The sequence below is a fragment of the Aquidulcibacter sp. genome (assembly GCF_044346625.1).
Classification (GTDB): domain Bacteria; phylum Pseudomonadota; class Alphaproteobacteria; order Caulobacterales; family Aquidulcibacteraceae; genus Aquidulcibacter.
Genome location: NZ_JBIIYV010000006.1, coordinates 1 through 55889 on the forward strand (window position 1 = coordinate 1; position 55889 = coordinate 55889).

Annotated in this window: 56 protein-coding genes (1 of these 56 running past the window's edge); 22 read left to right on the forward strand and 34 right to left on the reverse strand. The window is 56.1% G+C overall.

All coding sequences use genetic code 11. The features are described from left to right. Nucleotides 1-401: 401 nt before the first annotated feature. From ACIQ20_RS03230 to ACIQ20_RS03245, 4 genes are all read left to right on the forward strand, one after another. Nucleotides 402-776 (forward strand): hypothetical protein, encoded by a 375-nt coding sequence (locus ACIQ20_RS03230; protein WP_395777383.1) that lies wholly within the window; start codon nucleotides 402-404, stop codon nucleotides 774-776. A 207-nt stretch (nucleotides 777-983) separates the two neighbouring features. Continuing rightward, nucleotides 984-1988 (forward strand): LacI family DNA-binding transcriptional regulator, encoded by a 1005-nt coding sequence (locus ACIQ20_RS03235; protein ID WP_395777527.1) that lies wholly within the window; start codon nucleotides 984-986, stop codon nucleotides 1986-1988. 128 nt (nucleotides 1989-2116) lie between these two features. Further along, a complete protein-coding gene (locus ACIQ20_RS03240; RefSeq protein ID WP_395777385.1) occupies nucleotides 2117-3433 on the forward strand; it encodes an MFS transporter in 1317 nt (438 codons plus the stop codon). A gap of 8 nt (nucleotides 3434-3441) precedes the next feature. After that, nucleotides 3442-4815 carry a putative 2OG-Fe(II) oxygenase gene (locus ACIQ20_RS03245; protein ID WP_395777387.1) on the forward strand — a complete coding sequence of 458 codons (1374 nt, stop codon included), beginning with the start codon at nucleotides 3442-3444 and terminating at the stop codon, nucleotides 4813-4815. On the opposite strand, the gene ACIQ20_RS03250 is transcribed toward ACIQ20_RS03245, so the two are convergent. The 8 genes from ACIQ20_RS03250 to ACIQ20_RS03285 form a co-directional block, all read right to left on the reverse strand. Next, a complete protein-coding gene (locus tag ACIQ20_RS03250) occupies nucleotides 4812-6002 on the reverse strand; it encodes a glycoside hydrolase family 68 protein (protein WP_395777389.1) in 1191 nt (396 codons plus the stop codon). The two genes, ACIQ20_RS03245 and ACIQ20_RS03250, sit on opposite strands and share 4 nt — an antisense overlap. 62 nt (nucleotides 6003-6064) lie before the next feature. Then, on the reverse strand, nucleotides 6065-7585 hold the full coding sequence (locus tag ACIQ20_RS03255; protein WP_395777391.1) for a tryptophan halogenase family protein: 1521 nt from the start codon (nucleotides 7583-7585) through the stop codon (nucleotides 6065-6067). 131 nt (nucleotides 7586-7716) lie between these two features. Next, nucleotides 7717-10209, reverse strand: a complete 2493-nt coding sequence (locus tag ACIQ20_RS03260) for a TonB-dependent receptor (RefSeq protein ID WP_395777393.1) — start codon at nucleotides 10207-10209, stop codon at nucleotides 7717-7719. Nucleotides 10210-10419: 210 nt separating this feature from the next. Beyond that, nucleotides 10420-11307 carry an ROK family protein gene (locus ACIQ20_RS03265; RefSeq protein WP_395777395.1) on the reverse strand — a complete coding sequence of 296 codons (888 nt, stop codon included), beginning with the start codon at nucleotides 11305-11307 and terminating at the stop codon, nucleotides 10420-10422. Nucleotides 11308-11409: 102 nt separating this feature from the next. After that, nucleotides 11410-12648, reverse strand: coding sequence for a glycerate kinase (locus ACIQ20_RS03270; protein ID WP_395777397.1), 1239 nt, complete (start codon nucleotides 12646-12648; stop codon nucleotides 11410-11412). A gap of 121 nt (nucleotides 12649-12769) precedes the next feature. Further along, entirely contained in the window at nucleotides 12770-13354 is a 585-nt protein-coding gene (locus ACIQ20_RS03275; RefSeq protein WP_395777399.1) for a fasciclin domain-containing protein, read from the reverse strand. Nucleotides 13355-13434: 80 nt separating this feature from the next. Further along, a complete protein-coding gene (locus ACIQ20_RS03280; RefSeq protein WP_395777401.1) occupies nucleotides 13435-14712 on the reverse strand; it encodes a glycoside hydrolase family 130 protein in 1278 nt (425 codons plus the stop codon). Continuing rightward, nucleotides 14709-17045 (reverse strand): glycosyltransferase, encoded by a 2337-nt coding sequence (locus ACIQ20_RS03285; protein ID WP_395777403.1) that lies wholly within the window; start codon nucleotides 17043-17045, stop codon nucleotides 14709-14711. Before ACIQ20_RS03285 ends, ACIQ20_RS03280 begins: the two co-directional genes overlap by 4 nt. 191 nt (nucleotides 17046-17236) lie before the next feature. Here ACIQ20_RS03285 and ACIQ20_RS03290 point away from each other — a divergent pair, with 191 nt between their 5' ends. The 3 genes from ACIQ20_RS03290 to ACIQ20_RS03300 are packed head-to-tail and all read left to right on the forward strand — an operon-like array spanning nucleotide 17237 to nucleotide 18364. Then, nucleotides 17237-17419, forward strand: a complete 183-nt coding sequence (locus tag ACIQ20_RS03290; protein WP_395777405.1) for a hypothetical protein — start codon at nucleotides 17237-17239, stop codon at nucleotides 17417-17419. Then, nucleotides 17409-18110 (forward strand): superoxide dismutase, encoded by a 702-nt coding sequence (locus tag ACIQ20_RS03295; RefSeq protein WP_395777407.1) that lies wholly within the window; start codon nucleotides 17409-17411, stop codon nucleotides 18108-18110. The genes ACIQ20_RS03290 and ACIQ20_RS03295 overlap by 11 nt, the downstream gene beginning before the upstream one ends. 26 nt (nucleotides 18111-18136) lie before the next feature. After that, on the forward strand, nucleotides 18137-18364 hold the full coding sequence (locus ACIQ20_RS03300) for a CsbD family protein (protein ID WP_395777409.1): 228 nt from the start codon (nucleotides 18137-18139) through the stop codon (nucleotides 18362-18364). A gap of 290 nt (nucleotides 18365-18654) precedes the next feature. Here ACIQ20_RS03300 and ACIQ20_RS03305 read toward each other — a convergent pair whose 3' ends face one another. From ACIQ20_RS03305 to ACIQ20_RS03325, 5 genes are all read right to left on the reverse strand, one after another. Continuing rightward, complete coding sequence (locus tag ACIQ20_RS03305; protein ID WP_395777411.1) at nucleotides 18655-19008, reverse strand: YMGG-like glycine zipper-containing protein; 354 nt, start codon at nucleotides 19006-19008, stop codon at nucleotides 18655-18657. 51 nt (nucleotides 19009-19059) lie between these two features. Beyond that, on the reverse strand, nucleotides 19060-19233 hold the full coding sequence (locus tag ACIQ20_RS03310) for a DUF1328 domain-containing protein (protein ID WP_395777413.1): 174 nt from the start codon (nucleotides 19231-19233) through the stop codon (nucleotides 19060-19062). 103 nt (nucleotides 19234-19336) lie between these two features. Continuing rightward, the gene (locus ACIQ20_RS03315) at nucleotides 19337-21013 is read right to left on the reverse strand and encodes a sensor histidine kinase (protein WP_395777415.1); all 1677 of its coding nucleotides are present in this window, start codon (nucleotides 21011-21013) and stop codon (nucleotides 19337-19339) included. Continuing rightward, nucleotides 21013-21675 carry a sigma-70 family RNA polymerase sigma factor gene (locus ACIQ20_RS03320; RefSeq protein WP_395777418.1) on the reverse strand — a complete coding sequence of 221 codons (663 nt, stop codon included), beginning with the start codon at nucleotides 21673-21675 and terminating at the stop codon, nucleotides 21013-21015. The genes ACIQ20_RS03315 and ACIQ20_RS03320 overlap by 1 nt, the downstream gene beginning before the upstream one ends. After that, on the reverse strand, nucleotides 21672-21926 hold the full coding sequence (locus ACIQ20_RS03325; protein ID WP_395777421.1) for a NepR family anti-sigma factor: 255 nt from the start codon (nucleotides 21924-21926) through the stop codon (nucleotides 21672-21674). The genes ACIQ20_RS03320 and ACIQ20_RS03325 overlap by 4 nt, the downstream gene beginning before the upstream one ends. 197 nt (nucleotides 21927-22123) lie before the next feature. On the opposite strand from ACIQ20_RS03325, the gene ACIQ20_RS03330 reads away from it, so the two are divergent. Then, entirely contained in the window at nucleotides 22124-22882 is a 759-nt protein-coding gene (locus tag ACIQ20_RS03330) for a response regulator (protein WP_395777423.1), read from the forward strand. 92 nt (nucleotides 22883-22974) lie between these two features. Here the strand turns inward: ACIQ20_RS03330 and ACIQ20_RS03335 are convergent, their stop codons facing one another. From ACIQ20_RS03335 to dps, 6 genes are all read right to left on the reverse strand, one after another. Next, nucleotides 22975-23556, reverse strand: coding sequence for an RcnB family protein (locus ACIQ20_RS03335; protein WP_395777425.1), 582 nt, complete (start codon nucleotides 23554-23556; stop codon nucleotides 22975-22977). A gap of 34 nt (nucleotides 23557-23590) precedes the next feature. Beyond that, complete coding sequence (locus ACIQ20_RS03340; protein ID WP_395777427.1) at nucleotides 23591-23818, reverse strand: entericidin A/B family lipoprotein; 228 nt, start codon at nucleotides 23816-23818, stop codon at nucleotides 23591-23593. An 87-nt stretch (nucleotides 23819-23905) separates the two neighbouring features. Next, nucleotides 23906-26482: an HWE histidine kinase domain-containing protein gene (locus tag ACIQ20_RS03345; protein ID WP_395777429.1), complete on the reverse strand. Its 2577-nt coding sequence runs from the start codon at nucleotides 26480-26482 to the stop codon at nucleotides 23906-23908. A 5-nt stretch (nucleotides 26483-26487) separates the two neighbouring features. Then, nucleotides 26488-27087 carry a biliverdin-producing heme oxygenase gene (locus tag ACIQ20_RS03350; protein WP_395777431.1) on the reverse strand — a complete coding sequence of 200 codons (600 nt, stop codon included), beginning with the start codon at nucleotides 27085-27087 and terminating at the stop codon, nucleotides 26488-26490. Nucleotides 27088-27198: 111 nt separating this feature from the next. Beyond that, nucleotides 27199-27552: a hypothetical protein gene (locus ACIQ20_RS03355; RefSeq protein ID WP_395777433.1), complete on the reverse strand. Its 354-nt coding sequence runs from the start codon at nucleotides 27550-27552 to the stop codon at nucleotides 27199-27201. A 100-nt stretch (nucleotides 27553-27652) separates the two neighbouring features. Continuing rightward, a complete protein-coding gene (dps, locus tag ACIQ20_RS03360) occupies nucleotides 27653-28135 on the reverse strand; it encodes a DNA starvation/stationary phase protection protein Dps (RefSeq protein WP_395777435.1) in 483 nt (160 codons plus the stop codon). Nucleotides 28136-28292: 157 nt separating this feature from the next. Between dps and ACIQ20_RS03365 the strand changes: the two genes are divergently transcribed. Both ACIQ20_RS03365 and ACIQ20_RS03370 read left to right on the forward strand, forming a co-directional pair. Next, nucleotides 28293-28760: a hypothetical protein gene (locus ACIQ20_RS03365; RefSeq protein ID WP_395777437.1), complete on the forward strand. Its 468-nt coding sequence runs from the start codon at nucleotides 28293-28295 to the stop codon at nucleotides 28758-28760. Between the two features lie 45 nt (nucleotides 28761-28805). After that, nucleotides 28806-29330: a general stress protein gene (locus ACIQ20_RS03370; RefSeq protein WP_395777439.1), complete on the forward strand. Its 525-nt coding sequence runs from the start codon at nucleotides 28806-28808 to the stop codon at nucleotides 29328-29330. A 160-nt stretch (nucleotides 29331-29490) separates the two neighbouring features. Here ACIQ20_RS03370 and ACIQ20_RS03375 read toward each other — a convergent pair whose 3' ends face one another. From ACIQ20_RS03375 to ACIQ20_RS03390, 4 genes are read right to left on the reverse strand one after another with little or no spacing between them, the layout of a single operon-like run. After that, entirely contained in the window at nucleotides 29491-30720 is a 1230-nt protein-coding gene (locus ACIQ20_RS03375) for an ABC transporter permease (RefSeq protein ID WP_395777441.1), read from the reverse strand. Further along, nucleotides 30720-31460: an ABC transporter ATP-binding protein gene (locus ACIQ20_RS03380; protein WP_395777443.1), complete on the reverse strand. Its 741-nt coding sequence runs from the start codon at nucleotides 31458-31460 to the stop codon at nucleotides 30720-30722. The genes ACIQ20_RS03375 and ACIQ20_RS03380 overlap by 1 nt, the downstream gene beginning before the upstream one ends. Further along, on the reverse strand, nucleotides 31457-32797 hold the full coding sequence (locus ACIQ20_RS03385) for an efflux RND transporter periplasmic adaptor subunit (protein ID WP_395777445.1): 1341 nt from the start codon (nucleotides 32795-32797) through the stop codon (nucleotides 31457-31459). Before ACIQ20_RS03385 ends, ACIQ20_RS03380 begins: the two co-directional genes overlap by 4 nt. Continuing rightward, a complete protein-coding gene (locus ACIQ20_RS03390; protein WP_395777447.1) occupies nucleotides 32794-34227 on the reverse strand; it encodes an efflux transporter outer membrane subunit in 1434 nt (477 codons plus the stop codon). Before ACIQ20_RS03390 ends, ACIQ20_RS03385 begins: the two co-directional genes overlap by 4 nt. Before the next feature lie 106 nt (nucleotides 34228-34333). Between ACIQ20_RS03390 and ACIQ20_RS03395 the strand changes: the two genes are divergently transcribed. Continuing rightward, entirely contained in the window at nucleotides 34334-34687 is a 354-nt protein-coding gene (locus ACIQ20_RS03395; protein WP_395777449.1) for a DUF4342 domain-containing protein, read from the forward strand. On the opposite strand, the gene ACIQ20_RS03400 is transcribed toward ACIQ20_RS03395, so the two are convergent. Then, on the reverse strand, nucleotides 34688-35263 hold the full coding sequence (locus ACIQ20_RS03400; protein ID WP_395777451.1) for an NAD(P)H-dependent oxidoreductase: 576 nt from the start codon (nucleotides 35261-35263) through the stop codon (nucleotides 34688-34690). Nucleotides 35264-35376: 113 nt separating this feature from the next. On the opposite strand from ACIQ20_RS03400, the gene ptcA reads away from it, so the two are divergent. Genes ptcA through aguA form a run of 3 tightly spaced genes read left to right on the forward strand, consistent with a single transcriptional unit; the run spans nucleotide 35377 to nucleotide 38930 of the window. Continuing rightward, nucleotides 35377-36408, forward strand: coding sequence for a putrescine carbamoyltransferase (gene ptcA / locus ACIQ20_RS03405; RefSeq protein ID WP_395777453.1), 1032 nt, complete (start codon nucleotides 35377-35379; stop codon nucleotides 36406-36408). Then, on the forward strand, nucleotides 36405-37817 hold the full coding sequence (locus tag ACIQ20_RS03410) for an APC family permease (protein ID WP_395777455.1): 1413 nt from the start codon (nucleotides 36405-36407) through the stop codon (nucleotides 37815-37817). The genes ptcA and ACIQ20_RS03410 overlap by 4 nt, the downstream gene beginning before the upstream one ends. A gap of 9 nt (nucleotides 37818-37826) precedes the next feature. Then, entirely contained in the window at nucleotides 37827-38930 is a 1104-nt protein-coding gene (aguA, locus tag ACIQ20_RS03415; RefSeq protein ID WP_395777457.1) for an agmatine deiminase, read from the forward strand. On the opposite strand, the gene ACIQ20_RS03420 is transcribed toward aguA, so the two are convergent. Then, nucleotides 38927-39865, reverse strand: coding sequence for a carbamate kinase (locus ACIQ20_RS03420; protein WP_395777459.1), 939 nt, complete (start codon nucleotides 39863-39865; stop codon nucleotides 38927-38929). The two genes, aguA and ACIQ20_RS03420, sit on opposite strands and share 4 nt — an antisense overlap. A gap of 145 nt (nucleotides 39866-40010) precedes the next feature. Here ACIQ20_RS03420 and ACIQ20_RS03425 point away from each other — a divergent pair, with 145 nt between their 5' ends. From ACIQ20_RS03425 to ACIQ20_RS03440, 4 genes are all read left to right on the forward strand, one after another. After that, nucleotides 40011-40745 (forward strand): helix-turn-helix domain-containing protein, encoded by a 735-nt coding sequence (locus ACIQ20_RS03425; RefSeq protein WP_395777461.1) that lies wholly within the window; start codon nucleotides 40011-40013, stop codon nucleotides 40743-40745. 3 nt (nucleotides 40746-40748) lie between these two features. After that, entirely contained in the window at nucleotides 40749-43202 is a 2454-nt protein-coding gene (locus ACIQ20_RS03430; RefSeq protein ID WP_395777463.1) for a cation-translocating P-type ATPase, read from the forward strand. Nucleotides 43203-43269: 67 nt separating this feature from the next. After that, on the forward strand, nucleotides 43270-44166 hold the full coding sequence (locus ACIQ20_RS03435; protein WP_395777529.1) for a haloalkane dehalogenase: 897 nt from the start codon (nucleotides 43270-43272) through the stop codon (nucleotides 44164-44166). Next, nucleotides 44163-44576, forward strand: a complete 414-nt coding sequence (locus ACIQ20_RS03440; protein WP_395777465.1) for a DUF1330 domain-containing protein — start codon at nucleotides 44163-44165, stop codon at nucleotides 44574-44576. Before ACIQ20_RS03435 ends, ACIQ20_RS03440 begins: the two co-directional genes overlap by 4 nt. Here ACIQ20_RS03440 and ACIQ20_RS03445 read toward each other — a convergent pair. From ACIQ20_RS03445 to phnG, 9 genes are all read right to left on the reverse strand, one after another. Next, nucleotides 44573-45271 carry a DUF1045 domain-containing protein gene (locus tag ACIQ20_RS03445; RefSeq protein WP_395777467.1) on the reverse strand — a complete coding sequence of 233 codons (699 nt, stop codon included), beginning with the start codon at nucleotides 45269-45271 and terminating at the stop codon, nucleotides 44573-44575. The genes ACIQ20_RS03440 and ACIQ20_RS03445 overlap by 4 nt on opposite strands. Next, nucleotides 45268-46413, reverse strand: a complete 1146-nt coding sequence (locus ACIQ20_RS03450) for an alpha-D-ribose 1-methylphosphonate 5-triphosphate diphosphatase (RefSeq protein ID WP_395777469.1) — start codon at nucleotides 46411-46413, stop codon at nucleotides 45268-45270. Before ACIQ20_RS03450 ends, ACIQ20_RS03445 begins: the two co-directional genes overlap by 4 nt. Nucleotides 46414-46513: 100 nt before the next feature. Beyond that, nucleotides 46514-46846 (reverse strand): hypothetical protein, encoded by a 333-nt coding sequence (locus ACIQ20_RS03455; protein WP_395777471.1) that lies wholly within the window; start codon nucleotides 46844-46846, stop codon nucleotides 46514-46516. Next, nucleotides 46843-47547: a phosphonate C-P lyase system protein PhnL gene (gene phnL / locus ACIQ20_RS03460; protein WP_395777473.1), complete on the reverse strand. Its 705-nt coding sequence runs from the start codon at nucleotides 47545-47547 to the stop codon at nucleotides 46843-46845. Before phnL ends, ACIQ20_RS03455 begins: the two co-directional genes overlap by 4 nt. A 49-nt stretch (nucleotides 47548-47596) precedes the next feature. After that, complete coding sequence (gene phnK / locus ACIQ20_RS03465) at nucleotides 47597-48415, reverse strand: phosphonate C-P lyase system protein PhnK (protein WP_395777475.1); 819 nt, start codon at nucleotides 48413-48415, stop codon at nucleotides 47597-47599. Nucleotides 48416-48417: 2 nt separating this feature from the next. After that, nucleotides 48418-49359 carry an alpha-D-ribose 1-methylphosphonate 5-phosphate C-P-lyase PhnJ gene (locus ACIQ20_RS03470; protein ID WP_395777477.1) on the reverse strand — a complete coding sequence of 314 codons (942 nt, stop codon included), beginning with the start codon at nucleotides 49357-49359 and terminating at the stop codon, nucleotides 48418-48420. Beyond that, the gene (locus ACIQ20_RS03475) at nucleotides 49356-50489 is read right to left on the reverse strand and encodes a carbon-phosphorus lyase complex subunit PhnI (RefSeq protein ID WP_395777479.1); all 1134 of its coding nucleotides are present in this window, start codon (nucleotides 50487-50489) and stop codon (nucleotides 49356-49358) included. Before ACIQ20_RS03475 ends, ACIQ20_RS03470 begins: the two co-directional genes overlap by 4 nt. Before the next feature lie 2 nt (nucleotides 50490-50491). Beyond that, a complete protein-coding gene (phnH, locus tag ACIQ20_RS03480) occupies nucleotides 50492-51109 on the reverse strand; it encodes a phosphonate C-P lyase system protein PhnH (protein ID WP_395777481.1) in 618 nt (205 codons plus the stop codon). 2 nt (nucleotides 51110-51111) lie between these two features. After that, on the reverse strand, nucleotides 51112-51597 hold the full coding sequence (gene phnG, locus ACIQ20_RS03485) for a phosphonate C-P lyase system protein PhnG (RefSeq protein ID WP_395777483.1): 486 nt from the start codon (nucleotides 51595-51597) through the stop codon (nucleotides 51112-51114). Nucleotides 51598-51733: 136 nt separating this feature from the next. On the opposite strand from phnG, the gene phnF reads away from it, so the two are divergent. The 4 genes from phnF to ACIQ20_RS03505 form a co-directional block, all read left to right on the forward strand. Next, entirely contained in the window at nucleotides 51734-52486 is a 753-nt protein-coding gene (phnF, locus tag ACIQ20_RS03490; RefSeq protein WP_395777485.1) for a phosphonate metabolism transcriptional regulator PhnF, read from the forward strand. Nucleotides 52487-52531: 45 nt separating this feature from the next. Next, nucleotides 52532-53665, forward strand: coding sequence for an alpha-D-ribose 1-methylphosphonate 5-triphosphate diphosphatase (locus ACIQ20_RS03495; protein WP_395777487.1), 1134 nt, complete (start codon nucleotides 52532-52534; stop codon nucleotides 53663-53665). Further along, on the forward strand, nucleotides 53665-54402 hold the full coding sequence (locus ACIQ20_RS03500; RefSeq protein ID WP_395777489.1) for an endonuclease/exonuclease/phosphatase family protein: 738 nt from the start codon (nucleotides 53665-53667) through the stop codon (nucleotides 54400-54402). The genes ACIQ20_RS03495 and ACIQ20_RS03500 overlap by 1 nt, the downstream gene beginning before the upstream one ends. A 97-nt stretch (nucleotides 54403-54499) precedes the next feature. Next, on the forward strand, nucleotides 54500-55889 hold the 5' portion of the coding sequence (locus ACIQ20_RS03505; RefSeq protein WP_395777491.1) for an ABC transporter ATP-binding protein. 422 nt of this gene lie beyond the right edge of the window; the window shows 1390 of its 1812 coding nt (coding positions 1-1390); the start codon lies at nucleotides 54500-54502; the stop codon falls past the right edge of the window.

Genomic DNA, 55889 nt, shown 5'->3' on the forward strand with positions numbered 1-55889 from the left:
TTAGGAAACACGATCAGGATACTCAGAGCAAAGGTAGGTGCATCAAAGCACGCTGGAACGATATGAACCTGATCGCGCACACCATCGTGGCTCGCAGTCGTTGAAAGGCTGCATCAGAAGCCGGACACACGACCGCACCTAACTGATCCAGCCAAACAAACTGAAAAAGCACTTGCAAAAACTAGGGCGTCCACACACGCCTTTGCCGCAGGCTCTGCCTATGCAAAGGCCGTTTTCGAGTTTGAGCGCGCAAGAACAATTGTCGGACGGCTCTATAGTGAGCAAAGCAAAGCTTAGAGCCATTCCAAGTAGGATGCTTACCCAACTGCACATCCTCAAGTTTTGCTTGACGACGGTGAATTCCAAAGATGGAATGAGCCAGAAGGCGCGGAGGGCAGTCAATGGTCCATTCTTCAGTCAAAGCACTGTTTGCGGCCATTGGCGCAGCAATGCTGATCGGGTCATGCGACTTAGATCGTCAGAGCCAAGTTGAAGCTGATGCACGGAAAATCATCTTCGACCCAATAAGTTCCCGCGCAGCCATCGCGGAGAGCGTTTTTGCCGTCTTTTGCGCTAAGAATAAATGTAGGGAACGTGCAGCTTATGACTTGAACATACCTGATATAAACGTTCGCACAATTGTGGAATTCGAGAACCGAAATGGAATTGATATGAAACAAGAGAAGTTTGACTACTTTTCTTGCTCGGTAACGCCATCAGCTGTGTATTGTGATGGCTACGAGCAGCCGATCCTGCTTCGGGTAAATCCAAAATAAGGGTAAGTGACCACAGAGAACCGCATTGCGGTGGCTATGGTTTGTACATCCACCCGCGCCCAACCCAAAAAGTATATCCTTCATGCAGAAATCGGTTGCATAAATTGCCGTTCGCTTTCAAATCCAGTTTCAGAAAGTGCGGACAAGTTTTGGCAACTTTGCACCCGCAAGAGGAGATATGCTGTGGCAGATGATGGCCCCTTGAAGATGGCCGATGTGGCCCGCTTGGCGAAGGTCTCTATGTCCACGGTCTCGCGCGCGCTGGCGGATAACCCGCTCATCCCAGAAGATCGCCGCCGCGAGATTCAGCGCATTGCCGCCGAGGCTGGCTATGTCATCAATCAATCAGCGCGCTCACTCCGTATGCGGAAGACCCAGACGATTGGTGTGGTGTTTCCACTGGGCCATGATGTCGGGCAATTAATCTCGGACCCTTTCTTCATCGAGATGTTTGGTCGCCTGGCTGATGAGATCACGACGCGCGGCTATCAAGTGCTCTTGTGCCGTGTCACCGACACGTCAGACGGCTGGCTCAATCGGATCATCCAGTCCCATCGCCAAGATGGCTTGGTGATTGTCGGCCAGTCGGATCAACATGAAGCCCTCAATCAGGCGGCAGAATCCTACCACCCGCTGGTGGTTTGGGGCGGACATTTGAGTGGGCAGGTCTATTGCTCCGTTGGCACCGACAATATTGGCGGCGCGCGCCGGGCGGTAGATCATCTGTTGGGGCTGGGCCGCAAGCGCATTGCTTTCTTGGGCATGCTGGAACTGCCCGAGATTAGTTTGCGTTATGAAGGCTATGTTCGGGCGCTGCGGGCTGCGGGCATTGAGCAAGACCCTGCCCTTGTTATCCCCGCGCACTTTTCGTTTGAAACCGCATACGAAGCCGCGCGAGAATTGATTGAGAGCGGTACCCCATTTGATGCGATCTTCGCCACTTCAGACATTATCGCCCTTGCCGCCATCCAAGCACTCGCCGCGGCGGGGATTGATGTACCGGGCCAAGTAAGCGTCGTAGGCTTTGACGATATTGCCATCGCCGCCCAATCGACCCCGCCGTTGACCAGCGTGCAACAAGACCTCGCCAAAGGGGCCAAGACCATCGTCGACCTCCTATTCAAGCGCATGGCTGGCGAAGACGCGCCATCGGCCACTCTTCTGCCCAAACTTGTCGTGCGTAAGTCGTGCGGCGGGGCCAGCGCCGGTTAAGCCAGCCCTGATGAAACATCCCAATGGGTCACGATTGTAACTTGTGCTTGATTTTGCAATCGATTGCGGTAGCGTAAATCGCGGATAACAGAGCGCAAAAGCGCCGGTGTATTTTTGGGAGGAAGAACATGACTCAACCGGCGATGAAGCCGCACTTGCCCCTATGGCGCATTGCGGAAATGAATCTGGGCTTTCTCGGCTTGCAGTTCAGCTTTGGCCTGCAACAAGGCAATATGGGCCCGATCTATAGCTATTTGGGGGCTGACGAAGCCTCCCTCCCCTTGCTACAGCTCGCCGGTCCGCTGACAGGTCTTTTAGTGCAGCCAATCATTGGCGCGATGAGTGACCGGACCGCCAGCAAATGGGGCCGCCGCACGCCTTATTTCGTTGTTGGGGCGATCATGTGTTCGCTAGGGCTTTTCTTTATGCCCTTGAGCTCATCCATCCTGATGGCAGTCTCACTCCTATGGATTCTAGATGCCGGCAACAACATCACGATGGAGCCATATCGGGCTTATGTGAGCGACCGCTTGAACCCCGATCAGAGGCAATTTGGCTTCTTGTCTCAGAGCGCCTTTACGGGTCTCGCGCAAATGTTGGCCTTTCTCTCGCCGTCAATCATGATCAATCTCTTGGGCTTTGATGTGAATGCGGTCGATGCCCACAATATCCCAGAGACGACCAAGGTCGCGTTCACCATTGGGGCGGTGCTGTCGATCAGCACCATTCTCTGGTCGGTTTTCAGGGTGCGCGAACTGCCCCTGACCGAGGACGAGGTCGCCTATATCAAAAGTAAGCCGTTGACGGTGAGCGGGACAATCCTTGAAATCTGGGATGCCATTGTCACCATGCCCCAGGTGATGCGCAAGCTTGCGCTCATGAGTTTGTTTCAATGGTACGGGATGGCGGCCTATTGGGGCTATATCATTTATTCAATCGGTAGGTCGGTATATGGCACGTCGGAGGCGGTGTCAGAAGGCTTCCGAATGGCGGTAGTCACCAATGGTGAGATTGGCGGCTTTTATAATGGGATCGCCTTTATCGCAGCCTTTGCGATGGTGCCCTTTACCAAGCGCTTTGGCCCTGAAATCATGCACGCATTCTGCTTAACCTTGGGCGGGATAGGCATGTTGTTCATGCCCCATATCAGTGACAAAGCCCTCCTCTTCATCCCGGCCATCGGGATCGGACTGGCTTGGGCCAGCATCATGGGCAATCCCTTTGTGATCCTGTCCGGGGCTGTGCCGCCAGAGCGGACAGGCGTCTATATGGGCATTTTCAACATGATGATCGTGATCCCCATGTTGCTGATCGCTGCCACCCTGCCCTTCTATTATGAGCCGCTCATGGGCGGAGATCCACGCCATGTGATCACCATGGCTGGTATCATGTTGGTGATTGCGGCAGTCTGCGTGCTGTGGGTGCGGGAGAAGCGCCCCGCCTAGGCAGGATGATGGCACTCAATTGGCTCCAGATTGGACTGGCAAAGCACGACCTTCAAGATATGGAGGGCGCGCTTGAGGCTTTAGAGCGGGCGGTCGCTGAAAGCCCGACAAATCCAGTCTCTGCCTTTGCTTATGCCCAAGTCTTGTTTGAGACCGGTCGAAACGCCGTTCCAGCCTTTGATCGCGCCTCAGCGCTAGACCCTGCCAATCCACATCTGATCCGGACCTATACTGCAGCCTTGGCAGCTGAAGGCGACGCTGAGCGGGCTCAATCGATCCTGATGGATACGTTGAGGCAACATCCCCAATGGCTCGACGGGCACAAAAGCTTCGCAACCTTGCGGGTGGCCATTGGGCGGCGCGACGATTTTGACGAAAGCTATCGCCGCGCGATCGAGGCGCTGCCAGATAATTTAAGCCTCAGACTGGCGCATGTGCACCTCTTATCGTCTGCAAAGGCTTGGGATGATGCGCGTGTGTGCGTGCAAGAAGCCATCACGCGTCTGGGGCCAAGCCGAGGCCTAGAAATTGCCCGGCTTTCGATAGAGAGCGAAAGCAATGGCCCCAAAAGCCTAGATCCCAACCTATTTGACACCGTCGCAGATGTGGTGGACCCCGGCCTTGATCTCTGTCGTGTGCGCCATGCCTTTCGGTGTGGCGCGGTTGACGCAGCCCTTGCCCGCGCAGAGCTTTATCGCAACACCCCACAGGCGCGCTTGTTCTGGCCCTATCTGTCATTGGGCTGGCGGTTGACCAAGGATCCTGCCGCCGCGTGGCTGGATGGATCGGGTGATGACTATGTTCGCGCTATTGATTTGGGTCTGAGCCCGGATGAGCTCGCGCAATTGGCGGGCAGCTTACGAGACCTACACACGGCCCAAGCACCCTATCTTGAGCAATCGGTGAAGGGCGGCACGCAGACTGACCGTCAACTTTTCTTCCGCCCCATTCCAATCCTGCAGCGCGTGCGAGAAAAGATCACGGGCGCGGTCCGAGCCTATTTGGAGACACTGCCCGCACCACAAGAGGGCCACCCCTTGTTATCCCCACCCCGGGATCGGCCCATCCTGTTTGAAGGCAGTTGGTCTGTCCTCTTGAAGGCGGCAGGCTTCCATAGCGTGCATACGCACCCGATGGGCTGGATCAGTTCGGCCTTGCATATTGATATGCCCAGCGAGACCGAGGCGGGCCCAGCGCCTGCGGGCTATCTGCAATTTGGCGAAGCACCACCCGAACTCAATCTGGGGCTTAACCCCACCCACCAACTCGCGCCCAAAGCCGGGACCTTGGTGCTGTTCCCGTCCACCCATTGGCATCGGACCGTGCCGATTGAAGCGGGTGAGCGCTTAAGCCTAGCGTTTGATATTCGCCAACCAAGCTAGCCGATAATGGTGCTGGTGGTCCCCTGCAGATCTAAATAGCTGGAAGGCGCGATAGAGCCAGCAAACTGGCTTTGCTTGAGGCTTGGATCGCTATGGATATCGCCGCCCTTTAGGCCCCAAAAATCGACAAAGCTGACGACTTCGAGCGATGGCAAGACCTGCCAGGCATAGGCTTGGCGTGGCTCCTCCAGCGGATTGGCGAGCACGAGGCTAGACCCATTCAACGGCTCAAATGGCCCAAACAGCGAAGGGCCAACCATCCCATAAAGCCCTGTCGGCCCCTGAGCAAAACGGTGGTCAAAAATGTGGGTCTGGGTCGACCAGAACACATAATAGAGGCCATCGCGCACAAACATATGCGGCCGTTCCATCTCGCTCGCTAAGCCAAAGGCATCGAGGATCGGGGGTAGGAGCTCAAAGGTCTGGTGCCCGTCGACATCTGTTGCCTTGGCCAGCCCGATTACGCCGTCATAAGGGCTGGCGGGTAAGTGAGACGCACGCGAAGCAGTGAACAGCACATAGCCTGCCCCGTCAGCTGGATCGCGGAACCAATAGGGATCGCGAAAACCCTTGATCTGACCCGGCACGCCTTGGGTGACGGAGAGATCGGCGTAGAACTCACCTGTGTTGACGACGGTTTGGGTCAAGCTGTGCCAGCTGGTCACGCGCGGCAGGCTGCCGGTAAGCTTTAAGGTGCCGACGGCATGAAACAGGCGCTGCTCAAAGTCTGCCTTGACCTCATCACGCCTACCTGCCGCGGTAAACCACAAGGTGACTTCGCCCGTGTCTGGGTTGAGGCGGGTTGAGCCAGACCACTCGCGACTGCCTGGCGAGAAGCCATCGGGAAGTAGGTTTCCGCAATCCCGCCAACCAGCTTGGGTCTTCAACAAAAGACGCATGCGCGCCATATTGTGGCGTACGTCGGGGTCGGGCAAGCGAGGGGCCGACAACATCACCCACAGGGTGCCGCTATCGAGTTCAACGAGGTCACCATTATCCAATTGGACGGGCCAGATATCCCATAAGGTCAAAGCCGGGTCGAGGTGCTGGACATCGTCCTGACCAAAGATGCGCGGGCTTGGTAGATTAGCAAAATCAATCTGCGCCAAGTGCGACGCACGCCAGAAATTGGGTCGCCAAGGCTTGCTGGCATCTGGCAGAAGGGTCTTAGAAGTAGTCAGGGGCACGCTGAACTCGTCCTGGTCGGTCGTCATCGGATTGAGGGGTATTGGAGGCAGGGATAGGTCACCTAGAGAACCGCTCCTTCTGCCGCGCAATGTTGGTTGACGAAGGCTTGGTGTGTGGGGACTTGCTCAGCGCTTGCCACCATGGCTGCCCTGAGTTTGCCGAGATAGTCGCGGCCATCCGTGCCCCGGAAGTCGAACACAGGATCAACGTCTTGGGGGATATTGCCTTGCCCGATATGGACTGCGAGCCAACTCGGCTGACCAAACAAATCCATTTCGCGCGCAATATGGCGACCATAGCGGCGGAAGTGGTCGATCTTGAGTTTCAGCGTCTCGGGAATGTCCATGCTGGCGCAATAGCGCCACAGCGGGCTGTCATCGCGCGTGGTCAACTTATAGTGCAGGACCAAGAAGTCGCGGATGCGCTCAAACTCGGTTCCGGCAATATGGTTATATTCGTCGACAATCAGCGGATCAAAGTCGCGCTGAGGGAACAAGGCCAGCAGTTTTGAAATACCGGCTTGGATCAAATGGATCGACGTGGATTCAAGCGGCTCCAAGAAGCCACTGGAGAGGCCAATGGCGACGACATTTTTTTCCCAGAACTTGTCGCGACGTCCCGTTGTGAAGCGGAGCTTATTCGGTCCGGCCAAAGCCTCACCATCGAGATTTGCACGAAGCGAGGCTTCTGCATCTTCGTCGGAGATAAACTTGCTGCAATAGACATAGCCATTTCCGGTGCGGTGCTGCAGCGGTATCCGCCATTGCCAGCCAGCCTCGCAGGCGGTTGAGCGCGTATATGGCAGCATGTCGCCGACCTTGGCGCAGGGCATTGCCACCGCGCGGTCGCAGGGTAGCCAATGCGTCCAATTCTGATAGCCGACCTTGAGGGCTTCGCCGATCAACAGGCCGCGGAAGCCAGAGCAATCGATGAAAAGATCGCCGGTCAGTTCTAGGCCGCTCTCCAGCGTCACGCCTTCAACAAAGCCGGTTTCACTGTGCTGACGGACGCTGACGACTTTACCCTCATGGCGGGTTACGCCGCGCGCTTCGGCATACTCCCGCAGCAAACGTGCATAGAGCCCGGCGTCAAAATGATAGGCGTAGTCAAAGGTCGACATGACTTGGCGCGGATCAGGGCTTGGGCGCGTGAAGCGACCCCGCTGGGCCAAAGACCAAGCCATCGAGAAATCGTCAAACGACGTGGTGTCGCCGGCCTCACGCGCCTTCAGCCAAAAATGGTGCAGCCCGACAATATCAAAGGCGCGACCGTGAGGCCCGAACGGGTGGAAATAGCGATTGCCCTGACTGCCCCAATTCACAAACTCAATGCCAAGCTTGAAGGAGCCTTTGGTCTTGGCAACAAATTCGCGCTCATCAATGCCCAGCATTTCATTGAAGGTGCGGATTGGCGGAATGGTGGCCTCACCAACGCCGACGGTGCCGATCAATTCGGATTCCACCAGCTCAATGTCACAATCTTGTTTGAGCGTATTGGCCAAGGCAGCAGCCGTCATCCAGCCAGCAGAGCCACCGCCGACAATGACGATGGAGCGGATGCGTCGATCAGATGATGGGGTCATAACGCCTCCTCGAGCCAGAGATTGCTGTTAGTCGAACAAATGGGGCCGAAAGCAGATGCGATCAGCCCCATCTTTCTAAGTTTCCGCGCTGCGGGGAACCTTATTTCTTTGTTAGCATTGGCTGGTTCACCTTAGAAGGTGTAACGGATCGCCGCCGTAATTGTGCGACCCAAGGCTGGGTTGCCACTGATCACCGCTGGATTGACGCCAGCGTTTACCACGCCACCATTTCCACGGAGGTCAAACTTGTCGAACAAGTTGTAGGCCGAGAGGGAAAGCTCGACATTTTGCAACAGCGAGTATTTCGCCGTTGCATTGAGGACCGCACCACCTGGATACTCGCGACCGCCATCATCGATTGATGAAGTCTGGCCGGTTGTGCTGACACCGACAGCGATCTTGTCACTGAAGTCATAATTGGCTGCGACCGTGAAGCTCAAGTCAGGAATGCCAGGCGCACGGGTGAATGGGCCCGACGCACCGCTGCCAGTTGGACGCGAGATTTTCGCGTTCGAATAAGTGGCATTACCAATGACGGAGAATGGGCCATTGCGATAGGTTGCATAGGCTTCCGCACCGCTCGACTCATACTTAGCGTCAATGACGCAGCCGCCTGAGCCGCCGGGGCAGCGTGTGGCCGACAATTCGAACGTGCTCTGCTTGAAGTCACCTTGGAGAAGCGTGAATTCGAGCGTGTAGCGGCCGCCAGCGAGGTCGCCACGGTTCTTCAAGCCCAATTCGTCTTGGTTCACGAAGTCAACCGAAGCCGTACGACCGGCTTGGGTGAGCGAGCCATTGGCCGTGATCTTGCCACTGACGGTCTGACGGTCGCCGTTGAAACGGCCCCCCTTCGAACGGCGGACAAAGAAGCTGGTGTCTTCGTTGAGCTTGTACAAAGCACCGAACGACCAAGAGGTGTAGTCGCGGGTGTAGTTCAAGTTTTCACGGGCACCGTTTGCGCGGATCGTTGCAATCTGGACGCCACCTGAATTGACCAAGAATTCAGAGCCACCAGCAACGGTGCTGCCGCTTGCCTCAACCGATTCAAAGCGGACCGAACCATCCAGCGCAAACTTCTCTGCATCCAATTCCAGCGCGATATAAGGCGCGGTGTTGGTGTAGGAGAGGTCGTAATCGCGGGCGCAGCAATCGCCCCAATTGTTGTTGTAGCCCGAAATGCCCTCTTGGGTCAGCTTGTTGCCTGCTGCATCAAAGAGGTCCAATTGCGATGGGTTGTTGCCGCTCAGCTCACGCAGCGACTTGTTGACATGCCAGTCCATGGCAATGTTCTGCTTCATGTAGAAATAGCCCACACGAGCGGTCAAAGCGCCGAAGCCCGTGTCATAATTCCCGGTCAGCTTGAAGTCGTTCGCGGTGCTGCCAATGTCGCGGATGTTGGTGCGAACATTGACGTTATTGTCGAGATAGGTGTCGGTGAACGCCTGACCGGCCTTAGGGCCTGCAGCATAGCGGATGCTGGCCACGGTCGCATTTGGCAAACCAGGGCGGCTGATGACCGAACCGATCACGCTGGCGCGTGTGCCGACGTTTAAGAAGGGTGCCGCGAAGCCACCGCTCATATCGGTCCAACGGAAGTTGTTATCGACACTCCAATTGTCATTGATATTGTAGCGAACTTGACCACCCAAAGAAGTTGCTTTGGTGGTGATGCCGTCCATTTTCACCCGCTCAAGCACGCCGTCGCGGTTAAAGATCAAGAAATCTTGGTTGTAGACCGAATAGTTGGAACCTGTGCGGCCATCAAAGCCGGGGAATGGCTCGATGTTGGAAACTTCCAACCCATTGATCGAGGCCAAAGCTGGAGAGCCCGTGTAGTTTGGCTCTTGCGTGTCGGCGATCTTTACCAGAACCCGAACAAAGCCTTTGTTGTCGGCGAAATCGTGGGTCAGATTGCCCTTGATTTGGTAGGAATTGCTGACGTCATAACCTGCGTCCAGCGGGCCGCTGCCCTTTTTCAGATAGCCACCAACATGGAAGCGGGTCTGGTCGCTGATTGGGCCGCCATAGCGGAAGTCGAAGCGGTTTTCGCTGAAGCCGAGACCGGTGCTGAGCTGGGCATAGCCACCTTGTTGCAGACCGGTGTTGGAAATGTAGTTGATGACCGCGCCGGGGGCTTGGGAAGCATAGGTCGAAGCAGAGCCACCGCGAACGCCTTCAACATTGGCGACGCTGGCGTCAAAGCGGGTCCAGTAATCGTTGTTGCCGAACTGAATGTCACCGAACAAAACGGTTGGCAGGCCATCTTCTTGGATTTGCACGAAGGGCGAACCACCCGTTGCAACCGGAAGACCGCGCACCGCGATGTTGGAGTTGCCGCCGGGGCCAGCCGTACCAGACACTTGGATACCTGGGATCATCCGCAGCAACTCAGATTCAGAACTTGGCTTGAAGTCTGCAATCGCTTGAGCATTGACGGTGGTGACCGAGACCGAGCTATTGATCTGGGTACGATAACCACCCGAAGCAGTCACGATGACAACTTCCAGACCATCAACTTCTTGGGGTGCAGCTGGGGCTTGTTGGGCCAGCGCAGGCGCAGCTGCCGCGAGCGCCGTAACAAGCGCAATCGCAGAAACGCAATTAGAGAATTGGGCAACCTTCATAACTTAACTCCCAGGGTTTGTTTATAGCTAAGGCTCTGTCGGCCTGCCTGACCTTTTTGATACCATCTATGCAATGGATTGCAAGAACCATAGTGCAATCCATTGCATAAAAAATTCACATAAGTGTCTTTCTCTCTGACAGAGTTAGGTTTTTTGTACGACCTATTGCTAGATTAAGACCTGAGAAGTCTGTGAACGGCGGTTTTTGTGCTAAGTTTGCGCCTGTTCAGCCAGCCAAAGCGCCCCTAGAAGCCCTGAGTCTAGGCCAAGGCCTGAGCCCACAACGTCAAAGCCACCTTCGCCAGGGGCGGCTGTTCCATAGGGCCCGATCAAGTCCTTGGTCTTGGCCGCCACCCGCTCAACAAGGCCAGCACGGGCCAACACGCCACCGCCAAAGATCACTCTTTTGACGGCCGTGGTCAGCACCAGATTGGCTGCAAGATGGGCCAAATAATGCGCTTCAATATCCCAAGCGGGATGATTATCGGGCAAGTGCGACGCATCCATACCCCAACGCGCTAACAGCGCAGGTGCCGATGCCAAGCCTTCGATGCAATTCTCATGAAAAGGGCAAACACCGGCGAAGGCCAGATCATCACGATGGCGCGGCACCCGCATATGGCCTGCTTCAGGATGCATGGTGCCCCAGACGGCTCTGCCACCCAAAATGATGCCCGCGCCAATACCGGTTCCCACCGTTACATAGGCCACGTCATCCAAGCCTTGTCCTGCCCCCCATGCCCGCTCTGCAAAGGCGGCGGCGGTAACATCGGTCTCCAACGCAATTGGAAAGCCAGTCCCTGCGGCCATTTGGCCGGCAACATCTGTACCCGACCAATTGGGCTTGGTGGTGGCAAGGATATGACCCCAGCGCGGACTTGCGGGATTAACCGCCAAAGGACCAAAACAGGCGATGCCGATCCGGCTTACCGCTTGGCCTTGCTCTTTCTGGTCATTAAAAAAAGCAATTGCACGCGCCAAAGTCTCCGCAGGCGTAGTCGTTGGAAAGGAAGTCCGGGCGAGGATGGTGTCTTTGCCTTCAAAGACTGCGCAGCGCCACGAAGTTCCGCCCGCATCAATGCCACCAAACTTGCTCACACGTCTGTCCTTCTTAATGTGCCGTCCCTGCGGGCTCCCCCTCTAGCGACAATTGTGCGGCTGGCAAGGGCGAGATGCTTGCACCGCTACCGATTGGCGAGGTCATGTCGAAGCACCTTCAATGGCGATCAGGCGAACATCATTCACATTGGTGCGGGTCGGCCCCGTGATAATCAGCCCGCCCAAACGCTGGACAAGGGGATAGGTCTTGTTCGTCTCTAGGGCTTGGAGGGCGTCGTTCTGCTGCACCCAAGAAGCTTGCAAATAGCCCCCGGCATTATCTTGCGTGCCATCGATACCATCTGTATCGCCAGCTAGCGCTTCGATTTTGACATGGTGCGGCAGAGCCGACATAAGCCCTACCAGATATTCAAGATTAGGACCGCCTTGGCCGTCTTTGCGGGCTTTGGAGACCGTTAACTCCCCACCGGAAATCATCAAATAGCGACCAGGTGTGCGGGCATAAATCTGGGCCTGTATCGCATGGGCTTTCCCACAGGTCGCAGCGTCACCGGATAAAGCTTTACCCGCATCCACGACCTGCCAATTATCGGCTAGAGCGCGGCGCTCGATAGCCCGCAGTGCATCGCCATTGGTGGCAACAGTTTGAACAGGATGCTCAAAAGCGATTGCTGCGCGATTAGCCAGTATCGCAGCATGAATGTGCGTTGGCACGTCTATGCCCGCACCTTGCAAAACAGCTAAAGCCCCTTCTGGGTCGAACGTTGAGGCCATGCTTGGCCCAGATGCAACAAGGGATGGATCATCGCCTGCTACATCTGAGATAACAAAGGTGTGCAGCTCAGCACCACGCGCGCCGGCAATGGCAGCGAGCCGCCCACCCTTGACGTGGGACAAATGGCGGCGGACTAAATTGATGTCTTGAATAGGAGCCCCCGACCGCACTAAAGCATCGGTCATCGCCTGCTTCTCGACCAAGGTGATACCTGCAGCGGGCGCGCACAAAAGGGCTGAACCACCACCTGAGGCCAGAAAAATCACGCGGTCGTCGGGCCCAGCGGTCGCGGCAAGTTCCAGCATCTTGGTGCCAGCCTGCAGACTATAATCGTCAGGAACGGGATGGCGGGCTTCGATCAACTCAATCTTGGTGTGACTTAGATCGGTGCCATGGCCATGGCGGGTTACGGCTAGGCCAGTTATCTGGCCTTCTAAGGTCTGCGCCGCAACTAAGGCCATTTCGGCTGCCGCTTTACCGTAAGCCAGAACCAAAGTTTTGCCTTTGACTAACCCCCTTGGCAACACCGCTGGCAACACGTGTCGGGGGCTTACAGCAGCAATTGCCGCAGCAAAATAGTCGGTCAGCAGGGTGCGGTAGGTCATGGCGCGTGCTCCGCCACTTTAAAAGGCAAGTGGACCGGGAGGCAAATTCGCAGTTGGAGGGGGAACGCGCAAGGCCGAGCCTCTGTGCCCACGGGAGGGCACAGAGGGTAGCTACTTTGGTTTAGCGAATATAAGGCAAGTCTGCTGGCATGAGGACGGTGTCAATGGCATGGATCAAGCCATTGCTGGCCGGAATATCGGCTTGCACCACGGTCGCATTATTGACGCGAACGCCGTTACGACCGTCGATGGAGACCGAGTGTCCTTCCAAAGTTGGGCTGGTGATCATTGCACCCATCAAGCCTGATGACGGGACCCGGCCACTGACGATATGGTAGGAGACGATCTTGCGCAAAGCAGCCCGGTTCTCAACCTTGAGCAATTTCTCTAGCGTGCCAGCCGGGAGATTAGCAAAGGCCTGATCGGTTGGCGCAAACACAGTAATCGGGCCAGACATGGTCAGACGGTCATACACGCCTGCTGCATTGGCCGCCGCAAGCAAGGTATTGAACTGGCCATAACCCGCAGCCACAGTTGCCACATCGCCCGGGCCGGTTGCAGGAACGGTCATCACGATCGGGTCAGCCGTCACAACAGTTACCGCTTGCGGCTTTGGTGCTTCAATCGTGGTGGTGGAGCACGCGCCCAAGGTCAGCGCCAAGAGCGGCAAAATGGCATAGGCTTTTTGAAAATTGAAAATTGTCATGGGAATATCCTTTATCGACGGGCAGTCAAAGCTGTCTGCGAGGCAACGCCTGAGTTGCCTGAGGGTTCCCAGCGCTTGGATTAGCGAAGCTGTTCCAAGAGCCTTGGAATGTCGATCAGGCCAAAAGCCACCGAAGAATCTGAAACCCCATAAGGCAGCAAGATCTTGCTACCATTGCGCAAGGCACCACAGGCATAGACCACGTTTGGCACATAGCCGTTGCGTCCATGATCACTTGGCACCAAAATCGGTTCGGCTGTGCGGCCCAAGACCACACGCGGGTTCGTCTTGTCCAGCAAAAGGGCCCCCATGGCATATTTGCGCATCGCCCCCACCCCGTGCGTCAACACCAAGAAGCCTTCATCTAACTCGATTGGAGAGCCGCAATTACCGGTTTGAACGAGGTCCCAGAGGTATTTTGGACTGGCGATCATTTCGCCCTTGTCCCAATTCAAAAGCCGGTCGGATTGCATAAAGAAATGGCTCTCACCATCGTAGCGGCCGAGCATGGCATAGGCCCCGTTTATACGACGGGGAAATAGCGCCATGCCCTTAGCCCCGACTGCCGTCCCGGTCATGGGCTGTAGCTTAAAGTCGGTGAAATCTGCCGTCGTCATCAATTCAGATCGCACTTCAAGGCCGGAATAAGCCGTATAGGTGCCATGATAGGTTGCAGGCTGGCCCTCTTCTTCAAACCGCACCATGCGAAGATCCTCTAGGCCATTGCGCTGGGCATTGGTGACCGGAAAGATCACGGCGGCTGAAATGGGCACGGTTGGTGGTCGCTGTACCGTAACAACGCCGCCCGTATCAGGCCCGGTAGAGTTGGCGGCCAAAGTTGGGCTGGTTTGCGGCCATATCTGCATCGTATCGTCCCGCGTCAAAATCCCTTCTCGAAACGAAATGGAAGAGATATGCCCCTCGCCCACATTTCGAAGGGAAAGAATGAAGCGCAAGTCTCCCGGGCGCATGCCGGTCTGATCCGGGTGCGCCACGATCGAAGGATTAGTCACCGCAGCAGCGCAATAGGCGTATTCGAGGCAAAAATAAGCGCCAATCAGCTCCAAATGGGCCGACGAAAGCGTATCACAATCACCGGCAATCGCTTCACAAATCCGCACACTACGATCGAGAAACAAGGTGCGGGTTTCCCAGTGTCGTCCTTTGAAGTCTGCGTTTACATGGGCCAACGCACGCAAACAGGTTTCTTGATCGAGGGTGGCCACCGTGTGGAAGATACGGCGTGCCCGCGCCAATTGGGTTGGGTGCAAATCGCGTGGCTCTGGCGCGATGTGAAACGGCCGGATCACAACTAAAGACGGGTCGGGAAGAAGGGTGCCTTCCAATAATTGGATCACATGGATAGCCCGATTGGGCGCATCGGCTGGTTGATTCCGATGTTCGTGGCACGCGCCATCGCGCAATTGGCCATCTGCAGCGCCAAAATAGATTCAGCCCCTTGATTTCGGTTCAGCCCGGTTTCGGTCAAACCGTCAAAGCAACCGCCTCTGAGATCGCTCAACGCCAGACCATTATCATTTTCGCCAAAGAACCAAGCATGGGCGGTTTGAGCCATGATGAGCCATTTGCTTTGCTTGGTGGCCTCATAAGCTGCCAAGGCTGCATCTATGGTGGCGCAGGCCTCAATCGGTTGCTGATCAAGGAGACGTGGAGGCGCAAAATCTGTGGCCGGGGTTGAACTGCCCACCGCGCGGAAAAATCCGTTTGGTGCCTTTTGAATGGTATCAAGCCAGGCCAAGGTTTTAAGGCCCATAGCCAACATATCAGGTCGGGCGAGGCTAACGCCCGCTGCGATCAAGGCCTGCGGGATGCGGGCATTGTCATACGAAAGGCTAGGCTCAAGCCATTGCCATGTGGGCGCGCTATGGGTCTCAAATCGGAGCATCAGGCCTTCGGCGTGGTCCACCAAAGTGTCATAGGCCGATAGATTATGGGGTTCGCTACGTAAGAGACTGACTGTCCCGAGGATCGTAAAGCACTGAGCGCGCAGCGATGTTAAAGACGCGACCGCAGGACCTACTTGTTTGGCTAGAGCAATGGCCCACAACCGAACTTGCTCATGCTCACAATTACAGGCGGTTTCGCCCAATGCCCAGAAAGCGCGGCCATTGCTGTCGGGCGAACCCACTGCCTCCAGCCACGTCCGATTATAGCCCATGAAATTGCGAAAGCGCTGTGTGTCGGGGTTCCAAGCATGTTGAACAAAGGCCGCGTAGGTGCGCTCTAAATGGTCTAGCGTATGATTCTTATGGCCCAATTGCCTGAAACGTTGGATCAAGATGAGCGCACGAACCGCATCATCTATGCAATAACCATGCGCCCGATTATCAATGCCATAGGAGGCGTGTTGCATGATCCCACAAGCGTCGGTCACACGTTGGACCGCCAATAGCGATGGCAAGCTTTGATCGGTCAAGCGGGGAGCCGCCTGATGCACTTCTTGGCGGCGAGAAATCGCCGTTTGAAACGCACCAGCATAGGCTTCAGCTGACCGCTCCCAAATCGTCGTGCGGCCCTTGGCATAAGATGACTGCCCAGCGGCCAAAAGCTGTGCGGGGTCTCCCAATAGTCGGGTGATCACGGTCGCAAAACCTGCTGAATCGCCGAAATCGACCAGCGCACCGCAGGTTTCATCTACCCATTCGGTCGCATGCCAGAATGGTGTGGAAATCACTGGCTTGCCTAAAGCAATCGCGTAAGCCAAGGTCCCAGAGGTGACCTGAGCTTTGTTGAGATAGGGAGTCACATAGATGTCGGCGGCACTGAGATAGGTCAGCAACAGCGCATCATCGACAAAGGCATCGACAAAGCGGATGTGGTTGGCAACCCCTAAATTTTCGGCAAGCTTGATCAGGCCATCACGATAGGCCTCGCCGTCCACCCGTTTGAGGTTGGGGTGGGTCGCGCCTAGGACAACATAGACGACGTCTGGATGGACAGCTACAATCTGAGGCATGGCCGCGATCAGGGTCTCCAGCCCCTTACCCGGCGACAACAGACCAAAGGTCAACAGCACTTTGTGCGAGCTAAGATCCAGGCTTTCTTTGAAGGAGTCCGGTCGGGCAAACGGTCGGTCTGGCGTGCCATGCGGGCAGATCGTGACCTTCGACGGGTCGGCCCCATAGACCTCTTCCAAAAGGTCTGCGCCCTTTTTTGCCATCACAATGACTTGGTCTGCCCGTCTCAAAAGGGCGGCAACAACGTGGCGCTGCCCCATGGTAGGCGTCTCTATGACGGTATGCATCGTGATGACCACCGGGGCGGTCAGGCGGTCGATCAAGTCGAGAATATAGCTGCCATCATTGCCGCCAAAAATCCCAAACTCATGCTGGATCGAGACCACATCAATGCCCAGATGATTGAGGCGGTCAGCCGCCTTGCGGTAATCGGGTTGGACATGCTGACGGATATGGCACAGGGCGGTTTCCTCCGCCAAAGCTTCATCATCATCTAAAATGCGAACCAGATCACAGGCCCAGCCGTCTAACAGATTCAAAGAGCGCTGAACGTCTGCCGTAAAAGTGGCAATGCCGCATCTTCTGGGCGGGAATGTGCCAACAATTGCCACGCTTCGGTCTTTTGGCTCAGCGGTTTGCGGCAGGAAACGCAACAGCCCCTCAAGGCTTGGCAGAATGGTCGTGCGCGGGGCATCTGGGGGAGCTGGCTGCATGGACTTGATCCTTATCGCGCCGGCAAAGGTCGGCATCACCGCATCAACGCCAACGTGAAAAAAGGGTTCCTTTCAGAAAGACGAACGCAGAGCATTTTGGAACCTCCCAGAGGCGAGGGCGTAATCCCATGCGAGAGAAATGCCCGCTCCATCTGGTTCAGATGGTTCAAAGGGATTCTTAGGAGACACGTATGCCCGAAGAGCCAAACAACAACACAAGCCCCGCAGATCAAATGCCCCAAGACCCGTCACCAGACGCCGTCTTAAAGTTCTACAAGCAAGACTTTGATCGTTGGGAATTCACCGAGACCCACCAACGCATCGCACCTTTTTGCGAATCTCTAGCTAGGCTTGGTAATCCAGATGTCGCTTGAAGGGCACACCCTATCACCAGATGAGTCTTTCGGCGTCTTCAACCGATCCTCTGGCACTTTCGTTTTACCCGCTCTGCCATTCGAGGTGACTGCTTTGGTGCCCATCACTGGCGCGGAAACCTTGGGCGTCCACTTGGGCAAGCACCATCAAGCCTATGTAGATGGGGCCAACCGACTGATGGAGCCCATGGCCAAAAAGTTCGAAACGGCCGTCGAAGTGATCAGCTTTGCGCGCAGTATTGACGCGTTTGGCTTGGTAGAACAGGCAGGCCAAGCCCTGAACCACGCCTTCTTTTGGACCTGCCATCAAGCCGCTGGTCTAACGCGTCCGGACGGAAGTCTCGAGATTGCGATCAATGGCAAGTTTGGTGACTTCGCGGGCTTTATCGACGCCGCCATCGCCTTGGGGAAAGCCCGGGTCGGCTCAGGTTGGATTTGGCTTGTTGCCGACCATGAGGGTGCGGTTCGTCTTGAACTCACCCGAGATGCCGAAACATTTCTAGATGATCCAAACCTTTTAGTTCTCTTGGTCTGCGACATCTGGGAGCATGCTTATTACCTTGATCGTTCTTCCGATAGAGCTGGTTGGGTCGAGGGCTTTTTTGGGCAGCTGGCAGACTGGTCGATGGCCAAGGCTCGCTATGAAGATGGGCTCCGCCGGGAACCAGATGCCGCTTTGAACGTTTCATAGGCACCTCCCAACCAAAGGCGAACAACATGAATAACGACACCATCAAAGGCCAATTCGATCAATTCATCGGCGCAGCTAAATCCGAATGGGGCAAGCTGACCGACGACGACTTCATGCGCGTCAGCGGCGACCTGCAAAAGCTAAAAGGTGCCGTGCAAGAGCGTTATGGCGTCACCAAAGAAGAAGCTGAAAAGCAGGTCAGCAAATGGGAATCTAGTCGCCCACGCGACATGACGGACCGTTCCGGACACTAATCCTTCATGCCCGCCGACTTCTGACATGGTCCTCTCGTTAGATGTCATGCGGGCCTGAGCCGAGCTCTCAAACACCACAGTCCCCACTGTGACCCCCCTGTTTATGGCTCGGTCTTGGCCGTCGCACTCGCCCCCGAGTGAGGCGGCCAATTTTTGGGGTACGTCGACTGCAGAAAAAGCCAAACCGGCCCAACTCCCTCACTTCGGTGGGGGAGTTGTCTGTTTGGCGGATTAGGTTTGAAAAAGACACAATAATGCCCCCTTCCCAGAGGAAGGGGGCACTGCAGGGCTTAGAGACCGCGAGGCGTCTGATCGCGCGACCAGCAGGTGCGATCGGTGCCTGGGATGACGTAATAATAAGCGCCATTGCGATCCCGGTACGTCGGCCCACGACGCGTGGTGGCACATTCGTCCCGGCGCTGATCAAGGCTATAGCCGCGTACCGCGCCAGCTGTACCGCCAATAACCGCACCAATGACGGCACCATTACCAGCATCGCCGCCACCCGTATTATTGCCGATCACAGCACCGGCGAGGGCACCAATTGCGGCACCTGCCCCGGCATTACGTTCCATATTTCCAGTTGTGGTGCAGCCGCCGAGGGCACTAGCCAAAGCGAGTAGCCCGATTGAGAAGGTCTTCATAATGATATCCAATGCTAGGAGAAAAAGGGAAGAAGGGTCGCGGCTTTCGGTCTAATTCGGCAATCGCCCTCGCAGTGCGGCTGCTACGGCGCTGATGAGAAAAAGAACGGCGAAGACGAAGAAGAGGATTTTGGCGATATCGACAGATGCGCTGGCAATGCCGCCAAAGCCGAGCACCCCCGCAATCAAAGCCAGAATCAAGAAACTTATTGACCAACGAAGCATGTCGGTTTTCCTTTCCAAGAAGGTGGGTCCACATGGCCCACGCCATGCAGATCAAACGCCGGCTAGGCGCATCCGTTCCCTTTTGCATGGATTTCGAGCGGCCTCAGGGAGCGGTCAGACTGAAGCTCACCCCAACACAGGACCCGCCGCCATTGAAGTCAGAGAGCGTCAGCTTGCTGCCAAGTTGCCGTCCAAAGGCGGTCAAAAGGCTATGACCGGTTCCAAGCTTTGGACCTGTGCCAGCCCATCCAATCCCGGTATCACAAACCTGCAAATTGACGAGCCTGTGCGCATCCAAGGTCAAGGAGACATGGACTTGCCCAGTTGCTTCGCCAGGAAAGGCATGGATGATGGCATTGGTCAGCGCCTCCACCACAAACATCGAGATCGGCACGGCCAGATCAGTTGCAATCGGCAGGGGCTCGCACTGACATTCGATCTTGATCCGGTGCATTTGTGCGGGATAGCTACGGCGGGTCTGCGCACATAGGTCAAGGAGTAAGAGCTGCACATCAATGGTCGAGGCGTGCGCAGGATCATCACTTTCCACGATCAGTCGCTGTACCAAAGCCAAAGCCGAGACACGGGCCTGAACTTGCTCTAGCGGCGCGCGCTCTTCTGGGGTTTCAAGCTGGCGGGCCTGTAAACTCAGGAGGCTGAGAACAACTTGGATGTTGTTTTTGACCCGATGATGGAGCTCCCGAACCAGACTGTCCTTTTGCTTAGCAATTTGGACGAGGTGACGGTCCCGAACATCGACGCGCGCCGCCATTGCGATCAATTCGGCATGAAGCTCCAGTAATTCTTGCGGCTCGAACGCATCGCCCAATTGATCCTTGGGCACCAGGCCTGCCCCATAATGCTTGGCAATCCCCCGAAGCCGCTCAATCGGCCGGATCGCCCAATACTCCATCGCAAACCAAGTCGCGGCCCCAGCAAACAAAAGCGCGATCAAAGGCAGCGCAATATCGGTTGCCATATGGAAAAAGGTGGATGCATACAAAACCTCATCCGGCATCGCATAGCGAACGGCCAAATGCTTCGGCACCAAGACGCGTGACGCCGTGGACCACGTTCGCCCCTGATTATCCCGGCTGACATCAATGGGGTCCTTGGCATTCGCCTGCGCGCCCCCGCTCAGCCCCATCGCATCAACTAGTGTTAGCCGAGCGCGGCGGTCGAGCAGGCGGCGGTTGAGGTCAGCTTCCAAACGTTTCAAGTCCAAACCGAAAACAATATGGCCGTCTGCCTTTCCTTGCTGGTCCAGAAGCCCGATTGCTAGAATCAAGCTGGGCTGGCCCGTCGCCCGATCAATCAAAGGGCCAGCAGCCGATAGTTCTGGACCCGGCGATATTTCTTTCCACCAAGTTCGGTCACTGACGTCGGCGGTCACATAGATCGGATGCGCCGAACATAGGATTTTTCCTTTAGGACCAACGCGGGCGAGATTTGAAACAAACGGCATGCCAACCAAGGCAATCGCCAAGGTTTCGCGGCATTTTGCCGTGCCTTGTCGAACGTCTAAACGGTCACTCAGACGGACCAAAGCCTGCTTGCCGGTTTCAATGACATGCAAGGCTTGTTCTTCCGATATGGATACTTGATCCGTCAGACTGGATTGCACGACCTCGCGGTCATGGGCGAGCCTTGCGAAAGCTTGCGCAAAGCTGAGGAGAAAGACAGGCACCAAAGCGCCGGTGATGGCTGCGAGTAGCAAGCCCCTTAAGGATTGGCTCTGAAGCCATCTCCGCCAGAATGCAGAAACACGCGCTGGCGACATTAGGGGCTGTTTGGATCGAGGCGGCGGAGTTCGCCCAAAATTGCTTGGCTTGCTTCAGCGCTTGTCGGTCGGGGCAGACTGAGGTCGCGTTGCCGACTATCGACATAGTCACGCAAGAAGGCTCTGCCACGCGCAACCCGACTTTTCACGGTGCCGACCGCGCAACCAATGATCTGTGCGGCTTCTTCGTAGGCAAAACCACCGGCACCAACAAGGATTAAGGCTTCCCGCTGTTGGGCAGGCAGGGACTGCAGGCCGGCTGCCAATTCTGCCAATGCCATGTGGCCCTGTTGGGCTGGTTCGCACACCAACAGTTTTTCTGCCGCATCGGGGTCCCAAGGCGCTACTCGTCTTTGTTTGCGACACCAAGAGTAATAATGGTTGCGCAGGATCGTGAATATCCAAGCCTTGAAGTTCGTATTGGGCAAGTAGCTTGCCCGCGCCGCCCAAGCCTTGGCTAAAGCCTCTTGCGCCAAGTCGTCGGCTAAATCAGCCCGCCCGCATAAGCCACGCGCAAAAGCCCGTAACGGAGGAATCACCAAGACAAGTTTGGAAGCAAATTCGGCAGCAAGCTTGCGCGCCTCTTCCACATCCACTTCAGGGGCCTTCACCGGCAGGGCTGCAACACCTCGGCGTGCAAAGTGCAGGCGTTCGCCGGTCATGAGCTCGGCTCTTTTTCGGTCTCATCGCGCGTGGGTTCAGCCTCATCGGCAGGCAAAGCGTCAAGCGCTGCATCAATCTGGGCAAGCAGGTCGTTAAACTCGTCCGGCACAGGCTCAACCAGGACCTCTTGGTATAAAGTCCGTAGCCCAGCCACGATGGGATCATCGATGAGGTCCGGACATGGGTCTGCAGCTGAGTTGGGGCTAACACCATTCAGCGGATCAATTGGGGGCGGTGGCGACTGACTCACGCAGCAGGTCCGATCTGTGGTAAAGCGCAAGTCGATCCAGCTGGATTGAGGTGCGCAGACAAGTCTTCAAGAGGGTCCGCCAAGTTTCAGGCCGCCCCAGATGGGGTTCAAACGCGGTCGGTTCCGAAACGTTCCATGCGGCGGGAACTTATTTCCAAGATGTGCGTTATTGCGGAGCAAGCCTTGAGGAGAATTACATGTCAGCAGTTGCCAATTTCGGCCCGCACCTTCCCATCCTGCGCCGTTATGCGCGCGCCATGACCGGTTCACAAGTCAGTGGCGATGCCTGCGTTCGGGCAGCCCTAGAGGCCATTTTAGCAGCGCCCACCCAAATCTCTACCGAGCATCCGCCCAAGGTTGAGTTGTTTCGTTTATTTCATGCCGTTTGGACTTCGGTAGCCCCCGCCTTGGACCCGCAACTCAGGCCCGAACGCAGCGCTTTGCTTCTAACCGCCGTCGAGGGACTGAGCCTAGATGAAGCCGGGATCGTATTGGGTAAGTCAGCACACGCTGTGGCCGAGGAAATTCAAAATGCGCGCGCGGCCATTCAGTCGGAGTCGATCGGCCAAGTCTTGATTATCGAAGATGAGTCCATCATCGCAATGCATTTGCAGACCTTGGTGGAAGACTTGGGCCACCGGGTCATTGGTGTGGCGACCACCCGTCGTGAGGCGGTCCAGCTGGTGGAACAAGCCCAACCAGATCTCGTTTTAGCCGATATACGCTTGGCAGATGGCACGTCTGGGATCGATGCCGTGGCCGACATTCTAACGATGTGTGATGTCCCCGCGATCTTCATCACCGCGTTTCCTGAACGCCTCCTGAGTGGGGAGACTTTGGAGCCGACGTATCTGATCACCAAACCCTTCTTGCCAGAGACTGTCACCGCCACGATCAGCCAAGCCATGTTCTTCCATCGTGAGGCGCAACGCGAGCGCACGGCCAGCCACCCCTAATCGCCATCGTTTTTCAACCAAGTCACAGAAAGAGGCCCGACCAAAGCATTGGCCGGGCCTTTTTTAGATCATGTGCCGCGTTGGCCGCAAATCTAACGCGGACTATTGATGATGACTTGCGCAATCAGACCACCGACAATTGCGGCGAGCAAATAATCACCGCGATCATCTTCGACCCAGCGGTACCCACGTGGTGGGGCACGCAAATTGTGGCCACGATAGTCGAGCTCGACAAAGCGCTGATTGTACCCGCCGAGGCTTTGGCCGCGTGTCCACGGGCGATAGCCCATTGAAAAGTTGCGCTGGCGCATCTGCGCACGTGTTGGCTGACCATAGCGCCACTGGTTGCGGCTGTTGTAATAGCCATTGTGAATGCCTTGATCCCACGTCACGCCACGACGGGTGTCGCGCCAATTCTTGCGGTCTTGGTTGAGCTGTTGACGATCTTGACGGACAGCGGCTTCGCGCTGGTCCAAACGGTCATCGCGCCGTTCCATATTGCGGTCTTGGGCGTCGGTCCGTTCGCGGCGGGTGGGTTGGCCGTTTTGATTGACCCAAACGGCACCAGAACGACCAAACTCAATTCGGGCGGGCTGAGCCACGGCGGCAGAAACCAAGAAACTTGGCGCGAGGATGCTGACTGCCAAGAGGCAGGCGGAGAGATTACGTTTCATGACAAATGTCCTTTTTGGACGTGAGAGCGAGGCTCTAGTTGGAGTAAGGCTTGGCGCGCGCAGCCGCCTTGCGGTCTGCTTCGTCTTTGGCATCTTGTTTGGCTTTAGATGTGGCGATGTCGGCTTGAACTTTGCCTGCCGCGTCACTGACGACTTCGCCGCCTGCGCTCACGTCACGTCCTGCACCACGAATGGTATTACAGGCCGCAAAAGAAGTGACGCTCAGCAAAGTCAAACACAAGATCAGGATTTTCGGTTTCATCGTTTTAGTCCTTAGGCCGCTCGCAAGATTGCTCAGCCTATGGAAGAGAAACGTATCAAAGCGGCCTTGGTTCCAAACATCGCCCCTTTAGCTCGAAATAAAGGGTGCAATCCCTCCCAGCGCTTTTGCGATGGAATCCTTGGTATAGGGCTTGGTGATGAAGGGACGCGCATTTTGATCTGAGGGATAGTTGATCCCACTGCCATAGCCGGTCGCGAAAATGAAAGGCACCTCCATCTCAAACAAACGATCCGCAATGGGGAAGCTGTTTTGAGTGCCGAGATTGACGTCTAGGAGGGCAAAGCTCGGTTTCTCCCGGTCGAGAATAGCCAGCGCATCCTTCACATTGCTGGCGACCAGCACCCGCTCTGCCCCAAGGGTGAGCAGCATGGCCTCGGCATCGAGTGCAATGATCAGATTGTCCTCAACCAACAGAACATGCCCACTTAACCTGCCAGCTTGGGGTGCACTTGTTAGGGTAGACTCCTGATCGATTGGCTTTTCTTCCAGGACGATAAACTGGGCTGGTACCGAGAAATTCACCTTCACCCCTGTTGCCAGAAATGTAATGGCCGATTCCCCGCCCAGCTCATGCGGGATTGAGGCTTCAATGATGGTAGACCCAAATCCGCGATGCGTTGGGGTCTTAACGGGAGGACCGCCAATTTCTGCCCAGTTTGCGATTAATTCCCCTTGTGGACCGAGCTGCCAAGAAATATCGACATGGCCCCCTTCCCCACAGAATGCGCCATATTTGGCCGCATTGGTGATAAGCTCATGGATCACCAAAGCGACAGTGGAGAAAGCCTGTGGGATCAGCAGAACCGGTGGGCCAGACATATGGATCGTGTTGCTCGCGGTACCCAGATAGGCTTCGGCTTCGGTGGCAATCAAAGTCTCAAACGAGCCCGGCCCCCAGTTTTTCGCGGTGATCTGATCGTGCGCCCGGGCGAGGGCATGAACCCGGTCGCCTAAAACACTCGCGAATGTATCCATATCTTTGGCATTGATGCGGCTTTGGGAGATCAAGCCTCGGATGAGGCCCAGAATATTGCGAACCCGGTGATTGAGCTCCGCAATCAAAAGGTCCTGCGTTTGACTGGCTGCCTTTCGCTCGGTCTCCGTTGCGCTGATCAAACGCAGGACAACCTCCAAGACGGTGACCTGCAAGGCTTCGGCGGCCCGAAGCTCGGCGTCCGTCCATTGCGTGCTTTTGCCATACAGAGTCTCCTGCCAGGCTTTGAAGCTTTTGCGCGGGCTGATGCGCACTTCGCCTTGCCCCAACACTTCCACCGTCTTGGTCGGGTCACCTGCCCATTTCACGGTCGAGGCCGTCTCTTTACGGAAAAACACAAGATAGTCGCGTGGGATCGTCGAAATGGGGATGGCCAGCATGCCAGCCGCGCGGTCCTTAAAGCTATTTGCTGCCGGAAAGACGCTTTCGATCTCGTTGCTACTATAAACGCGACTGGCCGAAACACCGTCGAGAAAACTGCGGAGAACCTCAAATTCCACTAAGGAGGGGGTAGAGCCTTTGAGGGTGACACTGCCATCGATACAGAAGGCCGTACCATCACAGGGCACGATGTTTACCCATTGATTGGCCAATTGGGCGACGTCTTTCGTTGCAACCCCCGCCAGTGCAACGGACGCGAGAAAGTCAGCGGTGATCTGCCGGGTCGAGGCTTCAAAGGTGATTAATTCCTCGCGCTCGCATCGATCAATCAGCAAAGCTAGGATTTGGCCAAAGACTTCGGCGGTCGTGCGACGCTCATAGCCAATCGTGCGGGCGGTCATATGATGGCACGCGATCAAGCCCCAGAGCGCGCCATTCTTGAGCAGCGAAATGGTCATGGTCGCCGCAACACCCATATTGCGCAGATATTCGAGATGGATGGGCGAGTGCGACCTTAGGCTGCTCATCGACAAATCTGTAAGTGTATCGGCAAATGTCTTCGTGCTGACGAGCGGTGAAGGTGGGCTGTCGATATCCAGCAAGATACGGATCGGATTACGGACCAAAAGTCCCCGGGCTTGCTTGGGAATATCAGTTGCTGGATAGCGCAAGCCCAAAAATGGCTCCATCGAGGGGCGGCACCGTTCTGCGATGACCTCGCCGGAGCCATCGGGATGGAACCGATAAATCATCACGCGGTCATAGCCGGTCAAGGCCTGAACCAGACGTACTGCTTCGCGGGTAAGGTCGGCGACCTGATGTTGATGTTGCACATGGTCGATCATGGACCGCACCATCGAACCGGCGTTCAGTTCGTCACTGTCCTCAGATAACTCCGCCTCTAAGATGATCAGGTCGCCGCTGGTATGAACCGCGAGATCAAAACCCGGGCCCCCTTCTTGCAACACGATTGCAAACAATCGCTCAATCACATCCTGCCGATAAAGAGAGGAAAGGCGATTGCGGATCGCATGCACCGCTTCGGGCAGGATCAAGGCGGTTAGATTTGCCCCTAGGATCTCTTCAAGCGGATAATTAAGAAACTCCCCACAATTAGCGGATGCCCGCTCTATGATCCAATCTGGCGTTAGGGCAAGCAGAAAGCCACCGCTTTGGATTGAGTTGATTTCGTGAATTCGCTCTTTATCGCAATTGGTCAGAGTTGGGGTGTCAGGTGGCAGGATTGGTGAGGCAAGGGTCTGGGGCATAGTTGTTAAACGCCGCTACGGGTGATTGGTTCCCTCGGCATCATCCACGCATCAAAGAGTTCAAAACTGGCCAAAGCAGCCTTTAGCGCTTGGTCTTGGGCGGCGGGTTCAACTAGGGCATCCAACGCACGGCAAAGCCTTTGCCAAGCCGCGCCATCGCCGCCGCCACCTTGAAAAAAGCGACGTCCGGCAAGCTGCGTGCCGAATAAATGATCAAGCTTAGCGGCCAAAGCACGCCCACCCATCATCGAGCCCTCCCGCACATAGAGCACCCCCAGCCAAGCGCCATAAGACTCAATCGCGGCAAGTTTAACAGTTTGGGTATGGGGGGCTTTATCAGAACCGCTTGGCCCTAAATCTTCCAAATCTTGCAAGAGACGTTGGCTGCGACGATCAACGGGTGGTGCTTGCGGACGCTCTGGAAAGACCGCTGAATCCAGCGCGAGTTCTAGTCCATGATGATAGCCGAACAGGCGGGTTAGCAGAGCGAAATAGCCCGACAGCGCAATGGTCTCATCCATCAATTCGGAAAAGCTTGGGTGGTGGTGAAGTCGCTCATGAATGACCCGAGTGCCTTGCCGGAGATGGTCGCGCGTCGTGCCCAAAGCCCATCTCCGTCTAGAGGGTCTGCTTCTGAAGGAGGCGACATCCATTTCTAGCTATAATGAAACGATGACGCGCGCTTTAGGCAGTAAAGTCAATCAAAAACGGATCGCTCATCGCCGCGTTACGACCACAACGCCGCCAATCGGGCCTTTGGGGAGGGTGACATGGGGTGCAAGTGTCGCTTCGGGGTCAAACCGGCCCTCTGAAAGACCGCGTTCTAACAAGGTCGCGCGCACGCGATAGAGCCGTTGTTCGGAAACATTTGCGTAGGCAGGTGCGCCATCATCGCCCGATACGGCCAGCAATACGATCTTTCGTCGTGGACAGCGGATGAGCGCGTTGCTCAATCCGCCGAGAACTTGGATCGCACTTGGGCTTAGGACATCATCTTGGTTTGAGAAATAGATTTGGGTTGCCTCACCTCGGCAAATCCGGTCGCCCATCACCAAGCTCTTGTCTGGCATTGTGGAACGCCCAGATGACGCGCACGCCCCCAGCCCCACCAAGACCAGCGCCAAGCCCCAAGGATGAGGCTTGGCTGACGTTCTGCTTGATTTCTTTTGACTAAGCGGAAGGTGCGACATGGGATTCAACGAACCAGAGTTGCTGATCAATACCGCGCGACATTTCAGTGAAGAGGTCTGCGGTGTCGGCATCGCCAAACGCGGCGCACTTGGTGCTGGCCTCGCGCACCGACTGGCCAAAGGCTGCCAAACTGCCAGCCACGGCAAACACATGCTGATTTTCATCGGCAAGGCCCAGATCATAGGGGACTAAGAATGAGTTTTGGGTCGCCACTTGTACCGTGCCTTGTGCCACACCGCCGAGGCCGCCAGCACGCTCTGCCAACATATCGGAATAGGTTTCGACCTGCTCTGAAACGCGATCAAACAGCTCATGGATGGCGATGAAGTTTGGTCCGCGCACATTCCAATGCGCTTGCTTGGTTTGAGCGTGCAAATCGATGGCCGCTGCTAAATGCTTATTGAGGAGTTCAACCGACTGGGCGCGAATGGTCTCGTGCAACGTGTTGCGTGTCTTGTTCATCTAAGGACTCCTGAGCTCGCCCAATGGGGGTGAATGCTTTTCCGAAGCCTTCCTAGGCGCGATGGGGAGACCCACGATTGACGCGCATCAAGTCACTTTGCGCGCTGCAGATTTAGGACCTGATCCCAACAGCCAATCTGGCTGGTGGAGACAACTTATGAAACTGGTTCCTATTCTGGCCCTATGCGCCATCTCGACCCTTACCATCACCTCGACCGTGCAAGCACGTCAGGCAACCCCTGCCGCCAGCACAGCCCCTACGCCCTCAAGCGCGACCGCGACATTTAAAGCGACAAGTATCGCCATTGGCGTTGGCTATAGCTGGGGCCATGGTGTTTTGAGTTACAAAGGGCGCGACTATCCCTTCACCGTCAAAGGCTTAAGTGCCCTTGGAATCGGCGCCTCCAGCATTGATGGCACGGCAGAGGTCTTCAAGCTTAAGTCTCTGGCAGATTTTGAAGGCGTTTATGGCGCAGCAGGCGTTGGTGCCACTGTCGGTCCAATCGGTGCCGGTACGGGCGGTCTGACCAATCGCAAAGGCGTGGAACTTCGCCTCAACACCCAAAGCGAAGGTTTAGAACTGACCCTGGCTCTCAGTGGCGTCACCATTGAATTTGATAAATAGAACCAGCCCATCCTCCCCTAATCTTTATCAGAATTGAAGAAACCAATGGATCAAGCAGACACAATCATCGCCGTTTTTCCCAATCATGAAGATGCGGACAAAGCCGTCCAAGCTTTGGCTGCAGCTGGCATTGGTGTAAAGAATATCAGCGTTGTGGGCAAAGGCTATCATACCGAAGAAAAGGTCATGGGCTTTTACAATATGGGCGACCGCATGCAGATGTGGGGATCACGTGGCGCGCTTTGGGGCGGGCTTTGGGGCCTATTGTTTGGTGGCGTCTTCATGGTGGTGCCGGTGTTTGGCCAAGTGGTGGTGCTTGGCTATCTGGCGACCGCGGTCATCTCAGCCCTCGAAGGGGCGCTGGTACTGGGTAGCTTGAGTGCCCTAGGTGGGGCGATCTCCAGCATCGGTGTCCCTGAGGACAGCGTCGTTCGGTATGAGACCGACGTGAAGGCCGATAGCTTCCTGGTTATGGCGCATGGCACCGCCGAAGAAGTCGAGAAGGCGCGTGGGGTCCTGAACCAGTCTGACCCAAGCCGCTTAGACGTCTATAATGGCGTAGCTGCATAGCTTCAGCAGAGTATCAATTTCGACCAGCCCTCGGCCCCCTGACAATGGCCGAGGGCATTTTTCCAATTTATACTGAGCGCGCAACTTTGATCCCAAAGGATCAAAACGCGCCTTTTATAATTAGCGCGCAACTTTGATCCCAAAGGATCAAAACGCGCTTTTATTCATGACGTAACGTCTCAATCGGGTCCATGCGCGCTGCGCCCCGGGCTGGGAAATAGCCAAAAATCACCCCGATCAGCCCCGAAAAAAACAAGGCAAACGCGTTGATCCCCGGATCAAACTGATAGGGCAAGTTCATCAAGGACGAGAGGCCAATCGAAGCGGCCGTCGCCAGAATAATCCCAATTAGCCCGCCCAAAGCGGAGAGCACCACCGCTTCGATCAAGAATTGCAACAAGACCTCGCCCTCAAGCGCTCCTACGGCGAGGCGCAGGCCAATTTCGCGGGTGCGTTCGGTGACGCTGACCAGCATGATATTCATAATGCCAATTCCCCCCACCAGCAGGCTGACAGCGGCGACCGCGCCGAGCAATGACGTCAAAAGACCCATCGTGCCCGAGAGGGTATCGGCCAGTTGTTGGGTGTCGAAGATGTTGAAATTATCATCCGCCCCGCCAGCCTTCAGGTCCCCCAACTTTCGACGCTCGCGCATCAGCTGTGTCAGGCTCGCTTTCAGGGATGTACTGTCGACATCTTCATTCATGGCGATGACGATCAAGCCGATTTGGCTATTGCCGGAGACACGTCGCAGATAGGTCTTAAGTGGCGTGACAATGCTATTGTCTTGATCCCCCATCCCGATCTGACCTTTGGGCTTTGTGATCCCAATCACCTGACAGGAGAACTGCTTGATCCGTAGTGCGGAGCCCAGGCCCGTTTGTCCAATCGTTCCCCCAAAGACTTCCCGTCGAACGGTTTCGCCAATGACGCAGACTGCCGCACCTGCCTCTTCCTCGGCAGGTTCAAATGTGCGGCCATTGGCTAGCTCCCAATTGCCAGCAGGAAAATAATCACTGGCGGCACCTGCAATCACAGTCGACCAATTACGCCCATTGGCAATGGCAACCACCGAACGCTGCGATGTTGCGATCGCAAACTTGATGCCGCCAATTTGATCGCGGATCGCGTCGGCATCGGCTTCTGTAAACTGCGGGACACCGCCACCTCCTCCCGCTCCGCCGCCAATGCGCTGACCGGGGCTGAGCAGCAAGATATTGGTGCCAAGGCTAGAGATCTGATCCTTGATGGCTTGGGTCGCCCCATTGCCGATGGTGACCATTGTGATGACGGCACTGACGCCAATCACAATGCCTAAAATGGTGAGAAACGAGCGCAAGAGATTGCTATAAACCGACTTTACCGCCAGCATGAACACCGAAAACAACATCACACCGTCTCCTGTGTGAGGTCTGACTGGAGCGGCGGGCTGGACGACGGATTTGGATTGGCCGCATCTTTTAGGACTTTGCCATCTTTGAAGTGGACCATGCGGTGGGCATAAGCAGCCATGTCGGGCTCGTGCGTCACCATCAGCACGGTGATGCCGTGGTCACGGTTTAGACCGACCAGAAGGCTCATAATCTCGTGGCTGCGCTGAGTATCTAAATTGCCCGTCGGCTCGTCGGCTAAAACCACCGCTGGCTCGGTCACAATGGCACGTGCAATGGCGACGCGCTGTTGCTGGCCGCCGGATAATTGCGATGGCGTATGATGTTCCCAACCCGCCAGACCGACCGCGGCTAGGGCCTCGCGCGCAGCCTTCTTTCGACCAGCTTGGGAGTCGCCGCGATACAAAAGTGGCAGCTCAACATTCTCCTGTGCCGATGTCCGCGCCAAAAGATTGAAGCCCTGAAATACAAAACCCAAGTAACGTCGACGGATGCGCGCGCGCTGGTCGCGGCTGAGCGCTTCGACATGGACACCTTTGAACAAATAGGCGCCAGCAGTTGGCGTATCCAAGCAGCCCAGAATGTTCATGGCCGTCGACTTGCCAGAGCCACTGGCCCCCATGATGGCGATGAACTCGCCTTCTTGAATCTCAAGGCTAATTTGGTTCAAGGCCATCAACTCACTGGCCCCTTCGCCATAACGCCTAGAGACGCCTTGCAAGGAGATCAGTGAGGTCATGGCGCTGGCGCAGCTTGTTGATCCGTGATCACGGGCATGCCTGCCTTCAAATTGCCGCTGACAATCTCGGTCATTTGCCCATCGGTGAGCCCGGTCTTAATCGCGATCGCAACTGGCGCACCGTCACGCAGGATATAGAGCGTTTTTGCCCCAGCAATTGTCGAGGCCTTTTGATCTTGTTTGCGCGCACCCCGCCCACTCGGCACACGCGGGGTTAGCGCGCTTAAGAGGCTGTTTTGCTTTGGCTTGGCGTCAGTCTCAGCCTGACTTGGACTAAAACGTAGCGCCATGTTTGGCACAAGCAGAACATTTTTATGACGTTTGGCAATGATTGTGGCCGTGGCCGTCATGCCGGGCTTAAGCATCAAATCATAATTGGCAACATCCAGATAAGTCAGATAGGTCACGACATTATCGGTGATGGTGGAGCCTGAGCCGACGCGGGTCACTTGCGCCGGGAAAGTGCGGTTCAAAAAGGCACTTACGGTAAAGGTCGCCTCTTGCCCGACCATCACAGAGCCAACATCGGCTTCGTCAACATAGCCCCACACACGTAAGCGCGCGAGATCTGACGCCACGGTCAAAAGAGTCACGGACTGGAAGGAAGCGGCCACGGCGCTGCCCGGCTCTACGGTGCGCGTCAACACAACCCCATCTGCGGGGGCACGGATAGAGGCTTTAGACAGATTGATCTCGTCCGTCGACAATGCGGCTTGTGCATCGCGGACGCCGGCAGCAGCGATAGAACCGGCCGCAATTGCGCGAGCAAGATCGGCGCGCGCAATATCCAGTTCGGCTTGCGCGGGAACTTGGCCGTTGGACAGTTGCCACACCTTTTGCAAGCGGGCGAGGCTTACTTGGGCCTGCCTCTGGGTCGCACTTGCCTGCGCCACTCCGGCGCGAGCAGAAAGAAGCGTGGCCTTGGTGCGTGCGATCTGATCTCGTAGTTTGGATGTATCGAGCTCCACAAGGATTTGGCCCTGAGTCACCCGGTCATTCACATCCACATTGACCCGCGAAACCGTGCCGGACAATTCGCTACCGATTGCATAGGTGCGAATGGGCTGCAGCATGCCATTGGCGATAACGCTGAGTGTGACATCGCCCATCCGTGCGGCTTGGGTGTGAAACAGAGGTTTAGCATCAGCAGCCTTTTTGACCTGCCACCACCAAAAGCCGAGGCCGGCAGCGATGATCAGGGCTACACCAATCCAAACTATGGGCCTTTTGAACCATGGCTTGGCCTGATCGTCGCCTAATAGTTTATCGAGTTTTTCCTTGGCTCCGTTGTTAGCCTCAACTGGTATTGGTGGATTTGTTCTACTGGTATCGGTCATAGCTGTTCCCGCAGGTCAGCATCCCAGCCACCCCCTAGCGCCTTATACAAAGTGATTGAATCGAGGCTGAGATTGGCCCGCGCGCTCACCAGAGCATCACGGCTTGAAAAGGCTGCCCGCTCGGTATCCAGAACGGTCTGGAAATCGATCAGGCCGCTGCGATAACGAATTTGCGCAAGATTATAGGCGCGCGAGGCCGCTGCGTTGGCGGTGGTAAGAGCCACCAAGGACGCCTGATTGTCGCGCAGTCGTTCCAACGCATCTTCGACATCGCGCAAGGCCACAAGAACGGTGCCACGATAAGCGTGCACAGCCTGTTCAACGCCTGCCTGATCGGCGCGCACCTGAGCGGCAGGGCCTGGCCCAAAGGGCACTTGAACCGATGCGGAGAGGGCTGTCAGCAAGGATGAGCCATTCAGCAAAGTCCCAAGGCTTGCCGCAGATAACCCAATGGACCCCCCAAGCGTGAAACTTGGTTTAGTGGCCGCCTCTGCCTGCCCCAATCGGCCTAAAGCCTCTAACACCGCAAACTCACTAGCCCGCACATCAGCGCGGCGCCGCAGGGTCTCTGCCGGTAGGTTCAGGACAAGGTCGGTCTTAACCACGGGCACGGCGCGCACTTCTGCCAATTGAGCCACCAACTCACGCGGCGGCCTTCCAGTTAAGACACTTAGGGCGTGACTTGACTGGGTGATGGCATTTTCAAGCGCAGGCAGGCTCGCTTGAGTTGACGCGAAAGCGAAGTCAGCTTGATCGCTATCAAGCGCACTAACTAAACCTGCCTGACGCCGCCATCCTACCAATTGCCTGGTGTGTGATTGACTGGAAAGGGTTTGTTGCGCCAAGGCCAGTCTGGCCTGTGCTGTCCGCAGATTGATGTAAGTGGTCGCAAGCTCTGCCGCGATTTGCACGCGGAAGTCGCCAAGATTAGCCATGCGGGACCAGACAGCGGCCTGCTGGGCTGCTAAAGCGCTGCGCTTGGCCCCGAACACGTCCAAGGTCCAGCTCTCTTCAATGCCAAGCGAGATTAACGTGGAAGCGGCGCGGTTGCTGGCAGCAGTGCCCTGCGTTGACCTGCGGGCGGACCCTGAGCCCAGGCCCTGCGGCCCGAGGCCAGCTTCAGCGACATCGCGCAAGGCGCGGGCTTGTTGAATGGCTGCCGCCGCGCCCTCTAAGGTGGGGTTTGAGACCAAAGCTTCCTCGATTAGTCGGCTCAGAATCGGATCCTGAAATCTCTGCCACCACTTGGTTAGATCAGTCGCGGGTGCGATGGGTTGAGCAACGGACCAGCCGACAGGCACGTCGACACGGCGCGGCGAAGGCTCGTAGGTGTGAGGGGTGCCGCACGCTGCCAAGCTAACAGCGGCCGACAACAGCGCTGCGCCAGCCTTTGTTCCCATCCATCCTAAAGGCGCGCGCTTTATAATCATCGCCCTACTAATCCGATTATCATCGCCCATGGTTTGACCGGCATCAAGCCGATCTTCGCCTCTGCTCGTAGGATGTCGCCTTTCGCCCGAAACCTAGGAGTAGACCATGAGCCACCATAAAGACGATGAAGACCATACAAACCACGACAAAGACGAGAAGAAGACGACTTGGACCGAGAATGTCGAACTGGTCGGCGATGAATTGATCGCTTCGGTCAAAAAATTAGCCGCAGAAGGAAAAGTGCGCCGTATTCGGATTATTGAGCCCGATGGCGACATTGTCGTCGACATGCCGCTGACGCTCGGTGCCATTGCCGGCAGTGCGGTGGTGCTTGCCGCGCCTATGCTGGCGATTTTAGGGGCCTTGGCATCTTATGTAACCAAAGTGCGGGTCGAAATTGTCCGCAGCGGCCCGGGCCCTGCCAACTCGACCCCAGCAAAAGACCCCATGCCAGTCTGACTAGCGCGCCCGGGCACCAAGGTCTCGCATCTTTGCAAGCCATTTTGTTCGGGTTCGCTGACTGCCCTCCACATTACCAAACAGGGTTTCACGAATGGGGCCGATGCCGGCGATCCCTAATACACCGCTTTCAAATCCCTTCACGCCGTGGCTGCCCATCAACAAGCGATAGGCAGCCGCCGGCATGCCCATCGTAACCACAAGGCGCGCGCTACGCCCCTTTAGCTTGCCGACTGGCCAGGGCTTTTCGGTCTTTTCAAGAAAGAAATCTCCGCACGCAGCCTGCTCAAAAAAGGCCTTCACGAGGGCTGGCATCGTACCCAGCCATAACGGATAGATGATCATCAAATGCTCAGCATCCACAATGGTTTGCTGAGCCATCAAGATTGACTCATTCGGGGGCTGGGCCATGTCTTCTGGCCGGCGAACGAAGTCGATTGGCAGACTGCCAATATCGACATCAGAAACTTGGTGGCCAGCGTCAAGCGCGCCTTGGCGATAGGCGTCAGCGAGGCCATGACACAAATGTCCGCCTCTGGAATCTGGATGGCCTTGAATGATACAAATTTGGGTCATGGGATGTAGCGCCTCCACGCGCGAAAATCTCGTCGACACCTCTTTACCAACGCACCCGCTGTGAGTTTGACGGAGATCAATTCGACTTGGTCTCTGTCGGTCTAGGGATCGGCATGCGCCATTTTCTCGATACCCAAGACTTCACCAAAGCCGAACTTCAAACCCTGATGGAGCTTACCGCGCTTCTGAAAGCAGCCGACAAGGAACGCGCCCTGCCGCGTCTTTTGGTTGGCGCTTCCTTGGGGATGATTTTCGAAGAACCCTCCACCCGCACCCGAATTTCGTTTGAAGTTGCGATGACGAAATTGGGCGGCCACGCGCTCTATCTAAAGCCTGGTGAAATTCACTTAGGTGTCCGCGAGAGCATTCAAGATACCAGTCGCGTCATCAGCCGCATGGTGGATGCCATCGAAGCCCGCACGCTGAAACATGCAACCGTGCTGGAACTTGCCGCCAATGCCACGGTGCCTGTTCTCAATGGATTGACCGATTACAACCACCCGACCCAAGTCCTCTGCGATATCTTTACGATCCAAGAACGTCTGCCTCAGGGCAAAAGGCTTGAAGACGTTTGCCTGACCTTCATGGGCGACGCGACCAATGTGTGTTCGTCGCTTTTGTTGATCTGCTCCAAGATGGGCATGCATTTCACGCAATGTGCGCCAAAGCGCTATCAGCTGTCCCAAGCCTTGCAAGACATGGCGACATTCAACTGTCTGGTTTCAGGTGGGACATTCAAAGTCATCGACGATCCAGCCCAAGCGGTCTCTGACGCGGATTTTGTCTATACCGATTTGTGGTGGTGGGTCGGCCAAGAAGCCGAAATTCCAGACCGGACTGCCGCCTTCATGCCCCGCTACCAAGTCAATGAGGACCTTTTGGCGCGTGCGCCGCCGCACGCCAAATTCATGCATTGCTTACCTGCCTCACGCGGCGTCGAAGTTACAAGTGCTGTGATGGATGGGCCAAGATCGATCATTTACGATCAAGCTGAAAATCGACTTCATACTGAAAAGGCGATTCTGGTTGGCTTTATTGACCCCCATCTGAAGCGCCCAAGCCAAGCGCTAAAGGATTCCCACAGCCAGAAGATTGGTCGCTTCTTGGTTGAGACAGCCCTGCCAGGTGCTGGAGGTCCAAGATGACCAACGCTGCCAGTCCAACTAAACCATCTTTCAAACGGGTCTTGGGCCTGTTTGACATCACACTTTTCACCGTGTGCGCCATTCTGGTCGTGGATACCCTAGCGGCATCTGCAGCCATCGGCCCTTCTTCGCTGGCTTGGTGGCTGATCACCTTGGTTTTCTTCTTCATCCCCTATGGGCTGATCACAGCAGAACTTGGCGCGACCTACCCGGGCGAAGGCGGCATTCAGAACTGGATTCGTCGTGCCTATGGCGACCGTTGGGCAGCACGCTCGACTTGGTATTATTGGGTCAATGTCGCTTTATGGATGCCGTCGGGCTTCATCTTGATGGCCGGGATGGCAGCACAATTATTTGCGCCAGAAATGGCACTCTGGACCAAAATCACGATTGCGATTGCCACCACTTGGCTCACCGTGCTGATCGGTGTCACAAGCCTGTCGGCAGCAAAATGGATCCCAAATTTAGGTGCCTTTATCAAGGTGGCGATCATGCTGCTGATTGGTTTTGCTGGCACCTATGCGTGGATCAAGCACGGCCCGGCAAACCCCTTGACCCTTCAATCCTTGACGCCGCACTGGGGCGCTAGTCTCGCGTTCTTGCCGGTCATTGTTTATAATTTCATGGGCTTTGAGCTGATGAGTGGCGCGGGCGATGAAATCAAGGATCCCGCCCATGACATCCCGCTGGCCGTTATCGTCGCCGGACTTTTGATCTCGGTCTTCTATATATTTGCCACGTTCGGCATTTTGGTAGCCCTGCCTGTCTCGGATATTGGATTGATCGAAGGCCTAATCGATACCATTCGCTCGCTTTTACGAGGGGTACCAGGTGCTGAGATCATCACGATTGGTGTCGGCATAGGGGCTATTTTCTCCATCATCGCCAATCTGGTTACCTGGTCGATGGGGGCGAACCGATCTGCCCTTGCCGCTGCCGTAGATGGCGAATTACCCAAAGTGTTCGCTATCTTGCGTCCGTCCAACCAAACACCGGTCGGAGCGTATGTCCTGACAGGATTGGTCTCGACCGCGGTGATCTTGGCTTATGGATTGATTGCAGGCTCGGCTGAAGACTTGTTCTGGTCGCTATTCGCCTTCAGCTCCATCATCTTTTTACTGCCCTATCTGGTCTTGTTCCCTGCCTTTGTGCACTTGAGAACCATCGATCCTCTAGCGCCTCGGCCTTACCGCGTTCCGTTTGGCAAGATCGGCGCGCTTGGATTTGCGACAGTCTGCACCCTCTTTATCTTGCAAGCCATCGTCTTCTTCGTCTGGGTTCCGGGCGAGCCTGTGGATTGGACGAAGACCGGACCCATCTTGATTGGCGTTCTGGTTACGCTCGTGCTTGGCGAACTGGTTATTCGAACCGCTTTAAAGCCACCCAACCCCTTTAATCATGAATCCTAGGAGACTGTGATGAGTCGCACCCTGACAACGACCCCAACTCAAGACGGATTCCGGATGCCAGCCGAGTGGAGCAATCACGCCGGCACGTGGATGATCTGGCCAGAGCGCCCGGATAATTGGCGCAATGGGGCAAAGCCCGCTCAAATCGCCTTTGCACAAGTAGCTAACGCCATTGCCGCTTATGAGCCCGTCACCATGTGCGTGTCGCCCGCACAATATCTCAACGCCAGACATGCCTTGCCGGTCGGCGTCCGACTGGTTGAAATGACCAGCAATGATAGTTGGATCCGCGACTGTGGGCCGAGCTTTGTCACCAATCCGAACCATGAAGTCCGCGGTGTAGACTGGCGTTTCAATGCGTGGGGTGGCTTACAAGACGGCCTCTATAGCCCTTGGGACCAAGACGATTTGGTCGGCGAAAAAGTGTTAGAGATGGAGCGCGCCTTGCGTTACGCCCCACCCATTGTGCTGGAAGGTGGGTCGATTGAAGTCGATGGCGAAGGCACCTTGATGGTGACCATGCAATGCCTGCTTAACAAGAACCGCAATCCCGATCTCTCCAAGCAAGACATTGAGGCGGCGCTGGAATCTTATCTCGGGGTTACAAAAATTATTTGGCTGGATCATGGCGTCTTCAATGATGAGACGGACGGGCATGAGGATAATCTGGCGCGCTTTGTGGCACCCGGTCGGGTCGTTCTAACGTGGACGGACGATCACGAGGATCCCCAGTATGAAATCAGCCAAGATGCCTTCTTGCGCCTCTCAAAAGCTGTTGACGCCCATGGCAGGCCTCTAGAGATCATCAAAATCCACCAGCCCGGGCCCTTGTTCATGAAGGGTGAAGAGGCCGCGGGTGTCGATATCATTGATGGTACAGAGCCGCGCACGGCGGGCCTGCGCTTGGCTGCGTCTTATGTGAACTTCTATATGTGCAATGGGGCGCTGATTGTCCCCGAATTGGACCCGGGCTTTGACGCCCACGCAGCTAGCGCCTTGAAACTCGCCTGCCCCAACCATGACATCGTGATGGTTCCGGCGCGTGAAATCTTGCTGGGGGGTGGAAACATCCATTGCATTACCCAGCAACAACCGATGGGCTTTGAGGCCTAGAGCGGGGACCCATCGGGCAAGACCCAAGTTCCCTTGGTGCCATCTAATAGGGCTTGCAGATCGCCAAGTCCGCCAATCATCGCCAACTTGCCCTTGCCTGCCATGGCAACAGCGGCGGCCACTTTTGGTGCCATCGTGCCCGCTTGAAACGACTGCGCAGAGAGAAGTTCAGGCGTGGTGCGTCGGATGAGCGATGCTTTGGGAGTCCCAAAGTGTTCCATAATTCCATCGACATTGGTCAGCATAATCAAAGCGTCGGCATTAAGGGCGCGGGCCAACAGACTGCTCGCCAAGTCCTTATCGATCACTGCCTCAACGCCCGTTAAGCGTCCGTCACCATCTAGGCTGACGGGGATGCCACCGCCGCCTAAGCAGATGATTGTGACTTTGGCTGCAAGCAGCACTTGTATCGCCTCTAATCCAACAATTTTGAGCGGCGGGGGTGAAGCGACGACCCGTCGCCAGCCACCGGAGGCGATTTCAACCGAGTCCCAGCCTAGGCTGGTCAATCGACTGCGATCTTGGTTGATCAACCCAATGGGCTTGGTTGGGTGCTGAAAGGCCGGGTCTTTGGGATCGACAATTACTTGGCTGAGTAAAGTGGCAAAGGTTTGCGTCGGGGCACGATTGGCTAGTTCTTGTTCGATAACATAGCCAATCATGCCTTCACTCTCAGCACCCAGCACGTCGAGAGGCCAGTCAGCATCGGCAGTCTGTGCAGCCAACAGGCCCACTTGCGGGCCGTTTCCATGCGTAATCACGATCCGATAGCGCGACAATAGGGGCGCGATGATAGCTGCGACTTTGGCGATGTTCGCACGCTGACTAGTCGACTTCGCCGGTTCCCCCGCGCTCAAAAGCGCATTGCCGCCCAAGGCAATCACCAGCGTAGATCCACGTGCAAGCGTCATCTCAGCTACATGCTCACCCTTCAACGAAGCATCCTTGATGGTGATCAAACTTTCCAGATGGGAAAACAGCGGCCGACGTGGGAACCCCCTACGCCTAGAATGGTTGAACCACTGCACGACCACCTGCCCACGCCATTTCGCACGGCACTTTCCGATGGAGGCTCAATGCATGGCCAAACCCCTATTACAGACAAGCGATCTTGATCTCTTCATGAGCCGTCCGCGAAACCGCCCATTCTTCTCGGAAGGTGACCCCAGCGGCGCGATCTACCAAGTTGAAAGCGGCTGCATTCGCCTGCAAAAAATGACGGAAGGTGGCAGGCGATGCGTGCTGTCCTTTTGCTATCCGGGTGACGTATTTGGCTTAGGGACACATGGGCCTGAACAAGTCGATGCCGAGGCAGCCTGTGCCTCCCGCGTTTCACGACTGGGGCATTTGGGCCTTCAACGCATGCTCCAAGCTGAGCCCGTGCGCGCCATGAAAGTGATCGACGCAGCCTATGGCGGCCAAGAGCCCGGCAGCGAACATGTTGTCATGATCAGCTTTGCCCCAGCTGAGCAAAAACTTGCTTGGTTCTTAGCCAGTTTAGGGCAGCGTTTGGGGCAATCCATTGGTGGCGAGCTTTTGGTCGATTTACCGATGATGCGCGCCGACATTGCAGACCATCTGGGCATGACGTTTGAGACGGTGAGCCGTGAAATGACCAAACTGCGCGACCTTCAGATCATCGACCTATTGGGCTTACGCAAGTTCAAAATCCAACGCGCAGCGGTCCTGCAATCCCTCGCACTGACAGGCAGTCTGTGTCACAACCAGCATTTCACAAGCCGCGACGTCTTACCAGTTTTTCCTCATTCAGGCGCGCGCAAAAGCCATCGGATTGAAGCCATGGCAGCCACCTAAACCATGCCCGTTCCAGCTCATGGCCTCACCCAAGCGGAGGCCGACCAAGGGCTCGAGGAGTTCGGGCCGAACAGTCTGGCAGTCGTTCAGGACCGCTCTGTACTTCGGATTTTAATCGGCACCCTCAAAGAACCGATGTTCCTGTTCATGCTGTCGGCCGCCGCGCTTTATCTTGTCGTTGGCGATCTAGCAGAAGGGGCATTTCTCGTCCTTGCGGCCTGTGTGTCCATGGGCCTAGTAATCTTTCAAGACGCGCGGTCCGAAAGGGCATTGCACGCCTTGCGCGACCTGGCCGCACCCCACGCGCACGTGATCCGTGACGGTCAAACGCGCCTGATACCTGCCGAACAATTGGTACCCGGTGATGTGGTCATTCCCAATCCGGGAGAACGCTTCCCTGCTGACGCCGACCTGATCTCAGACCATCTGCTGATGATGGATGAGGCGGTGCTAACAGGGGAGTCAGCCCCGGCACCCAAGGCCTTGGGTCAGGATATTGCGCTATATGCTGGCACATTGGTCGTCAGCGGCGAGGGTTTGGCTGTGGTCACCCAAACCGGCGGCAACACCCAAATGGGCATGATTGGGACGGCCCTTTCCGGCGAGATTGAGCAAACACCTTTGCAGGTAAGTACAGGTCGCTTGGTGATCTGGCTGAGCTTTGGAGCTCTAGTAATTTGTCTCGCCATCGTCGCAGCCTATGGACTGCTGCGCGGCGACTGGGTGGCCGGTGGGCTGGCAGGCCTTACAGCCGCGATCGCCCTTTTGCCTGAGGAATTCCCGCTTGTGCTGGCTGTCTTTCTCGCGATGGGCTCCCAACGTCTGGCCCAGCATCATGTATTGGTGCGCCGCGCGGCTGTGGTGGAGACTCTTGGTGCAATTACCCTGTTGTGCGTTGATAAGACCGGGACCCTGACCCAGAACCAAATGCAAGTCACGCAAGTGTGGTCCCTAGAGGAGACCCAGCACGATGACGTCTTGCGGGTTGGTGCTTTGGCGAGCGCTGTTCACCCAATTGACCCCATGGATAAAGCCATCCAAGCGGCAGCCAAGTCTCTTGCCAATGGCGGACCAAGACTGGCAGATTTCACACTCAAGCATGTCAGCCCGCTTGTGCCGCAACGGTTAGCTGTCATCCAAAGCTGGCAGCATGAGGGGCACACCATTTGGGCAACTAAGGGCGCGCCAGAGGCGGTGATCCATTTGTGCCCGGGACTTTCACCAGAGGCCCGCGCGCGCATCGAAACCGAGTTGGACGCCATGGCATCCTCTGGCCTGCGGGTTCTAGCCTGTGCTCAAGCAATGACAGATAGTCTGACCGGAGCGAAGATTGAAGATGTCCGATTTGAATTCGTTGGCCTGCTGGGCTTCATTGATCCTTTGCGCGAAGACGTGCCCGCAGCATTAGCCGAAGCCCGCCAAGCCGGGATTGAGATCGCGATGATCACGGGCGACTTAACCGCAACCGCGCTCGCCATTGCAAAAGCGGCTGGACTGGATGTTGGCGCAGGTGTTTTGACCGGGCAAGAGATTGAGGATTTATCGTCTGAAGCCCTTCAAGCGCGCCTCGCCCATGTGCGCATTTTCGCACGCGTACGACCCGAGGCGAAGTTGAAACTAATCTTGGCGTTTCAGGCTTTGGGCCATGTGGTGGCGATGACTGGCGATGGAGTCAATGACGCGCCAGCCTTGGAAGCCGCCCATGTCGGGATAGCGATGGGCCAGCGCGGGACCGATGTGGCGCGGGAGGCGGCTGACCTTGTTTTGCTCGACGATAGCTTTGCTTCCATCATCTCAGGCGTTCGCTTAGGGCGTCGCATTTTTGCCAATTTGCGAAAGGCGTTGGGCTATGTGTTGGCGATCCATATTCCCATCGCAGGCTTGGCACTCCTCCCCATCTTATTAGGTCTGCCGCCAATGCTGTTCCCGATGCATATCGTGGTGATGGAGTTGATGATCGACCCCATCTCCTCCCTCGTATTTGAGGCGGAGCCGAGCGAGGCTTCCGCGATGGTACAACCACCTCGCGCCTTGAAGGAGCCCTTGTTTGGCATGACGCAAATGGCATGGGCCGCGCTTCAGGGTCTTGTTCTGCTTGGTGGCGTCTTGGGGCTTTATTTCTGGGTGGTCAGCACAGGTATCCCCGAAACCACGGCACGCTCCATGGGCTATGTCTGCTTGGTGACCGGCAATGTGACCCTCGCGCTCGTGGACGGCTATGAGCCTTCAATCGGTCCGTTTGACCGCCGGCATCGCTTGTTATGGATCGTGGCACTGCTTGTTACTTCGACCTTGGCTGCCATCCTCTATGTGCCGTGGTTGGGGGCAATCTTTAAGATGGCTCCGTTGGGGGGCGAGGATTTGTCTTTGGCACTGGGGGTTGCCTTTCTGGCCGGGGGCTGGTCCGTCGTCGTTCGCATCGTCGCCAAGCGCCTCGTCCTGCAATCAGAAACTTGATTGACCTTCCCGCAGAAATATGACACGTTTAGTGTCAATTATTGAGCGGTGGGAAGGGAGTATGAGCTTGAAAGTTTTACGCACGCCAGATGCGGCATTTGAGGCGGTTAAAGGCTTTGATTTCCAACCCTGCTATCTGACCATCAAAGACCCAGAAACCCTGACGCCCATGCGTGTCCATTATATCGACGAAGGGCCACGCGACGCTCCGATTGTGTTGATGTTGCATGGCGAGCCGACGTGGAGCTATCTCTACCGGCACATGATTGGTCCAGTGACCGCCCAAGGCTTACGTGCGATCGCCCCTGATCTGATCGGCTTTGGCCGCTCTGATAAGCCGGCGTCGAAGCAGGATTATAGCTACGCCCGCCACGTTGCTTGGATGCGCCTCTGGCTTGAGACCTTGGATCTGAAGAACATCACTTTGGTCTGTCAGGACTGGGGATCGCTGATTGGACTTCGCCTTTTGGCCGAAATGCCAGACCGTTTTGCTGGCGTGGTTCTTTCCAATGGCGGCCTCCCTGCAGGACAGCGCGGCCCCACCGCCTTTAAGATTTGGCGCGCATTCTCACAGTTCAGCCCGGTCTTCCCAATTGGCAAGATTGTTCAGGGTGGCACAAAGCGTAGGCTATCGGCGGCGGAGATTGCCGCCTATGACGCGCCCTTCCCCGATTCCAGCTACAAAGCCGGTGCACGAATTTTCCCGTCCTTTGTGCCCATCGGCGACAATGTGGCAGTTCCGGACCAGTTAGAAGCCTGGAAGGTCTTAGATGCTTGGGAAAAGCCTTTCCTGTGCTGCTTTAGCGACGGCGACCCTGTCACACGCGGCGGACAGCGCCTCTTCGTGGGCCGGGTCCCCGGCACAGCCAATCAACCTCACACCACGCTGCGTGGGGGCCATTTCATCCAAGAAGATGATCCAGCGGGCTTCGTTTCCTCTATTTTGAAAGTTGTAAAACCATGAATGTGACCAATGAAGTTTTCCCAAACCCAGAACGTGCAAAAGCCTTCTTTGGCGGCGAAGAAGATGGGCCATTTTGTATGGTCAATCTGTTGAAGTTCAAGGAGAAGGCGACCTATCCCGATGGGGCAGAGCCTGAACTGACGGGCCGTGAAGCCTATATGCGCTATGGCATGGCCGTCGTGGCGTGTGTCGAAGCCGTTGGCGGCAAAGCGCGCTTTTCCGGCATGGTCACCGATCTGATGCTGGGGCAAGTCGAAGAGCTGTGGGACATGGTGGCAATTGCCGAATACCCCTCCCGCGCCGCCATGTTGGCCATGGTGCAATCGCCGGACTATCAAGCCATCGAAGCCCACCGCATGGCAGGCCTTGCGGGTCAGTTGAACATTCGCACCAAGATGATGGGTGGCTAAACGCCCGGTCCCGTCAGGGGCTGCAAGTCTAGGATCGTGAATGGCTGATCGCGGGCTTCCTGCTTGAAGATAGCCAAGCTTTCGAAGTCATGTGGGCCGGCAAAGTCTTGGAAATGGTCTTGCAAGACCGCCAAGACTTGGGCCCGGAGCGCTTGATCGGAGATACGCTCCGTCAGCGTCATGTGAAAGCGAAAGTCATCAAAAATATAGGGATAGCCATATTCCCGTAACTGGATTTCATGACGTGGATTGATGCCCGCATGAAGTCGACGATTGAGATCGAAGTCGCTCAAAGGTGCGCGGAAGCCATCAAGGGCAACCACACAATCGGTGTGCAGCGCCTGCATCTGCAATGAACGCTCTGCCAGCACAAAAGCTAAGAATGGCCCCAGAGCCGCAACCTGAATATCTGCTTGGAAAGGCGCATGGCGGCTGGTTAGCGCGCTAAAGGCTGACAGAAGGCCCGCCTCATCTTGCTCAGGGTGCAACTCAAAAGGGGCCTTCAGCGTTGCGTGGAAGCCATAGTGACGCGCGTCTTGCGTTAATTGATCGAGATCGATCCCCTCTAGGCCGACAAGATCCGGGCGCTCACACACTGTGTTGGTGAACGCATCCCGCCCAAGCCAAGCAGAGGCTGCCGTGCTGAGAGGGTGCGCCGCTGAGGGCGCATAATAAATCGCGTAACGGGGGATCATCCCACTGCTTGTCCTTCACGCCAAACAGAGCGGACAATGGGCCAACCGTTGGGCGAAAGATAGACCCGAACCATATCGGCCCGCTGCCCCACTTTAATCTCGCCGCGATCGGTCAGACCACACACATGAGCTGGGTTTTTGGCTACTGTATCGATTGCCCGTTGGATCGGCCAATTGAACGGGGCCTCTGCCAACATGAAAGCTGCCCGGATCATCGACAACGGCACATAGTCTGACGACAAAATGTCCAACAAGTCTTTTGCCGCGCAGGCACGCGCACTTAAATTGCCAGAGTGGGAGGCACCGCGGACAAAGTTTGGGCCACCCATCACATTGAGCAAGCCGAGTTCGCGGGCGCGCTTGGCGGCATCTAAACTGACTGGGAACTCAGCCGCGACACAGCCATCTTGGTGGCTTTCGTTGACATGCTCAATCGTCGCATCATCATGACTCATCAATGCAATGCCAAACTCTTGGGCCAAGGCCACGATGGTCTCGCGGTTTTTCGGCCCAGCCGAAGGGTCGCGCCAATTGGTCTCGGTGGCCAGCATAGACGCCACTTCTTCCTTTGCCGTACCGGCCTTTTCGAGCCGGTCTTTAAAGCGATTGAGGTCGGCCGTTTGGCGTTGGCCGGGGGTATGATCCATTACCGAAAGCAGCTTGAGCCGGGGGTTGTCGAGATGGGGCTCCACCAAGCTCAATAGCTCAGGGTTTGTGATCTCACAGCGTAAATGGAGCAAATGCTCTGCCCGCAGCAAACCTTCAGAACCAGCTTGATCCATGGCCGCAATCATCGGGGCCAAAGCCTCTTTGCGGTCTAGGCCATCTTTGCGACCATGCAGACTGAGGCTGTCAAAGACGGTCGTGATCCCCGCCATGATGCATTGGCCATCATGAGCTAAGGCCGCACCCAAACTATCCCAGCGCGCACCCGGACGTGGCTGATAATGCTTTTCCAGATTGTCGGTATGAATGTCGACAAGTCCAGGGATGAGAAGGTCATCGCCGCAATCAACCGCGTCGCTATTTGCGTGGGTCGCAGCCTCAATAGCGGCGATTGCGCCATCTTCCACATGAACATGACCACTGAGGACGCCTTGCGGTGTTACGATCTGTTGGGAAAAAATTGCATGGTTCGTCATCGGAAGTCTCCGTTTCCGGTATGTTGATTTAGTTTAATCATGTCACAAGACGCCCCTATGACGGTCGCAAGAGCGTACCAACAACATCGGCGCGTCTTGTTCATTTCAGGGTTTCGCCGACGCGGACCAGCGTTCCATCTGGATCCACCAGCCGAAACTCATCCGCGCCCCAGTCCATGCGCAGTAATGCTGCCCCGGCTTCGCTCGCCCCTGCGGGCACATTGTCGCCGCGCAGATAAACCCTCTGACCAATTCCTGTTTGAGGATTGGCCACAGACGCAAACTGAAGCTCTACCTGGCCAGACTGCAAAATCAACAAATCAGGATAGGTTCGCGCCACGCTGAAACCGAGCCGACCATAGAATGCGGCGGTCGCCGCAAAGTCGAACGATGGCAAGACAGGGCTTGCCGAAGTGGCACGCCAAGCGCTCACGCCGCGGCCTTGTATTCCGACACGTTGAACAAACGCGTCGCCACCGCATCACGCACATCATGGTCATGGAAAATGCCGACCATGGCGGCACCCTTGGCCAAGGCCGCATTGATCAGTTCCACAACGATAGCGCGATTGGCGGCGTCTAGCGAAGCTGTAGGCTCATCCAACAAAAGGACCGGATACTCGCGGATAAAGCTGCGCGCGATATTGACGCGTTGTTGCTCCCCGCCAGAGAAAGTTGACGGCGGCAGATCCCAATGGGCTTCTGGCAAACGCAAAGCCTGCAGAAGGGTGATCGCCCGCTCGCGGGCTTCTTCCAGCTCGACACCATTTTCAAGAAGGGGCTCAATGACGAGATCGAGTGTCGATACCCGTGGGATGACACGCAGGAACTGGCTGACATAGCCTAAGGTCCGTCGTCTGATCTCCAGCACCTGATGGGGTGGTGCTTTGGTGATATCAACGAGTGCGCCGTCGTGGCTGACGAAAACCCCGCCCGACGTAGGCAGATAATTGCCATAGATGGTCCGCATTAGGGTCGACTTTCCGACCCCGGATTCACCTGCCAAGACGACGCACTCGCCCGGCATGACTTCCAGCTTGAGTGCCTCAAAGACGCCAATCGACGTGGCACCTTGATTGTGAAGGGTGAAGATCTTGCTGAGATCATCGACGCGGATGGCGGCTTCTTGGGTCATGGAAGGATCGTTTCAAACAAAGGCCAAAGAGGATAGAACTCAATATGCGTTAGATTTGCAGCACACTTGAGACCAATAATTGGGTGTAGGGATGTTGCGGGTCGTCAAGCACTTGATCGGCAAGGCCTGTCTCAACCACATGACCGCCCTTCATCACCATCAAGCGATCCGCCATCAGGCGGGCGACAGCCATGTCATGCGTCACGATGATCGCGGCTAGCCCGAGGTCACGCACCAGCTCGCGCAACAAGTCCAACAAACGTGCTTGTACGGAGACATCTAGGCCGCCGGTCGGCTCGTCCATGAAGACAAGGCGCGGGTTGTGGATTAGATTGCGGGCAATCTGAATGCGCTGTTGCATACCGCCGGAAAAGTTACGTGGCTTATCGTCAACCCGGCCCAGATCAAGCTCAACCCGGCTCAGCCAATCCATCGTGGATTGGCGCATGTCGCCATAATGGCGCCGACCGAGGTTCATCAATGGCTCAGCGACATTGGCACCGCCTGACACGCGCATTCTTAGGCCGTCGCGTGGATTTTGATGCACAAAGCCCCAATCTTCGCGCTGCATGCGACGCCGGTCTGGCTCAGACAAATCATAAATGTCGACCAAGCCATGACGACGGGAGTTGAAGGCAATGGACCCAGTGGTAGGGGCCAGCTTGCCGGAAATGCAGTTTAGAAGGGTGGTTTTGCCGGAGCCGCTTTCACCTACGATGCCGAGAACTTCACCGGGCCGCATCTCAAAGCTAATATCCAAGCAGCCGGCGACATGGCCGTAATATTTGGTCAAGTTCGCGACACGCAAAAGCGGTTCCACTGCGCCGACAGATTGGGAAGAAGTCGGCCGATCTAAAACTTCAGTCATGGCTATACTTCCTCTGCCGCGATTTCGGTTTCAATGTGTGCGAGGGCGTGGCCAGCCATCGGGCCTGCGTGGCCTTTCTCGCGGCGGTCTGCGCAATAATGGCTGTCGGAGCAGACAAACATATGCTGGCCCTTATCGTCGAGGACGACCTCGTCGAGATAGGAGTCGTTCGCGCCGCATAAGGCGCAAACCTCGTCCCAGCTTTGTGTCTCAAACGGATAATCTTCAAAGTCCAAGCTACGCACCCGCGTAAAGGGTGGGACCGCATAAATGCGCTTTTCACGACCGGCGCCAAACAACAGGATGGCTGGGTTCATGTGCATTTTAGGATTGTCAAACTTAGGAATTGGCGATGGGCTCATCAAATAGCGCTCATCAATCATCACCGGATAGCCAGCTGTTGCCGCAATCCGTCCGTAGGCGGATATGTTTTCATAAAGCGAGACATATTGCAGACCATATTCAGCGTAAGCATGCATGGCCCGTGTCTCGGTTTCGCGTGGCTCCAAGCCTCGCAAAGGTTCGGGCTGCGGCACTTGGAACACCATGATTTGGCCATCCGCCAAGGGCTGCTCAGGGATGCGGTGCCGCGACTGGATGATCGTTGCTTCGCTGGTGTCTTCGGTTGTGGCGACGTCGGCCACTGTCGCGAAAAACCGGCGGATGGAGACGGCATTGGTGGTGTCATCGGCCCCTTGGTCAATGCACTTGTAAACGTCTTCAGGGCCAATGATTGCTGCGGTCAGTTGGATACCGCCTGTACCCCAACCGTAAGGCACAGGCATTTCACGCGAGCCAAAGGGGACTTGATAGCCGGGTATGGCCAAAGCCTTCAAAATAGCCCGGCGGATCATCCGCTTGGTCTGCTCATCTAGATAGGCGTAGGTGTAATAACGGTCTTCTGGCGCGGCATTGGGGCGCGCATGTGCGTCCGTAGCGGTCATTCTGCGGCCTCCTTCATATGCGCTGTTTGCTCTGCCAAAGCTTTTGCTTTGGCGTCAAAGAACTCGCGACGTAGGCGACGCAAGAATTGAAGGTCGGCTTGGAAATCGACGTAATGCGGCAGTTTGAGGTGCTGGACAAAGCCTGACGCTTCCACCACGTCGGAGTGATAGAGCACAAACTCCTCATCCTGACAGGGAGCTTGGCCTTCTTCGCCCAACTCACGGCCACGAAGCGCGCGGTCGACAATCGACATGCTCATTGCTTTGCGTTCATTGTGGCCAAAGGTCAGGCCATAGCCACGCGTATATTGCGGGGCCTGCTCGGCAGAGCCTGCAAAGCCTGACAACATAATGCATTCCGTCATCGGCAAGTCTGCCAACTCAATCTCAAAGCCAAGTTCATCAGGTGTAAAGCCGACACTGACTTCACCCATGCGAATCTCTCCGCACAAGGGGTGGGTCGAGCCCCAACCGCGCTGGCTAGAATAAGCAAGGCTCAATAAGAAGCCTTCATCGCCGCGTGCGAGGGCTTGCAAACGCTGGTCGCGATCGGCTGGAAACGCCATCGGCTCGCGGGTCAAGTCATAGGGTTGTTCTGAAGCATCTGTAAGCGGATCGCCCTCCAACAAGCCTTCATGGGCAAAGACTTGGGCAATGGTCGCCAATTGTGTCGGCATAATTTCTTCAGATACCTGAGCCGGCGGGACTTCATGGCCGCCTTCGGCTGCTAGCTTAAAGTCCAACAGACGGTGGGTGTAATCAAACGTTGGCCCCAAAACCTGCCCACCTGGAATGTCCTTGAAAGCAGCAGAAACGCGGCGCTGGACGGCCATGTTCGCAGTTTCAATCGGCGTCGAAGCACCAAAGCGCGGCAAAGTCGTCCGGTAGGCGCGCAATAGGAAGATGGCTTCTGGGAGATCGCCGCGCGCCTGCTTGATGGCCAAGGCGGCCAAAACTGGATCATAGCAAGAGCCTTCAGCCATCACGCGATCCACGGCCAAGCTCATTTGTTCGCGAATTTGAGCCACGCTCAACTCTGGAACGGAGGTGTCGCCACGGCGCACTTCGCCCAGCCAAGTGTGGGCGTTGGTGATGGCGCGCTCGCCGCCCTTAACTGCTACATAAGCCATGCTTATTCCCCTTTAGACTGAATGCGGGTGGTACGCGGGATGGATACAAGCGTGGCTTCCGCACACAGCATCACGTCAATCCCGAATTGAAAATGGGCTATAAGGTCGGCGCGTTCTGACCAAAAGCTATCTGGCAGGCCTTGCGGCGCAATTTCTGCGATCGTTTCAATCCCTGGCCCTTCGAGCAACAGATTCGGACCTGCCTCAAGATCCGGCACCATCACAATCACGGTTGTTGCAAGATCTGGATACTTAGCATCACCTTGGTTGAAACCCGACAACATCTGAGCGGCGAGCCCCGCGTGCGATACAACGGCAAACGCGGCTTCTTCAGCATGATCGGTCAACGGACAGGACGTGTGGAACCGAAGCCAACTCTCGATCGCGCCGCCGCGGAGACTCGGCTCTAGCCAAACCAACGTGTCTTGGTCGGCCAAGGTTAGAAGAACAGCTGCTGCCGCCTGATTGAGACCGACTGGTGGCGTCAAAGCCTTACCAAGCTCTACCCGTGTCCCGGGCTGGGCTGTAGCGGTTAGGAGCGCGCGAAAGACGCTTTGGCTGTCACGGACAGGCTCGGAAAATCCAGGGCGCAATTCTGCAAGATTAAGGGGGGCGTTCATGACTAGGCCTTCCGGTCTCGGACCATGGTGAAAAACTCGACCTGTGTAGCCTTTGCCTTGCGACTGGTGGCGTCACGGCGCTCATCGGCGGTTTGTCGCAAAGGCTCAATCAGACCGTCGCGCACTTGGTCGTGCCAAACTGAGGACTGCAGCATGGCATCAGCAACAGCTGCGACATAAGCATGCGCCTTATCTCGACCGGCGACATAACCAATGCCCGTCTCTCCAGTGGCCAAACGGATCGCACAGCGCGTTACCGTCATTTCGCCAAGGTTAAACGGATTGCCTGCGCCACCCGTACGGCCACGCACCATCACCATGCCGGTTTCAGCAGGGCGCAGCACTTGGCTTTCTGGCGCAACCACATCCTCCCAGAGCTTGAGTACTTCTGAGGCGGGGGCCTTTGCTAGGGTCGACAACCAGCCCTGGCGGGCGGTACTGCCCGCGAGGGCATTGTCAACAAATTCGTCTGTGTACGATTGAGTCATGGCGAACAACTTTTGAATTGATTGTAATTGGACTTGCATTATGCTATCGGTTCATTAGTATAAATTCAACAGATTTATTGTGTCATTGCTGTGACGTAATATAAATTTGTTGGTTATCATGTAAAAAGGCAATAAAATGTCAATTATTATTGATGAAAAAAGCCAATCAACAACAAATTGGCGAGCAATCGTCCAGTGGCTCGAAGTAGAAATTTCTGAGCGTCGATTGGTACCGGGCGACAAATTGCCAACTGAGCTACAAATCTGTGAGCGGTTTTCGACAAATCGTCATACGACTCGCCGCGCGCTGGCGCACCTGCAGTCCAAGGGGCTGGTCGAATCGACCCAAGGGCGGGGCAGCTTCGTCCGGCGGCCGACCTTGATCTACAGTATCGGCAAACGAACTCGGTTTTCTGCAGGCCTTCAAGAGCAAGCCGCTAACCCTGAAACGAAGACTTTGACATTAGATACCCGCCCAGCAGAGCCACATGTGGCGGCCGCACTTGGGTTGAAAGGTGGGTCCCCAACAATCTTTTTGGAGCGCCTCGGATTTGCCAATGGTCAAGTCATCTCGGTTGCTAGACATTGGTTTGCGTTTGAACGTTTCCCCACGTTTGCTGTTTTTTATGCGCGATCAAAGTCGATTACCCAAACCCTGATTGATTGTGGCGTGCCGGATTATACGCGCCTACGCACGAAGATCAGTTCGCGGCTACCAACCGCGCAGGAATCCCAGCTTCTACACGTGCCCAGACATATTCCTTTATTGGTGACACATGCTTGGAACGTCGATGGCCTTGGCCGACCGCTAGAATATGGCGAAGCCCGAATGGCCTCTGACCGTGTGGAAATAACCATCGAAAATGAACGACTGCCAAACCTAGACTAATCTCTCGCCAATTTCCTCCTAACCTCCAACAGTAATGAGCCGAACGTGACCATCCAACTTTCACAAGCCAAAATCGTAACGCCCACCGGGGTGATTCAAGGAAGCCTTTCTCTCAAAGGCGGGGAAATCTTAGACATTGTCGAAGGTCCAAGCCAACATGGTGAGGATTGTGATGGGGATTGGTTGATCCCTGGCATTATTGATATTCATACCGACAATCTGGAGCGTCACTTCTTCCCGCGCGCCAATATCGATTGGAACCCCGTTTCTGCCGCTGTGGTCCATGATGGCCTATGCATCAGCGTTGGTGTGACGACCGTCTTCGACTCCTTGTCGATCGGTTCCTTTGGCTCGGGCTCGGCGCGTACGCCCGACAATTTGATCCGGCTGACCGATGCCTTGCACGAAGCACATGACAAACAGCTATTGAAAGCAACCCACCGCCTGCACTGGCGATGCGAGGCCCCCTCTGACGTCATGGCGGATTGGCTACCAGACTTCGCGGATGCGCCGTTGACCGGCTTGTTCTCGCTGATGGATCACACCCCGGGCCAACGCCAATATCGAAACATCGATAAGTTCCTCGATATGTGGCGGCGGGAAGGACTAACCGAAGCAGCGATTGAAGACCGATTAGCAGAGCGCCGCGCCAATGTTGCCCGCCATGATGCGGCTAATCGGCGTCTCGTGGTCGAAGTTGCTAAAGCACGTGGCGTGCCGATCGCCAGCCATGACGATGAATCCATCGCCCATATCAACGAAGCCGCAGATCTTGGTGCCACCATTGCGGAATTCCCAGTGACGATGGAAGCAGCCCATGCGGCCCAAGCTCGTGGGATGCATATTGTCATGGGCGGGCCAAACCTTATCCGCGGTGGCTCTTACTCTGGCAATGTGCCGGCCAAGGATTTGATCGCGGCAGGCCTGCCAATTGGCTTTGCTTCAGACTATGTGCCCCGAAGCTTGATTGAGTGCGCCTTTGCCCTTGCCGCTGGCCCTTGGCAGTGGCCGATCGAACAGGCAGTAGATACCGTAACGGGTCTGCCTGCTCGCGCTGTTGGCCTGCATGATCGCGGCAGTTTGGAAGTCGGCAAACGTGCCGATGTTGTTCGCGTAAAAGTTGTCGATGGCCACGCCCTTGTGCGCGGCGTCTGGACGGGGGGCGTCCGCGTCGGCTGATGCGTGTTCTGACCCTCAACATCTGGAAAGACGAGGGTGACTTAGCTGCCCGCCTTGAGATGATCGCAGAAGAATGCCGCCTCTTGCAGCCAGACATGATTTGTCTGCAGGAGGTTTATGCGGACGCGACGATGGATGCAGGGAAATGGCTGGCCGACGCATTGGGCATGACCCGAGTAGCGGTCCCGGCTCGCACAAAGCAAAGGTCAGGCGTTCTTTCGAGCTCTGGCCTCGCTATTTTGTCGCGACTGCCGCTCTTGGCGGAAGAAAGTCTAGACCTGCCAACAAGTGCCGCCGATGGCGGCCGAAAGGCACTCTATGGTGATTTTGAAACATCCAAGGGACCGCTCCGTATTGTCTCACTCCACTTGTCTCATTTAAAGGCGGAGGAAGGTGACTTGCTGCGCAGCCAGCAATTGGCAGCGATTTGGTCTTGGGCGAGCGAGGGCTGGGATCACCCCATCCTTCTAGCTGGCGACTTCAACGCCACGCGCAAAGCCGCATGCTTTGACTGGTTGGCCCAGCAGGGCACGATCACTGGCACCGACAGCTTATTGCCGCAGGCGACAAGCCTACGCCATCAGCCCAATGCTCTGATCGATCACATCCTCTTGGCAGGCCGAGGTGGCTGGGAGTTAATCGGCGCAGAGCTTTGCTTTACAGGAATTGATGCCACAACCGGATGCTTTGCCAGCGACCACTTCGGCATTTTGGCAAGCTTTAATCCAATTGACTGAAGTATACCGCGATTTACTGTCACAAATCGTCTGATTACGGCACCATTTTGTTTGGCCATGTCACGGGCCTGTCGTGCAAGCGCCATAAGCCAAATCCATGTCCCAACAAAGTAATCATGCGCGCCACTCATGGCGCGAAACCATTGGATTCTGCGCTCGCTATTGGGCGCAAGAAAGACCACTTTTGTCCGTCGTCGTCGTGCTGACGCTCGTGATGGTCGCCGCGGAAGTCTGCATCCCGCTTTCAGCGGGCCATTTGGTTGATAGGCTGACCAAAGTTGCCGCGGGCGGCCTAAGCGACGAAAGCGCTGGGCAAGCAGCGCTGATGGCCGTTGGCCTCATGACTGGGATTTCGGCCGTCTATTATGTGCTGGGCAATATTTCGACCCGTGTTTACCACCGCGCTGCAGCGCGCTGTATGGCTAAAGTCATTGAAGACGGGTTCGCGCGGATTCAGCATTTTTCCTCAGATTGGCATGCCAATACGTTTGCCGGTGCAACCGTCCATAAGCTGACGCGCGGCCGTTGGTCTTATGAGCACATCTCCGACATTTTATGGCAGCAATTCTTCCCACTCGGCTTGGTCATTCTAGGCCTTGCTGGCGTGATGCTGGTTCGCTTCCCCGTAGTGGGGATCGTGTTTTTGGTGATGGTTGTCGTCTATGTGGTCGCTTCTTTTGTGATCGCCATCCGCTATGTGCGTCCAGCCAACGTGGTGGCAGCAGCCGCTGATTCTCGTATTGGTGCTGCGGTGGCCGACGCCGTCTCCAACAATAATGCGGTCAAAGCGTTTGGGGCAGAGAAGCGCGAGACCGAGCGGTTTGAGCAGGTTACTGGTAAATGGCGGTCCCTCGCGGTTATATCCTGGCGCAAGGCTTTGGATATGGGCCTGATCCAGCATTTTTTGTGGTTGAGCTTACAAGCTGCCATGCTGGTTTTGCTGATCGGACTTTCAACGCGCGGGCAAGCTACGCCGGGTGACGTTGCCTTTGTGATCACTGCCAACTTCCAATTGGGCGGCAGTTTGCGCAAAGTAGGCGATCACATCCGAATGCTTCAGCGCGCGAGCGCAGAGCTGGCCGATATCATCGAATTTGATCGCGCGCCGCTCGGCGTCGAGGACGTCGATCAAGCGCCAGACTTTCAGCCGGGTCTGGGTGAGATCATCTTCGACCAAGTCCAGTTTTCCTATCCGGGGTCACAGGGCGGCAAAGCTTCCCTGTATCAGAATCTCGATCTTCGCATCGCGCCGGGCGAAAAGATTGCACTGGTTGGCCCCTCTGGGTCTGGCAAGTCTACCTTCGTCAAACTCATCCAGCGCCTCTATGACCTAAAGTCCGGCACCATTTGGATTGACGCCCAAGATATCGCACAAGTCCAGCAAGCAAGTCTGCGCCGTGCAATCTCGATCGTGCCGCAAGAGCCAATCCTGTTCCATCGCAGTCTGGCAGATAACATCGCTTATGCGCATCCTAATGCGCCGATGG

Coding starts and splice junctions, on each gene's coding strand:
- ACIQ20_RS03230 (WP_395777383.1), top strand. CDS start 402: ATGGTCCATTCTTCAGTCAAAGCACTGTTTGCGGCCATTGGCGCAGCA.
- ACIQ20_RS03235 (WP_395777527.1), top strand. CDS start 984: ATGGCCGATGTGGCCCGCTTGGCGAAGGTCTCTATGTCCACGGTCTCG.
- ACIQ20_RS03240 (WP_395777385.1), top strand. CDS start 2,117: ATGACTCAACCGGCGATGAAGCCGCACTTGCCCCTATGGCGCATTGCG.
- ACIQ20_RS03245 (WP_395777387.1), top strand. CDS start 3,442: ATGGCACTCAATTGGCTCCAGATTGGACTGGCAAAGCACGACCTTCAA.
- ACIQ20_RS03255 (WP_395777391.1), bottom strand. CDS start 7,585: ATGACCCCATCATCTGATCGACGCATCCGCTCCATCGTCATTGTCGGC.
- ACIQ20_RS03260 (WP_395777393.1), bottom strand. CDS start 10,209: ATGAAGGTTGCCCAATTCTCTAATTGCGTTTCTGCGATTGCGCTTGTT.
- ACIQ20_RS03270 (WP_395777397.1), bottom strand. CDS start 12,648: ATGACCTACCGCACCCTGCTGACCGACTATTTTGCTGCGGCAATTGCT.
- ACIQ20_RS03275 (WP_395777399.1), bottom strand. CDS start 13,354: ATGACAATTTTCAATTTTCAAAAAGCCTATGCCATTTTGCCGCTCTTG.
- ACIQ20_RS03285 (WP_395777403.1), bottom strand. CDS start 17,045: ATGCAGCCAGCTCCCCCAGATGCCCCGCGCACGACCATTCTGCCAAGC.
- ACIQ20_RS03290 (WP_395777405.1), top strand. CDS start 17,237: ATGCCCGAAGAGCCAAACAACAACACAAGCCCCGCAGATCAAATGCCC.
- ACIQ20_RS03295 (WP_395777407.1), top strand. CDS start 17,409: ATGTCGCTTGAAGGGCACACCCTATCACCAGATGAGTCTTTCGGCGTC.
- ACIQ20_RS03300 (WP_395777409.1), top strand. CDS start 18,137: ATGAATAACGACACCATCAAAGGCCAATTCGATCAATTCATCGGCGCA.
- ACIQ20_RS03305 (WP_395777411.1), bottom strand. CDS start 19,008: ATGAAGACCTTCTCAATCGGGCTACTCGCTTTGGCTAGTGCCCTCGGC.
- ACIQ20_RS03310 (WP_395777413.1), bottom strand. CDS start 19,233: ATGCTTCGTTGGTCAATAAGTTTCTTGATTCTGGCTTTGATTGCGGGG.
- ACIQ20_RS03315 (WP_395777415.1), bottom strand. CDS start 21,013: ATGTCGCCAGCGCGTGTTTCTGCATTCTGGCGGAGATGGCTTCAGAGC.
- ACIQ20_RS03320 (WP_395777418.1), bottom strand. CDS start 21,675: ATGACCGGCGAACGCCTGCACTTTGCACGCCGAGGTGTTGCAGCCCTG.
- ACIQ20_RS03330 (WP_395777423.1), top strand. CDS start 22,124: ATGTCAGCAGTTGCCAATTTCGGCCCGCACCTTCCCATCCTGCGCCGT.
- ACIQ20_RS03335 (WP_395777425.1), bottom strand. CDS start 23,556: ATGAAACGTAATCTCTCCGCCTGCCTCTTGGCAGTCAGCATCCTCGCG.
- ACIQ20_RS03340 (WP_395777427.1), bottom strand. CDS start 23,818: ATGAAACCGAAAATCCTGATCTTGTGTTTGACTTTGCTGAGCGTCACT.
- ACIQ20_RS03345 (WP_395777429.1), bottom strand. CDS start 26,482: ATGCCCCAGACCCTTGCCTCACCAATCCTGCCACCTGACACCCCAACT.
- ACIQ20_RS03355 (WP_395777433.1), bottom strand. CDS start 27,552: ATGCCAGACAAGAGCTTGGTGATGGGCGACCGGATTTGCCGAGGTGAG.
- dps (WP_395777435.1), bottom strand. CDS start 28,135: ATGAACAAGACACGCAACACGTTGCACGAGACCATTCGCGCCCAGTCG.
- ACIQ20_RS03365 (WP_395777437.1), top strand. CDS start 28,293: ATGAAACTGGTTCCTATTCTGGCCCTATGCGCCATCTCGACCCTTACC.
- ACIQ20_RS03370 (WP_395777439.1), top strand. CDS start 28,806: ATGGATCAAGCAGACACAATCATCGCCGTTTTTCCCAATCATGAAGAT.
- ACIQ20_RS03375 (WP_395777441.1), bottom strand. CDS start 30,720: ATGTTGTTTTCGGTGTTCATGCTGGCGGTAAAGTCGGTTTATAGCAAT.
- ACIQ20_RS03380 (WP_395777443.1), bottom strand. CDS start 31,460: ATGACCTCACTGATCTCCTTGCAAGGCGTCTCTAGGCGTTATGGCGAA.
- ACIQ20_RS03385 (WP_395777445.1), bottom strand. CDS start 32,797: ATGACCGATACCAGTAGAACAAATCCACCAATACCAGTTGAGGCTAAC.
- ACIQ20_RS03390 (WP_395777447.1), bottom strand. CDS start 34,227: ATGATTATAAAGCGCGCGCCTTTAGGATGGATGGGAACAAAGGCTGGC.
- ACIQ20_RS03395 (WP_395777449.1), top strand. CDS start 34,334: ATGAGCCACCATAAAGACGATGAAGACCATACAAACCACGACAAAGAC.
- ACIQ20_RS03400 (WP_395777451.1), bottom strand. CDS start 35,263: ATGACCCAAATTTGTATCATTCAAGGCCATCCAGATTCCAGAGGCGGA.
- ptcA (WP_395777453.1), top strand. CDS start 35,377: ATGCGCCATTTTCTCGATACCCAAGACTTCACCAAAGCCGAACTTCAA.
- ACIQ20_RS03410 (WP_395777455.1), top strand. CDS start 36,405: ATGACCAACGCTGCCAGTCCAACTAAACCATCTTTCAAACGGGTCTTG.
- aguA (WP_395777457.1), top strand. CDS start 37,827: ATGAGTCGCACCCTGACAACGACCCCAACTCAAGACGGATTCCGGATG.
- ACIQ20_RS03425 (WP_395777461.1), top strand. CDS start 40,011: ATGGCCAAACCCCTATTACAGACAAGCGATCTTGATCTCTTCATGAGC.
- ACIQ20_RS03430 (WP_395777463.1), top strand. CDS start 40,749: ATGCCCGTTCCAGCTCATGGCCTCACCCAAGCGGAGGCCGACCAAGGG.
- ACIQ20_RS03440 (WP_395777465.1), top strand. CDS start 44,163: ATGAATGTGACCAATGAAGTTTTCCCAAACCCAGAACGTGCAAAAGCC.
- ACIQ20_RS03445 (WP_395777467.1), bottom strand. CDS start 45,271: ATGATCCCCCGTTACGCGATTTATTATGCGCCCTCAGCGGCGCACCCT.
- ACIQ20_RS03450 (WP_395777469.1), bottom strand. CDS start 46,413: ATGACGAACCATGCAATTTTTTCCCAACAGATCGTAACACCGCAAGGC.
- phnL (WP_395777473.1), bottom strand. CDS start 47,547: ATGACCCAAGAAGCCGCCATCCGCGTCGATGATCTCAGCAAGATCTTC.
- phnK (WP_395777475.1), bottom strand. CDS start 48,415: ATGACTGAAGTTTTAGATCGGCCGACTTCTTCCCAATCTGTCGGCGCA.
- ACIQ20_RS03470 (WP_395777477.1), bottom strand. CDS start 49,359: ATGACCGCTACGGACGCACATGCGCGCCCCAATGCCGCGCCAGAAGAC.
- ACIQ20_RS03475 (WP_395777479.1), bottom strand. CDS start 50,489: ATGGCTTATGTAGCAGTTAAGGGCGGCGAGCGCGCCATCACCAACGCC.
- phnH (WP_395777481.1), bottom strand. CDS start 51,109: ATGAACGCCCCCCTTAATCTTGCAGAATTGCGCCCTGGATTTTCCGAG.
- phnG (WP_395777483.1), bottom strand. CDS start 51,597: ATGACTCAATCGTACACAGACGAATTTGTTGACAATGCCCTCGCGGGC.
- phnF (WP_395777485.1), top strand. CDS start 51,734: ATGTCAATTATTATTGATGAAAAAAGCCAATCAACAACAAATTGGCGA.
- ACIQ20_RS03500 (WP_395777489.1), top strand. CDS start 53,665: ATGCGTGTTCTGACCCTCAACATCTGGAAAGACGAGGGTGACTTAGCT.